We start from the raw sequence: 52360 nt of genomic DNA, 5'->3' as shown, positions 1-52360 counted from the left end.
CCGATAGCTCCGCTATCGAGACGCTCCGGCGCCTTGCGATGCACCGCACCAGACGCCGCGAGCTTCCCGACCCTGACCCATCGGACAGGCCCTAGTACTCAGTACCTCCCTCCATGGCCCCTGCCGTGGCCATGGCTCCGGCCGTGGCGCCGACGCCGGCGCCGACGGCGGTCATGGTCGTGTTCGCTGGCGTCCCTGCGCCGGCCCGTCGTCGAGCGGTCGCGACGGCTGTGGCCCAGCGCGGGAGCCAGGTTCTCCAGGACTCCCATGCTCTTTCCTTCCTTGTGGACCCCTCAGAACCACCATCAACCACGTATACGAAACAAACCGCGAAATGGATTCCACCCGCTGCCGGAGCCCGTGCATGGTCGTCGGCGCCGGCCGCATCGGCGCCGAAGTCGCCGCCCACGGCGGGCTGTTCACCGATGCCCCGGCGCGGCCCCGCCCGGGGCTGCGGGACGTTCCGCGCCTGCGCCCGCCCCCGCCCCCGCTCCTACGGCTCGTATCGGCCGTCAGCGCACCCGCTCCCCGGTCTCCTCCTCCTCTTCGGGGAGTTTCACATCGCTCACCGCGATGTTGACCTCGACGACTTCGAGCCCGGTCATCCGCTCCACCGCGGCTATCACGTCCTCGCGCACCGCTCTGGCCACGTCCGGGATGACCTCGCCGTACTCGGCGACGATGTCCAGGTCGACCGCCGCCTGCCGCTCGCCGACCTCGACCTTGACGCCGTGCGTCGCGGTCGTGCCGCCCCCGGGTACGCGCCTGCGCAGCTCCCCCACGGATCGGGCGAAACCGCTGCCCAGGGCGTGCACTCCCGCCACGTCCCCGGCAGCCAGATATGCGATCTTCGCGACCACGCCGTCGGCGATGGTCGTCCGCCCGAGGCTCCCCGCGTTCCGCTTCCCTTGCTCGGAAGGTCCGGTCATCGCGCATCACCCTCTGCTCCATAACGGGGACAATTCGGCCCTCTCTTCACGCTAGGGCGCGGGGCAGGAAGCCGCCTCTCTTCGTTTGCCGACCCGGCAATCGCCTTTGGGGTGCAGTACGGCGCGCTCCAGCGGTGCCGACGGGTCGATGGACACCTCCAGCGGGGCGGGTTCGGCACCCGCGCGGACCAGCAGATCCCCGACCGCGGCGATCATCGCGCCGTTGTCCGTGCACAGCTTCAGCGACGGCACACGCAGTGCGATCCCGGCCGCCCGGCAGCGCTCCTCGGCCAGGGCCCGCACCCTGGAGTTCGCGGCCACCCCGCCGACCACGACCAGGGTGCCCACCCCGTGCTCGCGGCAGGCCGCGACGGCCTTGCGGGTGAGCGAGTCGGCCACCGCCTCCTGAAGCGAGGCGGCCCCGTCGGCCAGCGGCAGCTCCTCGCCCTGGCTGCGGTGCCGCTCCGCCCAGCGGGCGGCGGCCGACTTCAGCCCCGAGAAGGAGAACGCATAGCGGGCGTCCCGCGGCCCGGTCAGCGGGCGGGGGAACGCGACGGCGCACGGATCGCCGTCCCGTGCCGCCCAGTCGATGGCGGGGCCGCCGGGATAGGGCAGGCCGAAGACCCGCGCGACCTTGTCGAAGCACTCCCCTGCCGCGTCGTCCACGGTGTCGCCCAGGTGCACGATCGGATCGCGTACCAGGTCCCGTACCAGCAGCAGCGAGGTGTGCCCGCCGGAGACGATCAGCACCATGCAGGGGTCGGGCAGCGGTCCGTGCTCCAAGGTGTCGGCGGCGACGTGCCCGGCGAGGTGATGGACGCCGTACAGCGGCACATCCAGCGCATACGCCAGGGACTTCGCCCCGGCCAGGCCCACCTGGAGCGCACCCGACAGACCGGGGCCGGTGGTGACGGCGACCGCACCGATGTCCGCCATGCGCAGCCCCGCCTCGTCGAGCGCCCGGCGGACCACCGGCGTGAGGGAGTGGACATGGGCGCGGGCGGCGATCTCGGGAACCACCCCGCCGAAGCGGGCGTGCTCGTCCATGCTCGACGCCACCGCGTGCCCCAGCAGCCGCCCCGCCCGCACCAGCCCCGCGCCGGTCTCGTCGCACGACGACTCGATGCCGAGCACTACCGGAGAGCCCACACCGCCACCCCTTTCGCCCATTGGATGCAATTGCAAGTGATGTGCAATAAGGATACGGGGCGAGGCAGGGAGGCATATGAGGGGTGCGGCGCCGCCCGCCCAGATGCCGGCTCGACACCTGGAGGTCCCGCACCGTGCCGCGCGCCACGCCTTCTCCGGCTCCCCGCCCACCGCGTCCGGCGCACCGGGGAGTTCGGCGCAAGTGACCGGATCACCACTCCAACGGCCAGGAAATGTACGGGGGTTGGACGGATCGACACGGCGACGGGTGCGCGGGCACCACCAGCAGGCGGGGTCATCCGGGACGGGGCCGTCGTCGACGTGGATGATGCCGTAGGTGCCGCGCCGCAGGTACGTCTCGATCGATCGCCTCGGGCGGGGCACCCGCCCCGGCATCCAGCGCCGCCTCATCCGCCGGAGCCGGCTTCGTACCTGGTCACCTCACAGGCCACGAGACCGACACCGGCCATGCCCGCGCCCGATTCGGACGATCCCGTATCTCTCTACGCCCTGTTCGTCAAGCGTGTCGGCTCCGAGGAACACCCCTCGGTGACCGGCTGAACCAATCAGACGCTCCCCCTATGGTTCTGTCTCAACAGGGCGCCGAGATAGGGGGATCATGCAACACCGTTCCAGCAAGCTGTGTGCCATATGCGGTCAGCCGGTGAGCAACAAGAAGGTCGTCGCCATCCAGGGCGGGCACCCCGCACACCGCAACTGTGCCAATAAGTCACCCGCTGTCCCTCCCCCGCCATACTCCGGGGTAGAGATGAAACTCGTCGGCAACAAGTGGATCCCGATGAACTAGGAGCCCAATCGGCTCCTCTACCGCATGCGGTAGAGGAGCCGCCTTTGGCGTTTTGGGGAGCCGGCAGCATCCCCACGCTGGTGGTCCCCGATCCTTCACGCCGTGCAGGCTCAGTCCTGCACGGTGCGAAGGGGAACGCTACCGGGCGCGGTGATCGACCCACGCCTGAGCGGCGTCGGCCATCGCTTGCAGCCAGGCCGCATCCGGGTTGCGCTCGGCGAAGGCTCGGTTCATCCGCGCGTTGGCTACGGCGAACGCGTCGATTGCCCGCGTGTCCGCACCGGTCCACCCCTTGCAGCTACCCGCCCAGTACTCGGCGGACTCTGGCGTGTGCCCGGCCGCGACGAGCTGGACGACGAGGCACGCCGGGTCGATGAACGCGGCGCCGCGGGTCGGCCATGACCAGTCGACCGCCCACGCGCGTTCTTCGCCGATGATCACGTTGTCCGGGTTGATGTCGGTGAAGAGCAGCGTGTCACCTTCGAACAGGGCCGCTTTCCCGTCCCCGGCGAAGCGGTCCCATCGGCTTTCCCGCCAGTCGCTGGCCTCATCCGGAAGGGACAGTGCCGCAATCCGGTTGAGGACATCGACGACCACAGGGAGGTCCCGCGAGTCCGGCCCGAAGTCGGACGACCGCCCCTGGACAACTTCGAAGCCCAGAGCAATCCAGTCGTCGTTCTTGGCGTGCCACCGGAGCGCCGGCGAAACGTCACGCACCGACGGGTTCACCAGCCGCTCCCGGATGATGGAAGCGCGCCGGCCCCCGGAGCGGTTGGCACAGGCTTTGACGAACACGGGCCCATGCTCGCCTTCAACCAGCGCCGTCACGTCCGAGCCGTTGCCGCGCGAGGTGGGCTCGATCGCGTGCTGTTCCCCGGTGTGTGGACGCACCAGCGCCCACAGTGCCTCGTTGTCGATGGGGCTCAACTCCTCGGGCTACACGAACTGCTGGGGTACCCCGGAGAGCACTCACCGTCGCCCACGGGCCCGCAGCTGCCGCTGCTGTCATCGTCGTCGTCTTCCCCGCCCCGACCGACCGCGCGCCGAATGGACTTCGTGGCTTCGCTCATGGCGGTGCCGCTGAGGATAGAGGCCATGGGGGCGTCCTGGACGTTGCCGACACCCATCTGCGTGGAGAAGACGCACGGCGCCACTTCGCCCGTGGGGGTGATCACGGCTCGGCCGGTGCCGCACCGGCCGCAGAGGCTGGCGGCGTCCGGGACCTTGCCGTCGGCGGCACGCCCGAAGGGGCGGACGTGGTCGACGGAGACCTGGGTTACGCCCATCCCCTCCAGGTGCTCGCGCGCCTCGTCGACCCGCTGCCCGTTGCCGCCGTCGACGATGCCGACCCGCAGCGGAATGCCCAGTCCCACGGCACGCTCGATGTTGTCGCGCGTGCGGGCGTGGGAGGGCCGGCCGGTCACGTCGTTGTGCTGCTCGGCCTGGTCCGAGTAGTACGAGGTGGCCAGGCTCAGCCCGTCGCGTTGGAAGACCTCCCAGCACTCCTTGGAGACGTGAACCAGGTTGCTGTAGACCTCGACGTGGAGACCGACGTTCAACGCGTGGTCCACCAGCTCCGCGAAGTGCGGGTGCATGGTCGGCTCGCCGCCGATGAACTGGATCCTCTCGACCCCGCACGCAGCGGCCTGGTCCAGGGCACTGAGCCAGTCCTCACGGGTCATGGTGCCGTGGGTGCCATCAGGCCCCGACTCGTTGTAGCAGTGGCTGCACGCCAGCTGACACTTCCGCGTCAGGTCCAACCACAGCAGCTTCGTGCCGCCGGTCGGCTTGGCGATCGGTAATGCTGGCTCACTGGAGATCGTTGACACTGTCGTGACTCCTTCTCGTGTGATCGAGCACGTGCTTCCTTACCCGTCTCAGTGATGCGTCACCGCTGAGCGGGAGCCTGTACGGACCGCTGGCTGCCGGTGGTCACCCCCCAGACGTTGAACCACTTCTTCAGCCAGGTGTGGTGGATGTTGTAGGCGTCGGCGATCTGGTGCATGGACTGCTGACGCTCGACGTAAAGCTTGATGATCGCGTCCTTGGCGGCGAGCGCCGCTGCCTTCGCCTGGGCTACCTCTTCGGCTGTGCGTCGATGCACGTCAGCGCCTCAGCTCTCGCCATTGCGCGGCAAACGGTCGGCAAGGGTGTCCGCGAGGCCCTGCGCGAGTTCCCTGTTCTCGGGGGACTGGCTCTCGTCGCGTGCTGCGTTCAGCGCCGAGCCCAACCCGGCAATGTGATCGAACAGTGCGTCATCGTCCCGCGCGGCCATGGTGGCTCCGTTCTCCCAGTTGTCTGTTTGGCTGAAATGCGGGACGCCTGAGCTACGGACAGGTCACTCAGGCGGCCCCTTCCACACGCACCGCGAGCGATGGCCGCCGTGGACGTGGGGGTCCCCGGCCCTAGATCACACTCACGGGGGTCGTCGTGTGACCGAGCCGGGCGTCGTGCGCGGGGCACCCGTGCTGCCCGGGTGCCCCGCTTCGTGCTCCCCACTTCGTCCGCCCTTGAGAAGGGGACTGGGGCCGGAGGAATAGTTGGGCCCTCCGCGAGGAGCACGCCCGGCCGTGATCAGGCCGGGAGCTTCATCACCGCGACCGCTTCCACCAAAGCAACGCGGAGACGGAGGCGTAGTGCATCCCCTTGTGCCGGTATCGCATTTCGCACCGCACCCACTTCGGGTGGGGCTTGGGGACCTCGACCTTGTAGAAGGTGAAGACCTGCATTTCTGCCCGGCTGAGCCTCAGCGATCTCCGTGCCGCGCACTGCCGCTGACGCAGACGAGGGAACAGATATTCAGGCATCGTCATGCGTCGGTTCCTCAAAGGCCGTTAATTGTCGGCTCGCTGGGTCCTGCGCAGGCGTGTGGCGGACGTTGAACTGGGCGTAGGGGCGGACGAGCGGCATGTCAGTGAGCGGCTCCGGGTCGGGGGCTCGCTGCTGCGCCCGGATGGCTCGGCGCAGCCGTGCGGCTGCGATGTTCACGCCGACACCACCAGACCGTGAGCCTCGCGCTCTTCCTTGGTGGCCAGGCGCAGCGTCCCGGGCATGGCCTGCCACTCCTGACCGCCGCGCGGGGGCCGGAGGTAGACCCGGCCGAGCCGCTCTTCCATCACCTCCCCGATCGCCTCCTTCTCCACGTCCCATACGTACACGCCCACTCGGTACGTCACGTCACGTCATCTCCCCTGCCGGGCTTCAACTTCCCTGGTGCACCCCTAGACTTGCCGCGTCACCGGCCGCTCACAAGGAGTGGCAATTTCAATTCGGCACGATTGATAAACCCGGGGGACGCATGGGACGCCCATCCAAGGACCTGGACCCCACAGCAGGTGTCGCAGAGTTGCTGGGATCCAAGGTGCGCGAGCTGCGCAAGGCCAAGGGCTGGTCGCAAGAGACTCTGGGCGGGAAGGTCTTCACCTCGACGACGCGCATCGCCCAGGTGGAGTTGGCCACCGATCCGCCGAACGCCGAGCTGTGCCAGCGTCTGGACGACGCGCTGGGGGCAAACGGCGCTCTGATGGAGCTGTTGCCGCTTCTTGGGCGGTCCACGTTCGCGAGCTGGGCTGAGGTGTTCTTGGCTCGGCAGGCCAAGGCCGCAAAGATCCACGAGTACTCGCAGGTGGTTCCAGGTCTGCTTCAGACGCCGGGATATGCCCGCGCCATGCTGGCTTCCGGCCAGCGCATCTTCCACTCACGCGACTTGGATGAGGTCGTCCAGGAGAGGTTGGATCGGCAGGAGATACTGCGCCGGGAGAAGCCTCCGTGGATGTGGGCGATTCTGGACGAGTCCGCGCTGCACCACGTCATCGGCAGTAGGCAAGTGATGCGGGAGCAGCTTGAGTTCCTGTTGGAGGCTGGCACCCACCCGCACATCCACATCCAGGTGCTCCCGTACGAGGGGACTGTGCCTGCCGCGCTGGGCGGCTCTCTGACCGTCCTAGGGATGCCAAGTGGCGAACAACTCGCTTATCTGGAAGGCATGCGCGGCGGTAGCCTGCACGAGGGAGAGGACGCGATCCCCTATACGGTGCTCTACGATCGCCTGCACGGCAACGCGATCAGCCACGACGCGTCGGCAGACCTGATCCGTAGGGTTCTGAAGGAGAAGTTCCAATGAGCGACCAGCCAAACTGGCACAAGAGCAGCTACAGCTCGGCTAACCCCGACAACTGCATCGAGGTCGCCGACAACGACCCGGCGGCGGTGCTCGTGCGGGACACCAAGCACAACGGTCGCGGCCCGGTTCTCACCGTCAACCCTGCGGCATGGTCGGCCTTCGCGGACTTCGCCAAGGAGTCAGCCGTCTGATAGGCGCGGACGCACGAGAGACGCCCCCTAAGCCAGTCGGCTAGGGGGCGCGCTTGTGTTCCAGGTGTGCGACCGTTACCGGCGCCGGGCGAGCCGTACGACGGCCCAGGTTCCGACCATGATGATGTCGACGGCGACCCAGAAGGCGACGATCAGGCCGACGCCGATGGCGGTTCCTGCGGTGCCGGCGTCGATGCAGGTCTGGAGATCCTGGCCTGTCAGGCCCTGGCAGACACTGTCGTCGCTGCCGCTACTGGCGGCGCCCGTGATAACCCATATGAGGAACAGGGCCTGCACGGCCAGGAACGTCCACATGAAGACGCCGCGGGGCTTCTTGCGTGCCGGCGGCTTGGGCTCCGGCTCGGCGACGCGCAAAGTGGGCCGTGCTGTGTCGTAAAAGGGCGGGTCTGCCGAAGAGGACCGGGATGCACACCTTGCGGCACACCTACGCCAGTGTGCTCATCGCGCACCAAGCCGGCCCCAAGACTGTGGCCGCTCGCCTCGGTGACACCGTCGAGGTGGCCATGGCACGTACACACATCTGTTTCCGGACGAAGATCAGGGCACCCGTGAAGCCGTCGAAGACTTCCTGACGAGTGCCCCGGATGTGCCCTGAGCCTCGGCGGGTGACCTGAAAGCCCAGGTCACCGCACTCCCCGAGCCTGATTCGGACGATCCCCCGTTTCGCCCGAATCAGGCAGTCTGACCGGAATCCGCCCAAGAACGGACATCCGGAGCTGCGCTGAGTATATTGGCTCTCAGCCAGTCAACGCAGGAGTTACAGGATGTCCCCCCGCAGCGCATCGGTCAATGAAGAATTGCGGCGGCGATCCCGCGAGCGGCTGCTGCAGGCGGCGGTCGAGCTGGTCGGGGAGCGCGGGTACGAGGCGACCACGCTCGCGGACATCGCCCAGCGGGCCGGGTCGGCGCGCGGGCTGGCCTCGTACTACTTCCCCGGGAAGCGCCAGCTGCTGCAGTCCGCCGTGCACCGGCTGATGCACCTGACCCTCCAGGCCGCGCTGGAGCGCGAGCCGCGGCCGAGCGGGCCGGACGCGGGGCGGGAGCTGCTGGCGCGGGCCATCGACGCGATCCTGGGGCTGGCGCATGACCGCCCGCTGCTGATGCGTACGCATATGGCGGGGATACTGACGGCCGAGGGGTTCATCCAGTGCCCCGAGCAGCAGCGGCTGGCCCAGTTGCTGCGCGAGACGGTCGTGGCGTACGGATCGCCGGATCCCGACGCCGACTATCCGCTGCTGCGGGCGCTGCTGATGGGTTCGGTGGTCCCCATGCTGCTGCCGGGGGCGCCGATGCCGCGGGCCCGGTTGCGGGCCGAGTTGTTCCAGCGCTACGGGCTGGACTGGGAGTCGGGCTGCCCGCCGGACGACTGAGCCGCCCGGCGGGACGCGGACGCCGTACCCGGGTGCGTCAGCGGTAGTCGGGCTGGGTCTGGACGTTGAGTTCCTTCATGCGGACCGTCTTGGCGCTGTCCGTCAGCCGGTCGTCGATCGCGAGGACGTCGAAGCCCTTGGCGATGTCGTTGGAGTAGATGTGGCCGTTGTAGTAGTACGCCGACCACGCGCCGCCGGAGACGAGCGAGTCGGTGGAGATCGGGCCGCGTTCGAAGTAGCCGATCTCCTTGGGGTGGGCGGAGTCGGTGAAGTCCCAGATGGAGACGCCGCCCTGGTACCACGCCTGGACCATGATGTCGCGGCCCTTCGCGGGGATCAGCGAACCGTTGTGGGCCACGCAGTTCTCGGTGTCGGCCTGGGGGCGCGGGATCTTGTAGTAGCTCCGGAAGACCAGCTTGCGGTGGGTGCCCTTGCCGGTGATGTCGTAGACGCCGTCGGCACCGCGGTCCGGACCGACCCGGTCGTTGCAGGTGGCCGCGCCGCCGCCACCCAGCTCGTCGGTGAACACCACCTTGTTTCCGCGCTCGTTGAAGGTGGCCGAGTGCCAGAAGGCGAAGTTGACGTTGTCCTGGACCCGGTCGATGACCTTGGGCGCGGCCGGGTTCGCGATGTCGATGAGCACCCCGTCGCCCATGCAGGCGCCCGCGGCCAGCTTCAGCTTCGGGAAGGCGGTGATGTCATGGCAGCCGGTGGTCTGCGACACGCCGGGGTTGGTCGGTCCGCCGGGGTTGCCGCCGTCCGGGAAGAGGACCGGGAAGTCGATGACGGCGGCCTTTTCGGGGGCGGAGCGCGGCACCTTGATGACGGAGATCCCGTCGTGCGGCGGCTGGCAGTCGGGGAAGGTCGCGCTGGGCGCGTACGACGAGACGTAGAGGTAGACGTTCCGGCGCTCGGGGACCAGCGTGTGGGTGTGCGAACCGCAGGAGGTCTCGACGGCGGCGACGTACCTGGGGTGCGCCTTGTCGCTGATGTCGAAGATCTTCATGCCCTCCCAGGAGGACTTCTCCGTCGCGGGCTGCGGCGTGCTGCTGCAGGAGTCGTCGGTGCGCGACGAGTCCGTCGACAGGAAGAGCAGGTCCCCGGAGACCGAGACGTCGTTCTGCGAGCCGGGGCAGAGCACCTGGCTCACGGTCCTCGGGGCCTCGGGGCGGGAGATGTCGTAGACGACGAAGCCGTCGTAGTTGCCGGCGAAGGCGTACTTCCCCTGGAAGGCGAGGTCGGAATTGGTGCCCTGGAGCGCCTGCTTGGGGACGTTGGCCAGATGGCGGACGTTGTCGCTGTGCACGACCTCGTCCTTGCCCGGTATCTCGCCGTTCTTGATCGCGGCCCGGGTGTCCGCCGCCTGGTCGGGGCCGACCTCCTTGGCCGCGGCGGGGTGGTCCCCCGGATCGGGGGTCGCGGCCGCGGGTTGGGCCATGAAGAGGGCGGCTACGAGCCCGAGGGCCGCGGCCGCCGCGCCGAGGGATCTGCGCCGCACGCGGGGTCTGTGCAACGACGTCACAAGGTCCTCCCTTGGAGTCCGTTCCGATGTGAACGGTTCTTGGCCCCGGTAGTATCGCGCTGCTCATGTACATATCAATAGAAGGCAATGAACATGTAACGCCTCAGTAGGGCTGGTGGCCCTTCCGGCAAGGGCGGGGCGGCCAAGGCCCTTTGGATGGTCCGACGGACAGGAGTGTGTGCGTTGACACGTCCCAGGAGAGAGCGCCCCAGGAGAGTGCCCGGCCTCGCCGCGGCCGGCGCGGCGCTGGCCGTCTCCCTTGTGCTGAGCGGCTGTTCGTCCGACGGCGGCGGCGCCAAGGCCGGCCGGAGCCACGGCCCGCAGGTGGTGGCGCCGGGCAAACCGGGGGAGCCGGCGAAGCTGCTCACCGCCGACGAGGCCGGAAGGGCGCGCGGCGACGACGCCCCCAACTCCGCCGACTTCGGCTATGTCCAGATGATGATCCCGCACCACGAGCAGGCGATGGTGATGACGGGGCTGGCGAGGCGGTATGCGGCCGATGCGCGGGTGGGGCGGCTGGCGGCGCGGATCGCCGCCGCCCAGGGGCCGGAGATCGGCGCGATGAAGGGCTGGCTGAGCGGCCATGGCGGGCCGCGCGCGGAGGGCCACCACTCTCACGGGGACATGCCCGGAATGGCCGGCGCCGCTCAGCTCGCACGGCTGCGCTCGGCGCGCGGGGCGGAGTTCGACGCGCTCTTCCTGACGTTGATGATCGCCCATCACCGGGGCGCGGTCACCATGGCCACCGAGGCGCTCTCCGCGGGCCGGAACACGCTCGTCGAGGAGATGGCCGACGATGTCATCGCGCAGCAGAGTGCCGAGATCGGGCGCATGGAGCGGATCCGGGCGGCGCTGCGGTAGGCGCGGCGGGGACGGCCGGGCGGGCGGCGCCACGACGGGCGCGGTGCGGGCCGCGCGGCTGTCGGGACGCGGCGCGGCGGGATGGCGGTGCGGGTGGGCGCGAGGGTCAGCGCTTGTTGTGACGCGGTGTCAGCAGGCCCTCGTCGCGGGCTCCGGCGATCAGCCGCAGCGATCTTCGGCGGTTGCGTCCGGTGGCCAGCATGACGGCCAGCACCGGATCGCGCCCCTCCCGTTGCGCCTGACGGTAGGCGTCCGCGGCCAGCCTGCGGCGCTCGGCGGCCCGCGACCGGGCGAGCAGGGCGGAGCGGGCGCGCTCCTCCGGCCCCTCCCCCGGTCCCGGCGCCTCGGCCGCCGGCTGCGCTGGGTCCTCCGCGGCCGCCCCCTGCGCCGCCTCGGCGCCCGCCGGCTCCGGGGCCGGCCCGGGCACCGGCTCCGGCATCGGGTCCGCCGATTCCTCCTGCGGCGCCGTGCCGTTCGGCGGCTCCGGTGCCGGGCCGCCGGGCACCGCCCCGTGTGCCACGCCCGTCACCGTCGCGCGCGCCGGACCGGCCGTCGGCTCGTCCGCGGACCCGGCCATCGTCCCGCCCGCCCGCTCCGGCGAGGTGGCCGCCGGACCGGGCTGCCGGGGCGCGGGCCGGGTCTTGCGCGGCCGCCCGGTGGCCGTGCGGAAGGCGTCGTCCAGGGGGCCCTCGATCCAGCGGGCCAGCTCGGCGAGGCCGTCCGGGGTCAGCGGCGGGTCGGCCCGTACGTCCTCGACGGTGATGTGGTCGTCGGAGACCGTCACAAGGACATCGATCAACGCGCCGTCGGCGAAGGTCAGCCGGGCGCTGCACCAGGGGCCCAGGGGATCGAGCCGGGGCGGCGGACACCCGCGGCCGTCGCTTCCGGTCGCCTCGTCCGGGGCGGCGGGCCCGGAAACGGGCGCGGCGGTGCCGTGCCCCCGCAATTCCCACGTGGGCCACTCCTGTGGCGCGCCCTGGGCTTCATATCGGTGATTAACGGTATAAAAGTCACTTTCCGACACATTTGAAAACCTAGCCTCCAGGCCACCCGGGCCAGTGGCGCGGCACGCTCATCCCAACGGGAGCAACCCCGATAGCGCATCTCCCGCCGCGCGCCCGCCGGTGCGATCCTGGGGGTATCCCGCGGAAGGGGCCACTCGTGCTTCGTGTCGCAGTGATCGGTTCCGGACCCAGCGGTGTCTACACCGCCCAGTCCCTGATCGAGCAGCAGACCGTACCGGACATCGAGGTGTACGTCCTGGACCGGCTGCCCTGCCCGTACGGTCTGGTGCGCTACGGCGTCGCACCGGACCACGAGAAGATCAAATCGCTGCAGAACAATCTGCGTACGGTGCTGGAGCACCCCAAGGTGCGCTTCCTGGGCAATGTGGAGGTCGGGACACCGGGACTGGGCGTCCAGGAGTTGCGGGAGATCTTCGACGCGGTGGTCTTCTGCGTGGGCGCCGCCACCGACCGACACCTGGGCATCCCCGGTGAGGACCTGCCCGGCAGCCATCCGGCCACCGAGTTCGTCGCCTGGTACAGCGCGCATCCGGACGCGGCCGCGACCCGGTTCGCCCTCGCGGCGCGCTCCGCCATCGTGATCGGCGTGGGGAACGTGGCGGTGGACGTGGCGCGGATGCTGGCGCGCCGGGCCCCCGAACTCGCGGCCACCGACATGCCGCAGGAGCCGCTCGGCGCGCTCGCCGACAGCCGCGTCGAGGACGTCTGGATGATCGGCAGACGAGGGCCCTCGCAGGCCAAGTTCACCACCAAGGAACTGCGGGAGCTGGGCGCGCTTCCGGGGACGCAGGTGGTCGTGCGGCCCGACGAACTGGCGCTGGATCCGGCGTACCGGGATCCCGCCGAGCTGCCCGCGGTGGGCCGGCGGAACGTCGAGGTGCTGCGCGGGTGGGCCGAGCACCCGGCGGACGCGGCCGCTGCGGCACCGCACGGGCGGCGGATCCATCTGCGGTTCTTCCTTCGCCCCGTGGAGGTGCTCGGGGACGCCGACGGGGTGCGCGCGGTGCGGTTCGAGCGGACCGCGCCCGACGGGCACGGCGGCGTCACGGGCACCGGTGAATTCGAGGAGATCGAGGGCCAGTTGGTGCTGCGCTCGGTCGGCTATCGGGGAACACCGCAGCCGGGCCTGCCCTTCGACGAGGCGACCGGCACGGTGCCGCACAAGGAGGGGCGGGTGCTGCGCAACGGAACACCGCTGCCGGGCCTCTACGTGGCGGGCTGGATCAAGCGGGGCCCCACGGGGGTGATCGGCACCAACCGGCCGTGTGCGAAGGAGACCGCGCTGTCGCTCCTGGCGGACGCCGCGACGCTGACGGAGCGCGCGACGGCCGAGGATCCGATGGCCGCGCTGACCCGGGCGGGCCAGCGGCCGGTCCCGTGGCCGGGCTGGCTGGCCATCGAGGCCGCCGAGGCGGAGTGGGGACGCGGGCTGGGACGCGGCACCGTCAAACTCCCGGACTGGCAGGGCCTGCTGGCGGCGGCCCACTCGGCGGACGTGACCGGCTGACCTTCCGGCCGCGGCGCGGCGGGGGCCGCTACCGCGCGCAGCGCCCTAAGGCTCGCCGAGGCGGCGCTCCTGCAGTTCCGCCGCCCGCAGGACGTCGTCGAGCAGGCCGGGGAAGAGCGCCTCCAGGTCGGCCTCGCGCAGCCGGTTCATCTTGGCGGTGCCGCGGTAGAGCTGCTGGATGACGCCGTGCTCGCGCAGCACCCGGTAGTGGTGGGTGCAGGTCGACTTGCTCACCGGGAGCTCGATGTCCGCGCAGTTCAGCTCGCCCTCGGCGGCGGCCAGGGTGCACACGATGCGCAGCCGCATCGGGTCGGCGAGGGCGTGCAGGACGTCGGTCAGCCGGATGTCCTCGCGGGCCGGGTGCTCCAGCGAACGGGAGCCCGGCGGGGCGCCCGTTGACGTCGTTTCGGTCGGCATGACGGCTCCTGACTGGTCTGCGGGACTCGGTTCGGCGCGGCGCCCTTCCCGTGCGCACGTCGTCCGCCCGCCCATTGTACGAGAAGCGTCGTAGTTTGACATCCACCGTAGTACGACGCTTATCGTATGAGCGCGGGTCCAACCGGAGCCCGCTCCTCTCCACGCACAGGAGCCTGCCGTGAGCGCACTGTTCGAGCCCCTCACCCTTCGCTCGCTGACCATCCCGAACCGCCTCTGGATGGCGCCCATGTGCCAGTACTCCGCGGCCCCCGAGGGCCCGGCGGAGGGCGTGCCCGGCGACTGGCACTTCCAGCACCTGGCGGCACGGGCCGTGGGCGGAACGGGCCTGATCCTCACGGAGGCGACCGCGGTGAGCCCCGAGGGGCGGATCAGTCCGTACGACCTGGGGCTGTGGAACGACGCCCAGACCGAGGCGTTCCGGCGCATCACCGCCTTCCTCAAGTCACAGGGGACGGTCGCGGGCATCCAGATCGCCCACGCCGGCCGCAAGGCATCCACCGAGCGCACCTGGGTGAACCGCGGCGGCCCGATCCTGCCCGGTCAGCGGCACGGCTGGGAGCCGGTCGGGCCGAGCCCGCTGCCGTTCGACGAGGGGTTCGCCACGCCTTCCGCGCTGTCCGTGGAGCAGATCCGCGAGCTGGTCGCGCGGTTCGGTGCGACGGCCCGGCGGGCGCTGGACGCGGGCTTCGAGGTGGCCGAGATCCACGGCGCCCACGGCTACTTGATCAATGAGTTCCTCTCGCCGTTCAGCAACCGGCGCACCGACCACTACGGCGGCTCCTACGAGAACCGCACGCGGTTCGCGCTGGAGGTCGTGGACGCGGTGCGCGCGGTCTGGCCCGACGAGCTGCCGGTCTTCTTCCGGATCTCGGCGACCGACTGGCTCACCGAGGACGACGGCGACGACCGCGAGGGCTGGACCGCCGACGACACCGTGCGCTTCGCCCGCGACCTCAAGGAGCACGGCGTCGACCTGCTGGACACCTCCACGGGCGGCAACGCCCCGGACGCGAAGATCACCACGGGGCCGGGCTACCAGGTGCCGTTCGCCGAGCGGGTCAAGAAGGAGGCCGGTCTGGCCGTGGGCACCGTCGGGCTGATCACCGAGGCACGGCAGGCCGAGAAGATCATCGCGGACGGTCAGGCCGACGCCGTACTGCTGGGCCGCGAGCTGCTGCGCACCCCCAGCTTCGCGCGGCACGCGGCGCGGGAGCTGGGCGCGGAGATCCACGTTCCCGAGCAGTACCACCGCGCCGTCTGACCCGGTGCGGGGGCGGTGCCCGCGAGTGCCCGCCGCGCCGCGGCCGACACCGCACCGCACCGTGTGACCTGCGCGAACAGCCGCCGGGACGCCATTGTCAGTGGTCGGGTGCAGACTTGCCACTGTCTGAGACAACGGCGTCCCGGAGGTGTTCCGGTAATGACTGACGTACTACTCGCGGTGGGCACCCGCAAAGGTCTCTTCACCGGCCGACGGCGGCACGGCGACTGGGAATTCAGCGGCCCCCATTTCCCCTCGCAGGCGGTGTACTCCCTCGGGATCGACAGCCGCCGTGCGACGCCCCGGCTGCTGGCCGGCGCCGACAGCGCCCATTGGGGCCCGTCGGTCTTCCACTCCGACGACCTGGGCGAGACCTGGCGGGAGCCCGCCCGCGCCGCGATCAAGTACCCCAAACACACCGGCACTTCGCTGGAGCGGGTGTGGCAGCTGCATCCCGCGGGCCCGGCCGCCCCGGACGTGGTGTACGCGGGCACCGAGCCCGGCGGCCTGTTCCGCTCCGAGGACGGCGGCGAGACCTTCGAGCTCGTCCGGGCGCTGTGGGACCACCCCAGCCGCGAGAAGTGGGTGCCCGGCGGCGGTGGCCTGGCGGTCCACACGGTGATCACCGACCCGCGGGACGCCGACGCGGTCACGGTCGCGGTCTCGGCTGCCGGCGTCTTCCGCACCCTCGACGGCGGCGCCAGCTGGGCGCCGTCGAACAAGGGCGTCCAAGCGGTCTTCCTGCCGGACCACCACCCCGAGTTCGGCCAGTGCGTCCACAAGATCGCGCAGGACCCGGTGAACCGCGACCGCCTGTATCTGCAGAACCACTGGGGCGTCTACCGCAGCGACGACGCCGGCGCGCAGTGGACGGACATCGGCGGCGGGCTGCCCTCGGACTTCGGCTTCGCCGTGGCCGCGCATCCGCACAGAGGCGATATCGCCTACCTCTTCCCGATCACCGCGGACATCGACCGGGTGCCCGCCGAGCACCGCTGCCGGGTCTACCGCACGACCGACGCCGGCGGGAGCTGGGAGCCCCTGAGCGAGGGGCTGCCGACGGAGGAGCATTACGGCACGGTGCTCAGGGACGCGCTCTCGGTCGACGACAACGACCCCGCGGGGGTGTATTTCGGCAATCGCAACGGCGAGGTGTACGCCAGCGCGGACGACGGCGACAGCTGGCAGCAGCTCGCCGCCCATCTGCCGGATGTGCTGTGCGTACGCGCGGCAGCCCTGGCATGAGCGGACAACGGGGCCGGGCGGCCGGGGAGTTCCGCGGCCCGCGCGGCGCAAGCACAGGCCATCGATTAAGGCGGAGCGGTCCTCGGCCAGTAGGGTGATCCCGTGGCTGCACGACCTCTCCAAGACATCGTCGAACCAGGCTGGGCCAAGGCACTTGAGCCCGTAGCCGACCGGATCGCCGCGATGGGCGACTTCCTGCGGGCGGAGATCGCCGCGGGACGGACCTATCTGCCGGCCGGCAACAACGTGCTACGCGCCTTCCAACAGCCCTTCGACGAGGTGCGGGTGCTGATCGTCGGACAGGACCCCTACCCCACACCGGGGCATGCGGTCGGGCTCAGTTTCTCGGTGGCGCCCGACGTCCGCCCGCTGCCGGGGAGCCTGGAGAACATCTTCCGCGAGCTGCACTCCGACCTCGGCCTGCCCCGGCCGTCGAACGGCGATCTGACCCCCTGGACGCGCCAGGGCGTACTGCTGCTGAACAGAGCGCTGACCACCGCGCCCCGCAAGCCCGCCGCACACCGCGGCAAGGGCTGGGAGGAGGTCACCGAGCAGGCCATCCGGGCGCTGGTGGCACGCGGCCGTCCGTTGGTGTCGGTGCTGTGGGGGCGCGATGCGCGCAATCTGCGGCCGCTGCTCGGCGATCTGCCGGCCGTCGAGTCCGCACACCCCTCCCCCATGTCGGCCGACCGGGGCTTCTTCGGCTCGCGGCCCTTCAGCCGGGTGAACGACCTGCTGGCCCGACAGGGCGCACAGCCCGTCGACTGGAGGCTGCCCTGACAGCGGGCGACGATAGTGTGCCCCGCATGACGAATGCGAACATCCCTGCGGGTTGGTACGCCGACCCGCAGGGCACCCCCCACCAACTTCGCTGGTGGGACGGGTCCCAATGGACGGAGCACACACACCCGGGGCAGCAGGCCGCCGCCCCGGCCCAGGCCGCTCAGGCCGGCTCCCAGCAGCCCGCGCAACAACAGCCGGCCGGGCAGGCACCGGCGCAGTTCGCACCGCAGCAGCAGCCGGCGGCGCAGGGCCAGGCCGCCGGGTATCCGGGCCAGCCGCAGGGCGGCGCACCGTACGGCCAGCAGGGCCAGGGCTACCCCCAGCAGATGCCGGGCCAGCAGATGCCCGGCCAGCAGGCGCCCGGCGTGCCGGCGCAGCAGCCCTACGGCCAGCAGCCGATGCCGGGGCACCAGGGCGCGCACCCGGGCGCCGTGCAGCAGCAGGTGCAGCAGCAGGCCGGGGTGGCGCCCACCGGTCCGGGCGGCGGCACGCTGTTCACCGAACCGGTGCTGGTGGTCAACCAGAAGGCCAAGCTGATCGAGGTCACCAACGAGTACAGCGTCTTCGACCAGCACGGCAACACCATCGGCTCGGTCGTCCAGGTCGGCCAGAGCACGGCCAAGAAGGTCCTGCGGGTCGTCTCCAGCCTCGATCAGTACATGACCCACAAGCTGGAGATCCGGGACGGCTACGGCCAGCCGCAGATGGTGCTGACCCGGCCCGCGAAGTTCATCAAGTCCAAGGTGATCGTGGAGCGCCCGGACGGCTCGCCGGTGGGCGAGATCGTGCAGCAGAACGCCATCGGGAAGATCAACTTCGCGATGATGGTCAACGGCCAGCAGATCGGCGCCATCAAGGCCGAGAACTGGCGCGCCTGGAACTTCGCGATCGTGGACCACGCCGATACCGAGGTCGCCCGGATCACCAAGACCTGGGAGGGCCTGGCCAAGACGATGTTCACGACCGCGGACAACTACGTCCTGCAGATCCACCATCAGCTGCCCGACCCGCTGCTGAGCCTGGTCGTCGCCACCGCCCTGACCGTCGACACCGCGCTCAAGCAGGACGCCCGCGGCTTTGGCTGAGCCCGCGGGCCGCGGCCCGGACGCGAGCGGGACCGGGCGGAGCCATGTCCTCGGCGTCGACTCGGGCGGCTCCGGGCTGCGGATCGCCGTGGCCCGCGCCGACGACGCCGAGGCCCGACCGCTGGCCTCGTACACCTCGAACGAGCCGGTGCGCACCGGCCCGGCAGGTATCGACGCCGCCCATTTGCTGTCCCAACTCCTGCCCGCCGCCGAGAAGTTGGCGCGCGAGGTGGGTGCGGACGGGTTCGTGACGGCGTGTGTGGGAGCGGCCGGGATGGCGTCGCTGGGCGATGAGCTGCGCGCCCGGCTGCCGGACGCGTTGGCCACCGCCTTCGGGGTGCGCGCTCTCGCGCTCGCGGCGGACGCGGTGACCGCGTACGCGGGGGCGCTGGGGCAGCGGCCGGGCGCCGTGGTCGCCGCGGGGACCGGCGCGATCGCCCTGGGCACCGACCTGACCGCGGCGGGCGGGTGGCGGCGCGCGGACGGCTGGGGCCATCTGCTGGGCGACTGCGGCAGCGGCGCCTGGATCGGCCGGGCCGGTCTGGAGGCCGCACTGCGCGCCCACGACGGGCGGCCGGGCGGTTCGGCGGCCCTGCTGGCGCGCGCCGAAGCGGTGTTCGGGCCGGTCGGCGGGCTGCCCGGTGCGCTCTACCCGCGCGCCGACCGGCCGGCCGTACTTGCCTCGTTCGCCCCCGAGGTCGCCCGCTGCGCCCGGGAGGGCGACGCGGTGGCGCTCGGCATCCTGCGGGCCGCCGCGGGCCATCTCGCCGACGCCGCGGCCGCGGTCTGCCCGCCGGGCGCCGGCCGGGTGGTGGCGTGCACCGGCGGGCTGTTCGGAATCGGCGCGCCGCTGCTGGCCCCGCTGCGCACGGCACTCGCCGAACGGCTCCCGGACGCCCGCCTCGCGGACGCCGCCGGCAGCCCGCTCGACGGGGCGCTGACGGTCGCCGCCGCGCTGGCCGGCGACCGTCTGCGGCTGCCCACGGAGAGGAAGTTGTTGCAGATCACACGGCCTGCGCCGGGGTAGCACCACCAAGACGCGCGGGATAAAACGGGACGGATACCTCGGCACCGAACCCTGCCCCGGCGCGGGGGCGGTCCGAGGCATTAGCATGCGGCGCCATGAGTTCCCCCACTGGGCCCGCACCTGGCTCGCACGATTTTGACGCCGCACCCCCGAGCCCTGGAGCCGCACCCGGCCTGCCTGTACGAATGCCGCGCGCGCGGCAGTCCGGCCGCCACCGCAAGCCGGAGCCGCTCGCCGCGCCCGAGGGCGCACCCGCCCTGGTCCTGGCCGTGCCCGGCACCCCCAGCTCCGCCTCCCGCAGCCTGGCGGAGGAGGTCTCCAGCATCGCCCGCTCCGAACTTCCGGGCCTCGACGCCCGGATCGGCTACGTGGACGGCGGCGATGACGAGTTCCCGTCGCTGGAGGCCGTGCTGGCGCACGCCGCCGCCGAGCAGAAGGCCCGCGCCGACGCCGCCGGTGATCCGGACCCGGGCCCCGCGGCGGTGGTCGTGCCGCTGCTGGCCGGCCCGGACAGCGCTCTGCTGCGCCGGATACGCCAGGCGATGATGAACAGCGGGTCCGGCGCCGAGCTGACCGACGTCCTGGGGCCGCACCCGCTGCTCGCCGAGGCGCTGCACGTCCGGCTCTCCGAGGCCGGTCTGGCGCGCGCCGACCGCGCCCGGCTGTTCACGGTCGCCACGGCCGCTGACGGCATCATCCTCGCCACCGTGGGCGGCGAGGAGGCCGTGCAGGCCGCCGGGATCACCGGCATGCTGCTCTCCGCCCGGCTCGCGGTGCCCGTGCTGGCCGCCGCGCTGGACGAGGAGGGCGCCATCTCCCGTACGGCCGAGCAGCTGCGCGGCTCCGGTTCGCAGCAGCTGGCGCTGGCCCCGTACCTGATCGGCCCGGAGATCGCCGACGGCCTTGTGGGGGCGGCCGCGGCGGAGGCGGGCTGCGCGTCGGCCGAGGCGCTGGGTGCCTACGGCGCGGTGGGCCGGCTGGTGCTGTCGAACTACGCGGCGGCCGTGGGCATCACCCTGCCGACGCAGGCGCAGGGGGCGCCGGTCCGCTAGGGCGGGCATCGCCAGGGGCCACGATCGCCTCGTCAGGGCCGTCTTCGCGCAGTGCGCGGGGCGGCCCTGCGTGTTTCCCGGGCGGCGTGGGCGCCCAGGCTTCCCTCCGAGCGGCACAGGCGGGCGCCAGACGGCCCGCGAGCGCACCGGTCGCGGAATCGGCGGGCGGGCGGCTCTGCGCTCGGCAGAGAGCCCCACAGAGCCTTGGGAGGCACGTCCATGACGCACACCGACATCGTCCGCGCGGGTTTCGCCGCCTACCTCGCCCAGGACCGCGAGGCCATCGACCGGCTGCTCGCCGACGACTTCGTCTTCACCAGCCCCCAGGACGACCACCTCGACAGGGCCGCCTTCCTCCAGTTCTGCTTCCCGACCGCGGACCGGCTGCGCCGGCAGGAGATCCTCGACGCGGTGGCGATCGACGACCACCAGGTCTACGTCCGGTACGCGTACGAGCTGAAGACCGGTGAGCGCCATCGCAACGTGGAGGTGCAGACGGTGCGCGACGGCCGGATCACCGAGGTGCAGGTGTACTTCGGCGGCCGCTTCCCCGAGGGGTGAGCCGCTCCGCGGCCGGTCAGACGAAGACGACGCAGGAGGCGGCCGGTGCCTGGACGGAGCCGCCGCGGACCGGGATCCCGGTCCGCGGGTCGACGGTGAACCAGGTGACGTCGCCGGAGCGCTCGTTGGCCGCGTACAGGTGCCGGCCGTCGGGCGCGAGCGCCAGATCGCGGGGCCAGTGGCCGCCGCAGGCAACGGTGGTGACGAGGGTCGCGGTGTCCCCGGCGGCGTCGAGGGAGAGGACCGAGATGCTGTCGTGGCCCCGGTTGGCGGCCCAGGCGAACCGGCCGTCCGGGGAGAGCACGAGCGCGGAGGGGAAGGTCCCCGCGGCCTCGGCGCCGTCCGGGAGGAGACGGGTCTCCCCCAGGGGCGTCAGCGCGCCCCCGTCGGCGTCCCAGCGGCAGAGCGTCACCGTCGGGTCGAGTTCGTTGATGACGTAGGCGCGGTCGCCGCGCGGGTGGAAGGCGAGGTGGCGCGGGCCGCTGCCGGGCCGCAGCCGTACCTCGTCGTGCAGGGCCAGGGCCCCGTCGGTGCCGAGCGCGCAGATCCGGATCGAGTCGGTGCCCAGGTCGACGCTGAGCAGCCGGCGCGCCCCGGGGGCGGGCTGCACGGCGTGCGCGTGCGGGCCCTCCTGGCGGTCGGTCCGCGGACCGCTGCCCTGGTGGGCGAGCACGGTGGCCGGGCCGCCGAGCGAGCCGTCGGCCCGTACGGGGAGCGTACTGACGCTGCCGGAGCTGTAGTTGGCGGTGACGAGGTGGCCGGCGACCAGGGTGAGATGGGTGGGGTCGGCGCCGTCCACGGGGACGGCGGGCGCGAGCAGCTCGGGCCCCCGGGGTGTGAGGGCGAAGGCCGCCACGGCGCCGTCGGTGGTCTCGCTGACCGCGTAGAGGTGCCGGCCGTCGGGGCTCGGGACCAGGTAGGAGGGGTTGGCGAGGGCGTCGGTGGAGTGCAGCGGGGTGAGTGCGCCGGACTCCGGGTCGACGGCCGCGGTGGTGATGCCGAGGCCGCCGGCGGCGGTGAAGGAGCCGATGTACGCCCGTCGGCCGCTGTCGCTGGTCCCCACTGGTCCGCCCTTCGTCCGCCTGCCCGTTGAGGTGCTCCGGCGACGCTAACAGCCGCGGCCGGGGCGTCCGGGGCGATGGCCGGAATGCGGCGGCCGGGGCCCTCGTCGCGGCCTCAGGACGCCGCGAACGGTGCCCGCGGTGAGCTGCGCACCGGGTGGGCGAGGGCGGTGAGGGCGGACTCCAGGCTGTGCAGATGCGCCAGGGCGCGTTCGGCGCCGGGGTGGTGCGCGGTGGCGGCGGGGGTCTCGGGGGCGGCGGCGGGCTCGGCGCCGGGCGCGAAGAGGGTGCCGACGACGGCCTCGACGCGCTGGCAGGCGGCGGTCAGCCGGGCGTCGTGCGAGGCGGCCGGGTCGGCGGCCACCTCGGCCAGGCCCCGGACCTGCGCGGCGCAGTCGTCCAGGTAGGCCATGACCTGGCGGGCCCGGGCCTTGCGGTGCCGCAGCGGGTTCAGCGGGTGCAGCAGCGGGGCGAGCGAGAGCCGTACCCGCGCCAGCAGCAGTTCCAGCTCGGCGACGTGCGGGGACGGATCGGCGTGCAGATCGCCGGCCAGCCGGCGGGCGGAGGCGGCGGTGCAGTCGCGGACGCAGCGCACGGCGCGCTGGATCCAGGCGTCGGTCGCGGCGTGCGTGGTGACCGGCAGCACCAGCGCGACGGCCAGCGCCGCACCCAGCGCGCCGACGAGGGTCTGCTCGAAGCGCAGCGCGAGGAGCCCGGGGTGCAGCACGCCCAGCAGGCCGTACAGCAGCCCGGCCATGACGGTGACGAAGAACATCATCCAGCTGTACGACGGGCCGGCGGTGTAGAAGATGCCGAACACGCAGACGGCGACCAGGGCGGCGGTGGGGGCGGGGGCGCCGTGCAGCGGGACGGCGACCACCAGGCCGGCCGCGATGCCCACGACGGTGCCCACCACCCGGCGGAAGCCGCGGACCAGCGTCTCCCCGCGGGAGGAGGTGTTGACGAAGATCCACCAAGCGGTGCCCACGGCCCAGTACCAGCGGTCGCTGGAGACCGCCTGGCCGACCGCGAGGGCGAGCGCGCAGGCCAGGGTGTTCTGGACGGCGAGCCGGGTGGTGGGACGGGCGAGGCCCCGGCCCACGAGCGGCGCGGGGGCGGCCGGCGGCGGGGTGCGCCGCTCCAGGCACCAGACGCCGAAGCGGACCGTGCTGCTGGCGACGAGTGCCAGCGCCACCGCCGCGGCGAGCTGCGGAAGCTGCGCGGGAACGGCGTGCAGGAACTGCGCCGCGAAGACCATCATGAACGCGAAGATGCCCAGCGCCTGGCCGCGCGGCCCCCAGCGGCGGGCGTAGACCCCGCAGAAGACCACGAGCAGGAAGACCGCGTCGCGGGCCGTCGGCAGCTCGTGCAGGGCGGTGGCGAGGGCGAGGACGGGCAGCCCGACGGCGGGCAGCAGGGCGGTGGTGCCGGCCTGGCCGCGGACGGTCGGATCGCCGACGGTGAAGAGGGCCAGGAGCGCCGCGAGACCGCCGAGGATCGAGGCCGGCAGCGGGAGCCCGGCCAGTTCGGCGGCGGTGACGGCGAGCGCGATCCCCAGGACGGCCCGCAGGGACGTACGCAGGCGCAGCCGGCCCGGGTCCGGTGCCACAAAGATCCTCTTCACGTGCGGAAACCGCCCCCTTCTGCTCCGGTTCGATCCGGCCCGATGCGACGCGCCGCGGCACACCCCTGCCGACGGGCAAGACAAAGGCGCTGCGGGGGTCCGTACCGGCTCCCTTGCCGGTCGGGCGCAGCCCTGCAACGCCATCTGTGGAAGAGATAAGCACCGACAGGGCAGCTGGCTCAACCGTCGCTGCGTTCACTGGGCCATTGGTACATTCGGCAGGAGATTCCGCCGACCGTGAGGGGGCCGTTGGACCATGCCCGTGGACGCCTTGGATGCCAAGATCCTCCGGCTGCTGCTGGAGCAGCCGCGTACCAGCGTGCGGGAGTACGCCCGGCTGCTCGGGGTCGCCCGGGGCACCGTCCAGGCCCGGCTGGACCGGCTCGAACGGGACGGTGTGATCACCGCGTACGGCCCCCGGCTCTCCCCCGCCGCGCTCGGCCACCCCGTTCTGGCCTTCGTCCACATCGAGGTCACCCAGGGGCATCTGGAGGAGGTCGCCGCCGCGCTGGCCGAGGTGCCGCAGATCATCGAGGCGTTCTCGACGACCGGTGGCGGGGATCTGCTCACCCGGGTGGTGGCCCGGGACGCGGCGCACCTGGAGGACGTGATCCAGCGGCTGATCAGTCTGCCGGGCGTGGTCCGCACCCGTACGGAGATGGCGCTGCGCGAGCGGGTGCCGCATCGGATGCTGCCGCTGGTCGAAGCGGTGGGGGGAGCCGCGAAGCCGCGCTGAGCCGCGGCCGCCCCGGGGGGCCGCGGCGCGTCTTGGCATGCTGGAGGGCATGAGCTCCTCCCCCGCCTCCCGGGTCACCCCCGACACCGCCGCCCGGCGCGCTCCGGTGATCTTCGACCTCGACGGCACGCTGGTGGACAGCGAGCCGAACTACTACGAGGCGGGGCGCCGGCTGCTGGCCGGCTACGGCCTGGCGGACTTCAGCTGGGAGCAGCACACCCGCTTCATCGGCATCGGCACCCGCGAGACGCTGGAGATCCTCAGCCGGGAGTTCGGTATCGACGCGCCGGTCGAGGAGCTGCTGGCCGGTACGAACCGCACGTATCTGGAGCTGGCGCGGGCGCACACCGAGGTGTTCCCGGAGATGCGCGCGTTCGTGGAGCGGCTGGCCGCGGCCGGGCACCCGATGGCGGTGGCGTCCGGTTCGTCGCGGGCCGCGATCGAGGCGGTGCTGGCCGGTACGGGGCTCGATGCGCTGCTGACCACGCTGGTGTCGGCCGAGGAGGTGGCGCACGGCAAGCCCGAACCGGATGTGTTCCTGGAGGCCGCGCGCCGGCTCGGGGTCGATCCGGCGGAGTGCGTGGTGCTGGAGGACGCGGCGCCCGGTGCGCTGGCGGCTCACCGGGCGGGGATGCGGTGCATCGCCGTGCCGTACGTGCCGGCCACCGCCGACGACCCGGCCTTCGCGCGGGCCGGGCTGCTGTTCAGGGGCGGTCAGGGGGAGTTCACGGCGCGGGCCGCGTACGACTGGCTGGAGCAGCCGGTCCGCTCGGCCTGATCGCTCCGGTGGCGGTCACCGGCCCGTGCGCCCCCCAGGGCGGGGACCGAACGCCGGACGGCCACGGGGGCGGGGGCCAGACGCCGGACGGCCACCGGGCGGGGCCGGACGCCGGACGGCCACCTCCGCTGTCCTGTGCGGAGGTGGCCGCCGGGTGTCTGCCGTGCTTCGGCACGGGGTGGAGACCGTGCCGGACCGGAGGGCTCTCTCCGGAGGGCGGGCTAACGGAGTGGTCACTCCATGCCCAGCGACTTGCACGCGTCGGCGAGATCGGCGCAGAGCAGGTCGGTCCGGACGACGCCGTCGCGGACGACGGTGTCCTTGAGGTTCTTCCTGGTGACCACCCGCGCGTCGAACAGCCGGGCCGGGATACCGGACTTGGTGCTGTTTCCGGCGGTGGTGCTCGTCAGGGAGTTGATGCTCTTGCCGCGCAGCAGTCGGAAGGCGATTTCTGCGGCGGTTTCGGCCTCCGGCCGGACATCCTTGTAAATGGTGAAGGACTGGGTGCCGGCGACCAGCCGCTGGAGCGCGGGGAGTTCGGCGTCCTGACCACCGACCGGGACATCCTTGATGCCGGCCGACTTGAGCGCCGCGGCGATACCGCCGGCCATACCGTCATTGGCCGAGTAAACGGCGTCAAAACCCTGTGCGCCATGCGCGCTGATGACATCGGTCATCTTCTGCTTGGCCGTCGCGGCGGACCAGTCGGGGATGTCCTTCTCGAAGACGATCTTGTGGATCTTGCCGTCGAGGACCGAATGGACGCCCTTCTTGTAGGCCGGCGCGTTCGGATCGGTCGGCGAGCCGTTCATCATGACGACATCGGCGGAGGCCGCACCCGAGCCGAGCGCGGTCAGCATCGCCTTGCCCTGGAGCTGGCCGATCTTCTCGTTGTCGTAGGACACATACGCTGCGACATCGCCCTCGGCGAGCCGGTCGTACGCGATGACCTGGACGCCCTTCTTGGCGGCCGAGCTCACCCAGCCCTTGACCGCCTGGGAGTCGACCGGGTCCAGGATGATGACCTTGACGCCCTTCTTCACCAGGGCGTCGAACTGTCTCTTCTGCGTGTCGACCTGCTGCTCGGCATTCCCGTAATCCACCTTGCATTCAAGGCAGAGCGAGGCGATGCGAGACGTAATGATGCGGCGGTCGAACTTCTCGTAGCGGTCTGCTTTGTTCTCCGGGAGGAGCAGACCAATGGCGTCCTTGCCGGCCCCGGCGTCCTGCTGTTCCTTCCCGCAGGCCGCCAACGGTGCTGCCAACGAAAGCGCCACCGCGCCGGTGAGGGCACGCCGCATTATTGCATTCATTTTTCGGTACCTCCCATGGGGCCGCCTGACCCGGCCCAGAACGGCTGAAGTGAACGTCACCCCCCGCCCCATCGTCAAGAATCGAGGCAATAACGATACAAAAGTGAGGCATCAGTTGGATCTCTGAACGATGTTCACTCACGGGGCCCTCCGGAACGTTCCTTTATCCTGTATCGGATGTTCTCGGCGTATCGCACGTTCTCTCCGTATCGCGTGTTCTCACCGTCTTGCCCGCCCTCTCCGCGGATGCACCCTTCGACCGCTCATGGGAAACTTGAGCGAGGCGTGGCGCCGGCCGACCGGGTCCGCGCCGCACGGGCGGTCGGCCGACCGCCGAGCGCTCTCCAGCAGGTCGCCGAAGTGTCATCGTCATGAGTACGGCGCGAAGTCACACCCCCGTTTCCGCCGACGGCCGGCTGGGCGGCCCGTCCCAGCACCCCGGCCGGCGCGACCCGGCTTATCTGCGGCGCCGCGCCGCACTCGCCGCGCCGGCCGACGGGCACCGCGTCGGGGCTCCGTACGCGTCCGTCGAGTACACCGAGGCGGAGCACCGCACCTGGCAGGTCGTGCACGAGGCGCTCGGCCCCGCGCACCGCGCCCATGCGTGCCGCGCGGTGCTCGACGCCGGTGAGGACGCGGCCATCCCCGCCGAGCGGATCCCGCAGCACGCGGAGGTCAGCGCCCGTCTCACGCCCCGCACGGGCTTCGCCTTCACGCTGGCCGGCGGGGTGGTGCCCAACGAGCGGTTCCTGGGAGCGATGGAGCACGGCTACTTCCACGCCGTGCAGTTCGTCCGGCACCCGGCCGTGCCGCTCTACACCCCCGAACCCGACGTGCTGCACGACGTGTTCGGCCACGGCATCCATCTGTCGGACCCACGCGTCGCCCGTCTCTACCGCCTCGTCGGCGAGGCGGCCAACCGCGTCCGCACCGAGGAGGCGCTCGACATCCTCAGCCGGGTCTACTGGTTCACCCTCGAATACGGGCTGATCACGGAATCCGGCACGCCCAAGGCGTTCGGCGCGGCCCTGTTGTCGTCGTACGGCGAGATCGCCGCCCACGACAGCCGGGAGGTCCGCGAGCTGGACATGAGCGCCGCGGCCGGCACCCCGTACCGCATCTCCGGCTACCAGCCCGTCCTGTACGCCGCCCGCTCCCTGGAGCACCTCGAAGACCTCCTCGGCGCGTTCTGCGCGGACTTCGACGACGACATCGCACAGCGCCTGCGGCTCCCGGTCCTCTCCCGCGACCGGGCCTAAGGGCTGTCCCGTAGTCCCTGGTGGGTCAGCGCACGGCGTCAGATGCGGTGCATCGCAAGGCGGAGGGGCGTCCGGATACTGGGCGTATCCGGGCGTTCCGACAACGGTGGGGGTCCCCCCGCGCCGTTCAGGCGTGGGGGAGAGGTGCCGTAGCTGTCGTCGTGCGCCCGCCAGGGATTACGGGACAGCCCTTAAGGGCTGTCCCGCCGCCGGATGGCGGCTCTCCCCGCGCGTCGGCCCTCCGTGCGGTGGACGGATCTCCTCGCCCTCGCCAGGATCTCGGTGGAACACGCGTTCTCGGAGAAGAGAGGCGGAACGTACGGATGGCGAAGCACTGGGCGGACTTCCAGTACGAGATCTATCTCCAGGGCATGACGGGGTCCGTTCCCCGGCTGCCGACGGATCTGACCCGGCTGGAGCAGCTCACCGAACAGCGCCTGGGCCAGGGCCCGGTCGGTTATGTGGCGGGCAGCGCGGGCACCGGCAGCACCGCGGCCGCCAACCGGGCCGCACTGGAGCGCAGGCGGATCGTGCCGCGCATGCTGCGCGATGTGGCGCAACGCGACCTGTCCGTGGAGGTGCTGGGCCGGTCGCTGCCGGCGCCGCTCGCCCTCGCGCCGGTGGGCGTGCTGTCGATCATGCACCCGGAGGCCGAGCCCGCGGCCGCCCGGGCCGCCGCGGCACAGGGCGTGCCCTACATCCTCTCCTCCGCCTCCAGCACCCCCATGGAGGAGGTCGCCGGGGCGATGGGCGACAGCGAGCGGTGGTTCCAGCTGTACTGGGCGAAGGACCGCGAGGTCACCGCGAGCTTCCTGGCCAGGGCCAAGGCGGCCGGCTACAGCGCGCTGTTCGTCACGCTCGACACTCCGCTCCTCGGCTGGCGTCCGCGCGACCTGGACCGGGCGTATCTGCCGTTCCTGCACGGCGTGGGCACCGCCAACTACTTCAGCGACCCCGCGTTCCGGGCGGGCCTGGCCAAGCCGGTGCACGAGGATCCGCAGGCGGCCGTGCGGCACTTCGTGGGGATGTTCGCCGACCCCACCAAGACCTGGCCGGACCTGGCGTTCCTACGGGAGAACTGGGACGGGCCGATCGTCCTCAAGGGCGTACTGCACCCGGACGACGCGCGGCGGGCCGCCGAGGCCGGCGTGGACGGTGTGGTCGTCTCCAACCACGGCGGGCGCCAGGTCGCGGGCTCCGTCGCCGCCGCGGACGCGCTGCCCCGGGTCGTCGAGGCGGCCGGCGACCGGCTCAACGTCCTCTTCGACAGCGGCATCCGCAGCGGCGACGACATCTTCAAGGCGCTCGCGCTCGGCGCGCGTGCGGTGCTGGTGGGACGCCCGTACGCCTACGGACTCGGGCTGGACGGCCAGGCCGGCGTCGAGCACGTCATCCGCTGTCTGCTCGCCGAGTTCGACCTCACCCTGGCCCTGTCCGGCCACTCCCGCCCCACCACACCGTCCGCCGACGACCTGACCGAGGAAGCCCGATGACCGCCGAGCCCGCGCCCACCACCATGAAGAACATCCTCGCCGTCATCTCGCCGCATGTGGGCGGACGCACCGCCGGTGCCGCGCTCGCCGAGGTCTTCCCCGGCCAGGCCCGTGTCACCGTCGTCGAGACGGCGGACGAGGACCCCGCGGCGCTGCGCGCGGCCCACATCATCATCACCGGGCTGGGCCCGGTCACCGCCGAACACCTCGCCGCCGCACCGGACCTGGAGCTCGTCCAGTGCGCCAGCCACGGCTTCGACTACGTCGATCTGGCCGCCGCCCGCGACCGGGGCGTCCCGGTCTGCACCATCGGCTCCAGCGGCGCCGAGAAGCAGAACGTCGCCGAGCAGACCTTCGCCCTGATGCTCGCCCTCGCCAAACAACTCGTACCGGCCCATACGGCCCTGGTCGAGGCCGACTGGGCGCTGCCGCGGCTGCAGCGGTCCCTGACCGAGCTGGCCGGCAAGACCCTGGGCATCGTCGGGCTCGGCCACATCGGAGAGGAAGTGGCGCGCCGGGCCGTCGCGTTCGACATGACCGTCGTCTACACCGGGCCGCGGCCGGCCGCCCCGGAGACCGAGGCCCGGCTCGGCGGCGCCCGCCGCCTGAGCCTGGACGAACTGCTGCGCACCTCGGACTACGTCACGCTGCACGCCCCGCTCACCGAGGCGACCCGCCACCTCCTGGACGCCGAACGCCTCGCCCTGCTCAAGCCCACCGCGTTCGTCGTCAACACCGCGCGCGGCGCCCTGATCGACCAGGACGCCCTCGCCGACGCGCTCGCGGCCGGCACGCTGGCCGGCGCCGGGATCGACGTCTTCGACCCCGAGCCGCCCACGGCTGCGCTGCGCCTGCTCAAGGCCCCGAACGTGGTCCTCTCCCCGCATGTCGCGGGGGTCACCCGCGAGACGCTGGTCCGCATCGCGCTGGCCGCCGTGGAGAACGTGGCGGGCCATCTGGCGGGCAAGCAGCTGCGGGACGTCGTCACGGCCTGAACGGACGTCGGTCGTGGGGCGGGGCGGTATCGGCCCGCAGCGCAGCACCACCGCCCCGCCTCCCCACACCCCCGTGCTCCGTGCCGACCGGCCCGCACGCTGCTCCCGTGCCCCGCCTGCCAGTTGCGCGGGACCGGGCTCCGCCGCGTAAGGAGGGCCGGTCCCGGGGGCGGGATGCTCAGCTGCGGCCCCTGAGGAGGCCGTCGCGCTTGAGAGCGGCTAGGTAGTGGTCCAGCAGCGCGTCGTCCACCGGAGGGCAGGACGCGGTCCACGAGGGCCACACCTCGTCGGTGCGGGTGCGCCGCACTTCGGGGAAGACGGTGTCGAGGTACATCTCCTTGACGCTGAAGCCGGCCTGCTTGGCCCGGGTGAGGAAGAGCGGGGTGAACGGGGCCACGGGCGAGGTGGGACGGGCCTGTACGTGGGCGACGAGCGCGTCGGTCCACTCCTTGTAGCTCACGTCGTCGATGCGGTGCCCGGCGGAGCGCATCCGGTCGACCATATCGCTGAGGAACGCCGGTCGCGGGTTGGTCAGATGGACGACGCCGCCGAGGTGCGGGAGCCGGGTGGCGATGCCGACGACGGCGTCGGTGACCGCGTCCACCGGCACCAGGTCGAGCGGGAGCGGCACCGCGGGCGCCAGCCCCATCTCCACGATGGCGTCGAAGACGGCGCAGATGGCGCTGGTGGTGTTCCAGGCGCCGGTGCGGCTGTGACCGGTGATCTCGTAGGGGCGGTGGATGGTGACCGGCAGCCCGGCGCCGGCGGCGTGGCCGAGCATGCGCTCGGCGACCCACTTGGTCTCGGGGTAGCCCATGCTGAGCAGTTCGGGGTGGCTGAGCGGGGTGGCCTCGTCGACGTGCCGTACGCCGCCGACGCCGCTTCCGGCGAGCACGGCCGTGGTGGAGACGTAGTGGAGGGGGACGCGTCGCGGAGCGGCCAGTTCGACGAGGGTGCGGACGGCTTCGACGTTGGCCCCGCGCAACCGGCGGTAGGGGTAGAGGAAGTTGACGTGCGCCGCGTTGTGCACCACCAGGTCGACGGTGTCCGCGAGCCGGTCGAAGGCGGGGGCGGCCATACCCAGTGCGGGGCGGGCCAGGTCGGCGGGTATCGGGCGGATGCGTCCGGGGTCGGTGAGCCGGACGCCGTAGCGCGCCATCGCCTCGTGTATGCGGCGCATCGCCTGCGGTGCGTCCGCCGCGCGCACCGGGCAGTGGACGGTGGCGTCGGTGTCCCTCAGCAGCCGTTCGAGCAGGAACGCGCCGACGAAGCCGGTGGCCCCGGTGAGCAGGATGTGCCGGGCCCGGGTCGGCCTGGGCGCGGGGCCGGCGGTGGCGGGCGGAAGGGGCGCCAGGAGGGCTTCGGCCTCGTAGTCCGGCTCCGCGCAGTCGCCTTGGGCGGCGAACGAGCCGCAGGTCGCCGAGCGGAACGCGGCGAGCGCGGGGGCGGCGAGCAGGCCCTGCAGCAGCGGCGTGAAGCGCTCCGCGGGGAGGCCGAGCCGGGCGAGGGTGCGGGTGACCGTGTGGGCGGCCAGCAGCGAGTTGCCGCCGGCGGCGAAGAAGTTGGTGGTGTCGGTCACCGGTGTGCCGAGCACCTCGGCCCAGATCTCCGCGACGGCGTCGCCGCTGTGGTGGGCGGCGCCCTTCCCGGCTCCGCCCGGGGTGGCGCACGACGCCGCCACGGTGCGCAGGGCGGTGTAGTCGATCTTCCCGTTGGCCGTGAGGGGGAGGCGTTCCAGCGGGGTGATGGGGGTGGGGAGCGCATGCGCGGGCAGCTGGGCCGACAGGTGGGTGCGCAGGGCCGCCGGGTCCGGGGGGCAGTCAGGGCGCGCCGGGGTGACGAAGGCGGTGATGCCCTTGCCTATCCCGTCGTGGTCGCTGACCAGCACCGCGGCCTCGGCCACGTCGGGGTGCCCGCACAGCAGGGCCTCCACCGGCTCCAGTTCGACGCGGAAGCCGCGGATCTTGACCTGCCGGTCGGCCCGGCCCAGGAATTCGAGTGTGCCGTCCGGGCGCCGGCGTCCCAGATCGCCGCTGCGGTAGAGCCGGAGGGTCTCGCCCGAGGGGGTTTCCCGGGTGAGGAAGGCGCGGGCGGTCTCGTCCGGCCGGTCGAGGTACTCCAGGGCCAGGCCCTGGCCGCCAATGCAGATCTCGCCCTGCTCGTCGGGGCCGGCCCACGTTCCGTCGGCGCGCAGCAGATGGCAGCTGCTGCCGGCCACCGGGCGCCCTATCGGGATGGCGGACGTACCGGGCGCGACGTGGTCGACGTCGTACGCCGTGGCCATGATGCCGCCCTCGGTGGGCCCGTAGCCGTTGATGAGGTGGCGGGGGCGCCCGGCCGCGCAGACCGCCGCCGTCAGATCGGGGTTCATCGCCTCGCCGCCGATCAGCACCATGTCCAGGGAGCCGAAGATCCCGGGGCGGTTGCGCACCGTGTGGTGGAACAGGCTGGTGGTCAGGAAGGCGTGGGTGATGCCTTCGGTACGGATCAGCGAATCCAGCCGGTCCGTGTCGAGCAGTACGTCCCTTTCGGCCACGACGAGGGAGCCCCCGTTGACCAGGGTGGCCCAGGTCTCGAAGAGGGCGCCGTCGAAGGAGAGACCGAAGGTCTGCAGCACGCGCTTGCCCGGGCCGGCGCACCAGGGGTTCGCCCCGGTGGCGAGCCGGGCCACGGCGCGGTGCGGGAAGACCACCGGCTTGGGGCGTCCGGTGGTGCCGGAGGTGAACAGGATGTACGCGCTGTCGTCGGGGACGCGCTCGACGGCGGCCGGGTTGTCGCCCACCGGGCCGGGGCGGGTCTCCATCAGGGTGTCGAAGTCGACCCACGCGACCGGGCCGCCGTCCGCCGGCACCGCGGAGGCGTGCCCGGGGAGCGCGACAGCCAGCCGTGCGCGGGCGTCCGTGAGCATCTGCGCCGAGCGGGCCGAGGGGTACTGGGCGTCCACGGGGACGCATACCGCGCCCGCCTTCAGGATGCCGGCCATGGTGACCGTCGCCTCCCATGAGCGGACGCCCAGGACAGCGACGGCGTCGCCTCTGCGTATGCCGAGGTCGTACAGCGCCCTCGATATGGACTGCGACCAGTCGTCCAATTCCCGGTACGCATAGGTCCGGTCACCGTCCCGTACGGCGGGGTTCTCGGGGGTCAGGGCCGTCCGGCGGGCCAGGAGGACGGGCAGGGAGGCGCCCTGGGCGGGGGCCTGGGCGCGTTGCCAGGTGGTGGCGAAGGGCGTGCTGGTGTTCATCAAAGCTCCACACGGGGGAATGGGGGTGATGCGGGCGGCAGCGGAGCACCGGGGGCGGGGGTGTGCGGTGCGCCGGAGGCTGCGCGGGCGGACGGATTCCGTCGGCCGTGCGGCGGTGTCCCGCCCGGGGACGAACGGCGCGGCTGTGGTTGCCGGGCCGTGGGCGGGAGTCAGCTCGCTCTCGCGCGACACCTTGGGGACCGGCGCACAGGGCCGGCGGCGCGCAGCTCCGCATCCGCCGCCCGTAACGCGTGAAACGAGGTCAGGGGCAGCACCGGGGGGTGCCCGCAGACGTGGTCCAGGTGCTCTTCGTCCTGCCAGGGCACGTGACGCCTTCCTCTACGGGAGCCTCGGCGAGCCGTCTTGCTCTTATGCCCCATCTGTGCTCTGCGGCATCACTTCCCACATCGGCATCACTTTAAGACAAGATTGCCGTCAAGCCATGGCGTAACAAAGCTCACTCTTGACCAGGCGTCCTCTGGCCAGGACACGCCAAATGCCCCGGGGGCGGGCCTCGTTCGCCATCCGGGGTGCATGGCTGACGAGGTCCCGCTCACGGGGCTCGGGAAGGGCGACCGGTCGCGCCAGGGCCTGTCCGATGGGTCGGGGTCGGAAAGGCCGCGGCGTCTGGTGCGGTGCATCGCAAGGCGCCGGAGCGTCTCGATAGCGGAGCTATCGGGATGTTTCGGCAACGCCGCGAGGTGCCGTGCCAGGCGTCGCGGGCCCGGCCAGGACCCATCGGACAGGCCCTAAGGGCGGCTCGGCGTGAACTGCACCGGCAGCGCGACGAGGTGGCGGTACATCAGCGAGGTCGACCACTCCAGTTCGGTCTCGGGAACGGCCAGCCGGATGTCGGGCAGGCGGGTGAGCAGCGTGTCGACGGCCGTGTCGGCGATCGCCCGGCCGATGTGCTGGCCCGGGCATTCGTGCGGTCCGCTGCTGAAGGCGAGATGGGACCGGTTGCCGTGCACGGGTGCCGTCAGGTCGGGGCGGATCGCGGGGTCCGCGTTCGCCGCCCGCAGGCCGAGCAGCAGCATGTCGCCCGCCTTGATGGCCTGTTCGCCCAGCCGGGTGTCGCTGGTCGCCCAGCGTCCCAGCAGCGTCATCATCGGCGGCTCGTCCCACATGACCTGCTCCAGCGCATCGGGCAGCGTCATATGTCCGCCGGTGAGATGCGCGCGGAAGCGCGGGTCGGTGAGCACCATGCGCAGCGCGTTCGCGATGAGGTTGACGGTGGTCTCGTTCGCCGCGGTGAGGATGAGGCGCAGATGTTCGCGGATCTCGTCGTCGCCGAGGCCGGCGGAGTGCTCGATCAGCTTGGACGGGAAGTCGTGCCCGGGGTCGGCGCGCTTGCGCTCGACCAGCTGCTGCAGAGTCCGGGTGATGAAGTCGTTGCTGGCCACGGCGGTCTGCGTACCGTTGAGCACGTCCTGGACGGCGGCCGCCAGACTCGGTCCGTGCTCGTCCGGCATGCCGAACAGCTGCGTCATGACGAGCAGCGGGAGTTCGGCGGCGAACTGGCCCACCAGGTCGGCCTGTCCCGTCGCGGCGAACCGGTCGACCAGTTGGTCGGTGAAGCGGGTGACATGGCGCCGGATGCCGCGGGACTCGAAGCGCCCGAGGCTGTCGGTGACGGCGCCGCGCAGCCGCTTGTGCTCCTCACCGTCGACGAAGACGCACAGCGGCTGCCAGGTCGTGATCGGTGCCAGCGGGTGGTGCGGCGGCACCCTGCCCTCGGCCATGTCCCGCCAGTGGCGGGAGTCGCGGGAGAAGACGCTCGGGGTGCGCAGGATCTCCAGGTTCTCGCGGTGCCCGAGGACCAGCCAGGCCGGCAGGTCGCCGTGGACGAGTACCGGTGCGACCGGGCCGTACTCGGCGCGCAGGGCCTCCTGCACACCCACGAGGTCGGCCTGGACGTCGGCGTCGTGCAGCCGATACAGGGTCTCGGGGGCACGGCCGTGCGCCGGGCAGCCCGGCGGCGGCGCGAGGTGCGCGGCGGCGGCGTGCTCGGGGAAGTTGGCGGTCAATTGGGCTCCGAAGTCTGGGCGGAGGAGCGCAGGTAGCGCATCAGTGTGATCAGGACGTCCCGGCTCGACGACCGCTGGCGGGCGTCACACACCACGATCGGCACCTGCTCGGGCAGGTCCAGCGCACCGCGCAGCTCCTCGGTGTCGTAGGAGTTCGCGTCGGGGAAGGCGTTGACGGCGATGACGAAGGGCACTTCGGCCTCTTCCAGGCGGCCGATCACATCGAAGCTGACTTCGAGACGCCGGGTGTCGACCAGGACGACGGCGCCGAGCGCGCCTTCGAACAGGCCGTTCCACAGGAACCAGAACCGCTGCTGGCCGGGCGTGCCGAACAGATAGAGCACCAGCTCCTCGTTGAGGCTGATCCGGCCGAAGTCCATGGCCACGGTGGTCGCGGTCTTGCGCTCCACACCCGAGACGTCGTCGACGTCGGTGCTGGCCTCCGTCATCGTCTCTTCGGTCGTCAGCGGCCTGATCTCACTCACCGAACGGACGAGCGTGGTCTTGCCGACGCCGAAGCCGCCCACGACCACGATCTTGACCGCCGCGGAGGCCGATGACGGCAGCTGGTCCTCGCGCCGAGGCTCCGTGACGAGGTCAGAGCTTCTGGAGACCATCGATAACCGCCTCAATCAGTGCTATGTCGGGAAGTTTGGAGACCGGCGCACGGGCCTCCACCCGCCCGTCGGTCAGGAGGTCGGCGAGGAGCACGCCGACCACGCTGGCGGGTAGCGCTAAATGCGCGGAGATCTCGGCCACGGAAAGCGGCGACCGGCAGACCCGGAGGATCGCGACGTGCTCGGGCTGCATACCCGGCTGCGACTCCTCCAGGGCGACGATCAGCGTGACGAGGTCGAGCTCGGCCTGCTCCTCACTTCCGGTCCGGCCCCCCGTGATCACGTACAACCGCTCAGGACCGCTGTGGTCCCAGTCCTGATCGGATTCGCTCACGCCGTCCGCCCGTCGGTGCGCGGCGGGCTGGTGAGGTGGGCGCCTATCCGGGCCACCAGGTCGCGCATGCACTGTCCGACGAGCCCGGCGTCCACGCCCTCGTCGGCGAGCACCGCCAGATGCGCACCGGCACCGGCGGCCATCAGGTACATGAAGCCGCCGCTGACCTCGATGACGACCATTCTCATCCGGCCGTCGCTGTGCGGGAATTCGGAGGCCACCGCCACCGAGAGGCTCTGCAGTCCGGAACCGATGGCGGCGAGGCGGTCGGCGGTGTCCGGGGAGGTGTCGTACCGGGCCATGCACAGGCCGTCCGACGACAGCACCACGATATGGCGGGTCTGGGGGACGCTCTCCGCGAGGTCCTTGAGCATCCAGTCCATGTCCGCGCGCTGATACATCGGTTACTCACCCTTGTCTGACGTGTCGTTGCTGGTCCGGGCGGGCGCCGACGTCGACCGTTCGCCGGCGAGGCCACTGCGCAGCTCGGCCATCCAGACGCCGGGCGCCGGCTCCTCGTGCGCCGTCGCCGCCGGGCCCGGCCGGGCGGCGGCCGCCTTGCGGGCGGCGGAGTTCGCAGAGCGCCGACGCCGCTGCGGCAGGCCGCTGGCCGTCACCTCGGTCCCGGTGTGTTGCTCCTCGGCACGGTCCAGGGGGGCGGACGCAGCGACTGCGCCGGGGACCTCCGTGATGGACCGGGGCGCGGGAAGTGTGCTCGGTGTCCGCTCGGGCGCCGGCGCGGCGGGCTGGGTGGCGCTGGGGGACGGTGCCGTCCGCGGACCGGAGGAGGCGCCGATGCCGTGCGCCCTGCCCGGTGCGGGCGCGGTGGTGATGGACGCCTTCGGGACGGTCAGTACGGCGCGCACCCCGCCGTAGGCCGACGGCGGCAGCGACACCTGGAAGTCGTAGGCCCGCGCCAGGCGGCCGACGACCGCGAGGCCCAGTCGCGGCGATTCGCCGAGGTCCTTGAGGTCGATCCCGGCCCGGGCCTCGTTCAGCATCCGCTCGGCCCGGGCGCGGGCCTCCTCGCTGAGGCCGATGCCGCCGTCCTCGATCTCGATGGCGATGCCCATGTGCACCTCCACCGCCGTGAGATGGACGCGGGTCTTGGGCGGCGAGTACCGGGTGGCGTTGTCCAGCAGCTCGGCCAGTGCGTGGATGAGCGGCTCGACGGCCGGGCCGACGACGGCGACTTCGGCGACGGAGTGCAGTTCGACGCGCTGGTAGTCCAGGATCCGGGACATCGCACCGCGCAGCACGCTGTAGAGCGGTACCGGCTTGCTCCACTGGCGTCCTGGGCGGGCGCCACTGAGGACGGCGATGCTGTCGGCCAGGCGGCCGATCAGGGCCGTGCCGTGGTCGAGCCGGAGCAGGTCGGCGAAGAACGCCGGCTCCTGGCCGTGCCGGTCCTCCATCGCGCGCAGGTCCGTCGCCTGCTGGTGGACGATGGCCTGGACGCGTCGGGCGACGTTCACCACACCGCGCTGCGCGGAGTCGCGCATGGACTCCTCGGCCTGCACCGCCTCGACGACCGAGCGCAGCAGCGCCTCGTGCGCCGCCCGGAACTGCGGGCTGAGGCCGTTGTCCTCGACGGTGAGGGAGAGCAGCACGTCCTCGGCGAACTCGCCTTCCTGGAGCCTGCTGACGGCCACCGGGAGCTGCTGCTCGGCCAGCCGGATCGTCGCCGCCTCCTGCTGCCGCAGATGCTGGGCGAGCAGCGACTCGCGCTCAAGTGCCGTGGCGCGCAGCTCGGACAGGGCCCGGCCGCGGCGTGCCACCGCCGCCGAGAGGACCGCGATGACGGCCGTGGCGACCACGCCGCACCAGATCACCGCCCAGGTGGCCGCGGGCGGCACCAGCACCGCGGCGACCACCGTCGCCACGGCCGCCACGACAGCGGGTGCCGACCACGCCGCAACGGAGCCGGAACGAGAGCCTCCGGGTGACGACGCAGTGCGAACCATCAACATCCTTAATCGCGGTGAACTGCAAGGCGTGTGGGTGACGGCGCAGCGGTGACGACGGTGTCGGCCCTACCTGACCCACTCAAGGCGTTAACAAAACCATTAGTTGAATGCAAGGAGAATCGCCGCTCTCCTCTGTGCTCAACTGGTAACAGTGTAACCAGAATTGATCACCAGTCACGGTCGCACCACTACCCGCGGTACGGGCTGAGACGGTTATCACACGCCCCGTGCCCGAACGGCGGCTCTGCGGCAGTGGTGTTGGCCACTTCCGCAAGAGCTAGGACGTGGCCTTACGGCGCAGACCGTAGGCGAGCGCGCCGACGGCCAGGACCGCGGCACCGGACAGCACCGAGGACGGCGGCAGGGCGAAGGCCAGCAGCAGGCAGCCCGCGAGGCCGAGTACCGGCACCGCGCGCCGGCGGCGTCCTCCGTCCGGGGCGAGGGTCCAGGCACTGGCGTTGGCGAGGGCGTAGTAGACCAGCACCCCGAAGGAGGAGAACCCGATCGCCCCGCGCACGTCCACCGTCGCCGCGAGGGCCACCACGACCAGGCCGACGGCGAGTTCGGCGCGGTGCGGCACCTTGTACCGCGGGTGGACGGCGGCCAGGGCTGCGGGCAGGTGGTGGTCCCGGGCCATCGCCAGCGTGGTGCGCGAGACGCCCAGGATCAGTGCCAGCAGCGAGCCGAGCGCGGCGACCGCGGCACCGGCGCGGACCACCGGCGCCAGGCCGGGCAGGCCCGCCACGCGGACCGTGTCGACGAGCGGGGCGGTGGACGCCGCCAGCCCCCGGCTCCCCAATACGGTCAGCGCCGCCACCGCGACAGCGGCGTAGACGAGCAGGGTGATGCCCAGGGCGAGGGGCACGGCGCGGGGAATGGTGCGGGCCGGGTCGCGCACCTCCTCGCCGAGGGTGGCGATTCGGGCGTACCCGGCGAACGCGAAGAACAGCAGCCCCGCCGCCTGCAGCAGCCCGCCGAACGTGGCGTCGCCGCCGATGTCCAGCCGGCCGGCGTCCGCCGCGCCGGAGGTGAGGGCGGCGCACACCACCGCGGCGAGCACGGCCAGCACGACGGCCACGATCGCGCGGGTGAGCCAGGCGGACTTCTGCACCCCGGCGTAGTTGACGGCGGTCAGCGCCACCACGGCGGCCACCGCCGCCGCGTGTGCCTGGGACGGCCATACGTAGGAGCCGACGGTCAGTGCCATCGCCGCGCAGGAGGCGGTCTTGCCGACCACGAACGCCCACCCGGCCAGGTATCCCCAGAAGTCCCCGAGCCGTTCGCGGCCGTAGACATAGGTGCCGCCGGACGCCGGGTATCGCGCCGCCAGCCGCGCCGAGGAGGTGGCGTTGCAGTACGCGACCACCGCCGCCACGGCGAGGGCGAGCGGCAGCCCCGACCCGGCCGCGTGCGCCGCCGGTGCCAGGGCGGCGAAGATCCCGGCGCCGATCATCGCCCCCAGGCCGATCACCACCGCGTCGAAGAGGCCCAGCCGCCGCTGCAGCTCCTCCGGGCTACCGGAGCCGATCGATGGCGTGTTCATGGCGCGCTCCTCGGAGACGTCGGCGGGCATCCGGCGTGGACGGAAACTGGCGTCGGGAGACGATATGTGCCCGGGGCCGCCGCCCGGCACCCCTGTCCGGGACCCGGTCGTGCGGGACCCGGTCTGCGGGGGCCGCCGTCGAAGGCCGCCGGGCCGGTGCGCGGCGGGCGACGGAAACGGCACCGCCCGGACCCGGTGGCGGGTCCGGGCGGCGGCGTCGCTCGGTGCGGTCCGGTCGGCTAGACGCCGGGGAAGGTCATGGCCTCCTCGTTCCGGCGGAGGAGTTCCTCCCGGGGGGCCTGCCGGAAGTAGTCGTCACGGGCCTGCCGTTCGGCGGGGGTGACCGCCTGTTCCATGTCGCTCAGCGAGCGGGAGGCGCCGACCATCATCCGGGTGCGCTCGCGCCGCCGGTCCTCGTACCTGCGCAGGGCGCCCGGCAGGTCCGCGGCGGCGGCCGGCTCGGCGAGGGTGTGCGCCAGGACGACGGCGTCCTCGATGGCCATGCACGAGCCCTGCCCCAGCGTGGTGAGCATGGGGTGGGCCGCGTCGCCGAGCAGGGTGACCCGGCCCGCTCCCCACCGCTCCAGGAAGACGCGGTCGCGGGAGGGCACGGCGAGGATGTCCTGGCTCGGGGTGGCCTCGATCACCGCCCGGACCTCTTCGGCCCAGTCCGCGTAGGCCAGGGTGATGTCGTCCTTGGTGCCCTGCCAGTCGTGCGACTCGGAGGCGGGCATCTCCTTCGTGCCCCACCAGTAGTAGCGGCCGTGGCCGATGTCGATGAGGCCGAAGCGCTGTCCGCTGCCCCAGTAGTGGTGCACGGCGCCCGGGGCCATGACGGGGTGCTGGAAGGGGACGATGCCCAGCCAGCAGACGTAGCCGCTGTCCTGGGAGTCCTCCCCCGGCCCCACGAGTTGCCGGCGGACGGCCGAGTGGAAGCCGTCGGCGCCGATGAGGATGTCGCCGCGCACCTCGCGCCCGTCCTCCAGCCGGACCGTGACGCCGGTGTCGTCGGAGTCGAAGCCGGTGACGGCGGCGCCGAGGTGGATCGGGTCGCCCATCTGGTCGAGCAGGGCTTCCTGGAGGTCCGAGCGGCTCAGGCAGACGCTGGGCGCGCCCACGTTGTCGCATGCCTCCTTGAACGGCAGATCCCTGATGAGCTCGCCGCGGTGGTCCAGGATGGTGAACGACTCGGCGATCCGGCCGCGCTTGTCGAGTCCGAGATCGATGTCGAGGGTGGCGAGCGCGGCGATGGCGTTGCTCATCACCGACAGTCCGGATCCGGCGGCGCGCAGCTCGCCGGCCCGTTCGAACACCTCGACGTCGAGGCCGGCTCGCCGCAGCGCGAGGGCGCAGGTGAGTCCGCCTATGCCGGCTCCGGCCACGAGGGCCTTCACACGCTTCTGGGACATCTCGTCAGCTCTCCTCACGCGCTGCGGACCGGTCGGTCCGGATCAGTTCGGCGACGGTCTTCGCCACGTGTTCCACGTACGGTTCCTCCATGATCGTCAAGTGGTCGCCGGGGACGCTGACGACGTTGATCGGGCCGTCGGTCATCGTGCTCCAGCCGTTCTGGGCGTCCTGATGGCGGGTGCGGGCGGCGCCGTGCATCTCGGCGAGGACGTCCGGCAGCGGCTGCATGGCGCGGATCAGGGTGGGCTCCAGGTGCTCGTCCTGGGGCCGGTAGTCCAGTGCCGCCTGCCAGTTCGCCTGGTAGACGTGGAAGAGGCGGCGGATGACGGCCCCCGAGCTGCCGGCCGGCAGCACACCGGCCTCGCCGGCGAGCCGGGCGATGAAGTCGAACTTCTCCTCGACGGTGGTCAGTTCCGCCGGGATGTCCTCCACCGGGGAGCCGCCGCCGCGCTCCAGCCACAGCAGTTCCCAGAAGAACCAGCCCAGCAGCGCGTCGTCGTCGTGCCGGGTGCGCGGCCCCGGGCTCAGCGCGGTGGTGTCCAGCAGAACGAGTCGGTTGATCTCCTCCCCCGCCGCGCGCAGCTGGCGGGCGATCTCGAAGGCCACGAAGCCGCCGAAGGACCAGCCGCCGATGGTGTACGGGCCGTGCGGCTGCACCGTGCGCAGTGCGGTCACATAGCTGGCGGCGATCTCCTCGACGCTGCCCAGTGGCGTGGTGCCCGGGTCCGCGCCCGCCGCCTGGAGTGCGTACAGCGGCTGGTCGGCCGGGAGATGGCGGGCGAAGCGGACGTAGCACAGCACGTTGCCGCCCATGGGATGGACCATGAACAGCGGCGGGCGGCTGCCGTTCGGGCGGATCGGCACCAGGGGCTCGAAGGCGGCGACCGCGTCACCGTTGCGGAGCCGGGCCGCGAGTCCGGCCACGGTCGGCGCCGCGATGAACTCGGACAGCGCGATGGTCACCCCGTAGCGCTGCTCGATCTGCACCACCAGCCGCATCGCGGTCAGCGAGGTGCCGCCCAGGTCGAACAGGCCGGTGTGGATGCCGACCGACGGCAGGTGCAGCAGGTCCGCCATCATCTCGGCGAGCGCGCGTTCGTAGTCGTCGCGGGGCGCGGTGTCGTCGGGGCCGGCGGCGGTGGTCAGCGGTGCCTTGCGCAGTGCGGCGTCGTCCCGCTTGCCGCTGGGCGTCAGCGGCAGCCGCGGGGTCCACTGCAGATGCGAGGGCACCATGTGCTCGGGCAGTGTGGACTGCAGCCGTTCGCGGATGCCGGGCAGGTCGTCCTCGGCGCCGTCGCCGACGAGGAACGCCGCGAGGAAGGTGTCGCCGTTCTCGCGCTGCCGTGCCACGACCGCGGCGTCGCGCAGCGGCGGGTAGTGCTCGGCGAGGGCGGTGAGGGCCAGTTCCACCTCGGCGGGCTCGACGCGGAAGCCGCGGACCTTGACCTGCGCGTCGGCGCGTCCCGCGTAGACGACGGCGCCGTCGGACAGCACCAGGCCGAGGTCGCCGGTGTGGTAGAGCACCTGCCCCTCGCCGCCGAACGGGTGCGGGACGAAGCGCTCCTTGGTCAGGTCGGGGCGGCCTTCGTAGCCGTGGGCCAGGCAGGCGCCGCCGAGGTAGACCTCACCGCGTGCGCCGGCGGGAACCGGGCGCAGGCGGTCGTCCAGGACGTGCACCTCGGCGCCGTCGATGGCGTACCCGATCGGCGGCAGCGCGGGGAACGCGGCCGGGTCCCCGGCCATGGTGAAGGCGGTGGCGACATGCGTCTCGGTCGGCCCGTACTGGTTCTCCAATACGGCGCCGGGGAGCGCGGCGCACAGCCGGCGGATCTCCCCGGTCACCCGCAGCTGCTCGCCGGACGAGATCAGCACCCGCAGGGCACGCGGGGTGATGCCCAACGCGTCCGCGGTCTCGGCGAGTTGCTGGAGCGCCACGTAGGGCAGGAAGACCCGCTCGACGCCCTCCTTGTCGATCCGGCGCAGCAGTGCGGGCATATCGCGCCGCTCGCCGTCGCTGACCAGGTGCAGCGCACCGCCCGAGCACAGGGTGGAGAAGATCTCCTGGAAGGAGACGTCGAAGCTCAGCGGGGCGTACTGCAGCGTCGCGCCGCCGGCGGCCGAACTGGGCGCCTGTATCTGCCAGTCCACCAGGGCGCCCAGCGAACGGTGCGGCATCGCGACGCCCTTGGGCCGGCCCGTGGAGCCGGAGGTGAACAGCACATACGCGGTGGCGTCCGGCGTGAGGTCCGGGCCCGGGACGTCCGCCGACTCTCCCTCGGACGCCGGGGACGGCACGGTCACCGATTCGGCGGGCAGCACCAGCGCGGGGTCGCCCGCTAGGTGGGCGTAGGGCGCGTGGGCGATCACGCGGAACGGCCTGGCCTGCTCCAGCATCGCGGCCAGTCGCTGAGCGGGGTAGCCGACGTCGAGCGGCAGCACCGCGCAGCCGGCCCGCATGACGCCCAGGATCACGGCGATGGTCTGCGGCGACCGGTCCATGGCGATGCCGATCCGGGCCTCCAGCGGGGCGCCCAGTGCCCGCAGCCGGCCGGCCACGTGCCCGGCGGCCTCGTCGAGCCGCTGGTAGCTCCACCGCTCCTCGCCTGCGGCCAGGGCGGTCGCCTGCGGGGTGCGCGCCGCCTGGTCGGCGAAGCGGGTGACGACGGTGGGCGCGGCGGTGGCCTGTGCGAGGGCCGCGGGCCGGGCGAGGAAGGCGAAGTCGGGCTCGGTGTGCGGCTCCTCCACCATCCGCCGGAGGATCTTCAGATACCCGTCCGCGAAGAGCTCGGCCTGGTCGGCGGAGAAGGTGGCGCCGTCGCAGTCGATGCGCAGCCACACCCGCCCGCCGTCCGGTTCGGTGACCGCGTTGACCAGGAGGCGGAAGTTGGTCTCCTCCCAGGTGCGAAAGTCCCGCAGCCGCAGGCCCGGCAGGTGCAGGATCTCGGCGAGCTGGTGGAAGTGGACGTAGTTGAAGGCGGTGTCCAGGACCGGGCCGCCGTGGTCCTCCTGGATGGCGCTGAGCGGGTAGCGGCGGTGGTCGTGGCCGTCCTGCTCCTGCCGGAATGCCTCGCGCACCACGTCGAGCCAGCTGTCGTGGGCGGCGTCGAGGCGCAGCGGCACGGTGTTGAGGAAGAGGCCGGCGATCCGCTCCGCGTGTGCCAGCTCGGGCCGCCCGTGGGTGACCAGTCCGGTCGTGAGGTCGCGGGTGCCGGCGAGCATCGCCAGCGTCAGGCAGTGCGCGGCGAAGAGCACGGACTTGACCGGCACGGTGTGCTCGGCCGCGAACCGCCGCACCCCCGCCGTGAGCGCGTCGGGCAGCTCGACCCGGCGCGCGGAGGGCTCGGTGCCCTCGCCGCCCGGCAGGTGCGGGCCGAACGCCTCGATCTGCAGGGGCTCGCTGCCGGCCAGCTTCTGCTGCCAGTAGCGCCGGGTCTCCTCCGAGCGCAGGGCCTGCTGCTCGTCGCGTACGTGGGCGGCGGGTGAGGGCAGCCGGGGGGTGTCGACGGGGCCGGTGTCCAGGCCGAGGCCGTGCGCGTAGTCCTGGAGGAGTTCGCCGACGAGGGTGGCCACGCTGCCGCCGTCGAGCAGCGCGTGGTGGAAGCTGAGGACCAGGTCGACGGATGCGGGCCGGACATGGGCCCGGAAGAGGTACAGCGGCGCCCGGTCGAGGACATAGGGGTGCCGGCGGCGTTCCTCGATGTGCCGGTGTATCTCGGCGTCGGCGGCACCGGGTTCGAGGGAGCGCAGGTCCGCGACGTCCAGGCCGCCGTCCGCCTCGGGGTGGACGACCTGGAGCGGCTCGGAGAAGCCCGCCAGGGCGAAGGCGGAGCGCAGCGCCGGGTGCCGTGCCACCAGCCGCTGGAACGCCGCGCGGAACGCGCCCTCGTCCCAGGGCAGTTCGAGGGTGTACTGGAAGACGTCCTTGTAGGTGGCGGAGGTCTCGTGGCGGCGGCTGTGGTAGAGCAGGCCGAGCTGGAGCCGGGTCAGCGGGAAGGCGTCCTCGGCGCCCTGGAGGCCCGCCCGGTCCACGTGCGAGACGAGGGCGAAGGGTGCGGGGGCGGCGTCGCCCGCGTGCCCAGTGGCGTCGCCCGTCTTGGCGGCCAGTTGCGCCACCGTCGGGTTGCGGACGAGGTCGGTGAGCGAGAAGCGCAGCCCCTCGGCCTCGGCCGCGGCGCGCACCTTCAGCATCAGGATCGAGTCGCCGCCGAGCGCGAAGTAGTCGTCGTGCACCCCGACGGTCTCCCGCCCCAGCACGGCGGCCCAGATTCGGGCCAGCGCGGCCTCGACGGGGGTGCGGGCCGTCTCGCGCGCCGCGGTGTCCTCGGTGTGCGGGCCGTCCTGAGGTGCGGGCAGCGCCCGGCGGTCGGCCTTGCCGTTGGGCGTGAGCGGAATGGCGTCGATCGGCAGGAAGTACGCCGGGACCATGAAGCCGGGCAGGGTCCGGGCGAGACGCTCGCGCAGCCGGACCGGGTCGTGCGCGGTGTCGGCGACGTAGTAGCCGACCAGGTGGGTGCCGCGGTCGGCGGTGGTGCGGTCCACGACGAGGGCGTCGCGGATGCCGGGGACCGAGCCGAGGGCGGCCGCCACCTCGCCCAGCTCCACGCGGTTGCCGCGGATCTTGACCTGGCCGTCCATCCGGCCGAGGTACTCCAGGGTGCCGTCCGCCAGCCACCGAGCGAGGTCGCCGGTGCGGTACATGCGGCCCTCGGGCACGAAGGGGTCGCGCAGGAACTTCTCGGCGGTCAGTTCGGGGCGGTCCAGATAGCCCCGGGCCACGCCGACGCCGCCGATGCACAGTTCGCCGGCGACGCCCACCGGCTGCGGCCGGCCGTCGGCGTCCAGCACGTACAGCTGGGTGTTGTCGATCGGCCGGCCGATGGGCACCCGCGTGACGGGCCGGGCGGGATCGGCCGGGCAGTCGTAGTACGAGACGTCCACGGTCGCCTCGGTCGGGCCGTAGAGGTTCGCCAGCCGCGCCGGGTGATCGGTGCCGAAGACGCGCTGGAACTGCTCGACGCGGGCGGCCGGCAGGGCCTCGCCGCTGCAGAAGACCTGGCGCAGCGAGCGGGCGCCCTCGCGGGCCTCGGGCGACTCCTCCAGCAGGTCGAGGAAGGGGCCGAGCATCGAGGGGACGAAGTGCGCGACGCTGACCCGCTGTTCGCGGACGGTGCGCAGGATCTCGCGCGGGTCCTGCTGGCCGCCGGGCGGCAGCAGCGCCACGCTCGCGCCCTCGACGGCCCACCAGAACAGCTCCCACACGGAGACGTCGAAGGAGACCGGCGTCTTCTGCAGCAGGACGTCGTGCTCGCCCAGCGGGTAGCGGCGCTGCATCCACGCGAGCCGGTTGACGACGCTGTGGTGCTCCACCATCACGCCCTTGGGGCGGCCGGTCGAACCGGAGGTGTAGATGACGTAGGCCAGGTCGCGGGAGGTGGCGACCGGTTCCAGCGGGGCGCCGCTGCCCTGGAGCAGGTCGTCGATGCGCCGTACGGTCATCCCCTCGGCGGCCTCGGTGACGGGGGAGCCGCCGTCGACGATCACGACCTTGGCGCGGCTGTCCGCCAGCAGGAACGCCACCCGTTCGGCGGGGTAGCCGGGGTCCACGGGCACATAGGCGCCACCGGACTTCAGGACGCCGAGGAGGGCGGCCAGGAGCTGCGGCCCCCGCTCCATCATGAGGGCGACCCGGTCGTCCGGGCCGACGCCCTCGGCCCGCAGGGCCCGGGCGATCCGGTTGGCCCGCTCGTCGAGTTCGGCGTAGGTCAGCCTCTCCCCCGCCGCCCCGATGACGGCGGTCTGCCGGGGGCGGCGGACGGCCTGCGCCTCGAACAGCGCGTGGAGGGTGGCGTGGTGGGCGTAGGGCACCCGCGGGCCGTGGCTGCGTACGGCGGTGAGGTCGTCGTACTCGGCGGGCTCCAGCATCCCGACCTCGGAGAGCGGGCGGTCAAGGTCGGTCAGGCCCTGTGCGACGAGCGTCTTGAGGTGGCCGGCGACCGAGGTGATCGGGAGGTCCTCGTCGAAGACGTCGCAGGCGTACTCCAGGTCGATGTGGAGATCGGCGGTGTCGTCGAAGGCGGAGACGATGACGCTGAGCGCGTCCTGCTCGTGCGAGGGGGCCATCATGGACGTCTCGCGGGCGACGCCGGGTATCTGGTCCGGGCGGGGCCAGCGCATATAGGAGATCTGCACGTCGAAGAGCCGGCGCGGGCCCTCGGCCGACGCGGGCAGCTGGCGCAGTACGTCGCCGAGCGAGAGCCGTTCGTGGCGCTGGAGGTCGCGGGTCGCGCGCTGGGTGGCGGCGACCGCTTCCCGCACGGTGCGGCCGCCGGGTGCGGCGACCCGCAGCGGCAGGGTGTTGGCGAAGTGGCCGGGCACCGCCCGGTGCCGCTCGTCGGGCCGGTTGAGGAAGGGGATGCCGAGGACGGCCTCCCCGCTGCGGTGCACCCGCGTCAGATACGTGCCGAACATGGCGGCCAGGTACGTGAACGGTGAGAAACCGGCGGCGCGGATCCCGTCGACGAGCGCGCCCTCGATCACGAACGAGTGCCGGGAGCGCTCGCCGGTGCGTCCGGAACGGGCGAACAGCGCGGGCTCCACGCCGGCCAGGGCTTCGCGGTGGAAGGCCCGGTCGCGGTCGGCTTCGGCGCCGGCCCGGTAGGCGGCTTCCTCCTCGACGAAGGCGAGGTAGGAGGACGGGGCGAGCCCGGCGTCCGCGCGGCCGCCGGTCACCCGGGCGTAGTCCTCCAGGATCTCCCGGCTCAGCTGGTTGACCGCCCAGCCGTCGGCGACGATGTGGTGCGCCTTGATGTGCAGATGAGTGACGGTCGGGCTCTCCAGGAGCAGGGTCGCCTCGACCATCGGCCGGTCGATGAGCGGCAGGGCGCGGGACAGCGATCGCCGTATCCACCCCTCACACGCCGCGGCCGGTTCGCGCTCTTGCGTCAGATCGAGCCGCTCGACCCGGACGCCTTCGGGCGCGGCCCACTGATGGGGCGTGCCGGCGCTTTCGCCGAAGCGCAGCCGCAAACTCTCGTGACGGAATAATGCGCGCTCAACACAGTCGACAAGAACTTCGTGGTCCACGTCACCTTGTAGTCGCTCATGGAGTACACAATTGAACTGGGGTGATTCCGGTTCCTGGCGGCCAGCGACCCAGATGTCCCGCTGATAAGCCGTCAGTGATATCGGTGATTGCTCTTTCACGCGTCCTTGCCCTCTCCCACGGGCCGCACCGGCAGCCGAGTACCCAACATGATCGACATCATGCATCCCCGCATGTCCGGTCACGTCGGACGCATCGAGGGGAGGGGAAAAGGAAAGACACAAACCCGCCAATCAGAGCGGACACCACCAGCCGCACTTACCAGATCCGGAATTACGTCGATCCACTCGTCGACCGAGCCCTGGAAACGCTTCCGCACACCGCGATCGCACCGTGCGCAAAGTTGTCCGAAAACAGCACTGGCCAAGAACTCGCAGACCTGCAGGTCGCTTGCGGCCCGCCTGTGATGTGCCTGCGAGTCGCTGCGGCCGCGCTTTATCGATATTCAGTGCGGCCCATCAATATTCGGCACCACCCCTGCACGTCGGCACGGAAAGTGACATCATGATTACGGAGTGGGGTCGAATCGGCGAGATCCGGAAAGGCGGCTGGATGCGGCAGGCGGGTGTGCTGGACGTCGGGTGCCACAGTGCGCTGCTCACCGTGGTGCGGTGGCAGGGGGCGGTACTGGAACCGGTCTTCTCCCACAAGGTGCGGCTCAGACTCCACAAGACCCTCGACCGGAAGGGGCGGCTGGGCAAGGCCGGGGTCAGGAGCGTGCAGCGCGCGGTGGCCGAGGCGACCGCCGCGGACCCGCATCTGCGCCTGCCGGAGGTGTTCGCGTTCGCCACCTCCGTCATCCGGGACGCCCCGAACCGCGAGGAGGTCATCGCGCGGGTGGCCCGCGCCACCGGCACCTTGCTGCGGGTGCTGCCCGGCGAGGAGGAGGCCCGGCTCGCCTATGTGGCGGCCCGCCAGTGGACGGGCTGCGCGGTGGGCCCCCTGCTGGTCCTGGACATCGGCGGCGGCACGGTGGAGATCGCCTCGGGAACGGGCGGCCAGCCCCGTGTCGTCCGCTCGCTGCCGCTGGGCGCCCGCCGGATCACCCGGGACTTGCTGCCCGGCGGCATCGCCTCCTCCGGGCGGCGGCTGGCCGAGGTCCGCCGTCACCTGCGGCACTGTCTGAGCCTGGAGCCGGGGGTGCCGCGGGCGGCGCCGGGAGACCGCGTCCTCGCCTGCTCGAAGACCTTCGAGCAGCTCGCCCGGTTCGCCGGCGCCGCCTGCGACGAACCGCAGCGAACGGGGCGGCAGCTGACCCTGCACCAGCTGCGCGCGGCGACCCGCCTGCTGGCCGATGTCGCCCCGGACCGACGGGGCGCCCTGCCGGGCATCTCCCGGCACCGAGCCGAGCAGTCCCTGGCGGGCGCGCTGATCGCCGAGGGCCTCATGGAGGCGTGCGGGGTGGCGAGCGTCGAGATCTGCCCCTGGTCCACGCGCGAGGGGCTGCTGCTCGAACGCCTCGGCGTGCTCGACGACGCGTCCCGGCACGATGGGCCCGCCGGGTGATCCACCGGTCGGCGGCCGGTGGCGCGGGACGGGGCCGGATGCGGGTCAGGGCCGGGGCAGGGCGCGGGCGATGAGGACCGCGACGTCGTCGTGGTCCTCCGGGTCGCGCAGGGTCTCCAGGAGTCGGTCGCAGGTGTCCTCCAGGGTGGGGTCGGGGTCGGCGAGCAGGCGGCACAGCAGGTCCAGGCGCGCGTCGATGGCGTGTCGGCGGCTCTCGACCAACCCGTCGGTGTAGAGCACCAGTTGGTCGCCGGGGTGCAGGTCGAAGGTGGTGGACTCGAAGGGGACGCCGCCGACCCCGAGGGGGACACCGGTGGGCAGGTCGAGCAGTTCGGGCGGCCGCCGGGCCCGCATCAGGACGGGGGGCAGATGTCCGGCGACGGCGATGCGGCAGGCCGCGCGGTGCGGATCGTAGACGGCGTAGACGCAGGTGGCGTACTGGTCCAGGTCGGCGGTGATCTTGTCGATGTGCCGCAGTACCTCGGTCGGCGGGATGTCGAGGTCGGCCAGGGTGGAGGAGGCGGTGCGCAGCCGGCCCATCGTGGTGGCGGCGTCGATGCCGCTGCCCATCACATCGCCCACGACGAGCGCGGTCTTGTCCGCGACGAGCGGGATGACGTCGAACCAGTCGCCGCCGACTTCGCTGGTGGTGCCGGCGGGCTGGTAGCGGGTGGCGATCTCCAGGCCCGACGGCTGCGGCGGACGGGCCGGGAGCAGGCTGCGCTGGAGGGTGAGGGCGGCGTTGCGCTGGCCTTGGTACAGGCGGGCGTTGTCGATGCACACCGCGGCCCGGTCGGCCAGTTCACCGGCCAGCGTGAGGTCGTCCTCGTCGAAGGGCAGCGGGTTGCGGGCACGGGTGAGGCCCAGCGCGCCCAGCACCTCGCCGCGGGCGATCAGCGGCGTCGTGAGGTAGGTGTGGATACCGGCCCGGGAAAGGAGGGCGGCCGCCTCGGGGTCCCGGGCGATATGCGCCAGGTCGTCCTCGTCGACGTGCGGGATCAGGATGGGGCGGCCGGTCCGTACGCACCGGGTGGCCAGCCGTTCGGGCCCGTAGCTGGCGAAGTGGCCCGGAGGGTCGGCGGCGCGGACCGCCTCGGTGGGGTAGGCGGCCTTGACCGCGAGGGCCCGGAAACGTGCCTGGCGGGTGCCGGGGGCCGGGGGCGGGCGGTCTTCCAGCACGGAGTCCAGGATGTCCACGGCCGCCACGTCGGCCAGCTCGGGCACGGCGACCTCGGCCAGCTCGCGGGCGGTGCGCTCCACCTCCAGCGTGGTGCCGATACGGGCGGAGCCGTCGGCGAGCAGCGCGAGGCGGCGCCGGGCGCGGGCCACCTCGGTGGTCGCGCGGTGGCGATCGGTCACGTCCACCACCAGGCCGGCCACCCCCAGCACCCGCCCGCCGGGGTCCTCCAGCCGGTAGTAGGACACCGACCAGGCGTGATCGTGGTCGGGGTCGGCGGCGGTACGCCCCAGGGTGTACTGGTCGACCAGGGGGTCGCCGGTCTCCAGGACCTGCCGCAGCGCGCCCTCGATCTCGTCGGCGTCCAGGAACGGCAGCACCTCGGGGACCGTCCGGCCGAGGTGGTCCCCGGCGGACAGACCGTTGATCCGCTCCAGCGCCGGGTTGACGGCCAGATACCGCAGGTCGGTGTCCAGGACGGCCAGCCCGATCGGGGACTGTGCGACCAGCCTCGTGGACAGGGCCACATCCCGCTCCACCTGGCGCAGGACCGCCTCGTCGGTGGCGATGCCCAGGGCGTAGAAGTCCCCCCGGTCGTCCAGCAGCCGCATGTTGCGGAACTCCACCAGGCGGGTGCTGCCGTCCTTGTGCCGTACGGGGAAGGCCCCGGCCCAGCTCTGGCCGGTCCCCATCACCTCGGTGAACAGTGTGATCACCAGGTCCAGATGCCGCTCGTGGACCAGCAGCCGGCCCGCGAAGCGGCCCAGGGCCTCATCGGCGGTGTAGCCGAACAGCTCCTCGGCCTGCGGGCTCCACAGCACGATCCGCCCCTCGGCGTCCAGCAGCACCGCCGCGACACCGAGCAGATCCAGCAGCCCGCTCGGCTGTGTCGCCACAGGGGTCGGCTGGTGGTCGCCCATGGGGCCGAACGGGTCGGCGGTGGTCATCCCCGGTCCTCCCTCCGGCGAGCGAGGTCCGGGTGGGGGTGACGGCTTGCGGGCATGGTGGGTCGCTTCCCGGCTCGGACCGGGCGCGGGCCGGACACTCGCGGCTGCCCTTGCTTCGATTCTGCCTCTCCCCCACTGCGGCGGCCCGAGGGCGGACGGCCCGCGGCGGCGACCGTCAATACACCTAGGGCCTGTCCGATGGGTCGGGGTCGGAAAGGCCGCGGCGTCTGGTGCGGTGCATCGCAAGGCGCCGGAGCGTCTCGATAGCG

Annotated in this window: 42 protein-coding genes and 1 pseudogene; 18 read left to right on the top strand and 25 right to left on the bottom strand. The window is 72.2% G+C overall.

All coding sequences use genetic code 11. The features are described 5' to 3' along the window. Positions 1-512: 512 nt before the first annotated feature. The 8 genes from ACZ4NB_RS36100 to ACZ4NB_RS36065 all read right to left on the bottom strand — a co-directional run bounded on the left by ACZ4NB_RS36100 (position 513) and on the right by ACZ4NB_RS36065 (position 6062). Entirely contained in the window at positions 513-929 is a 417-nt protein-coding gene (locus tag ACZ4NB_RS36100) for an Asp23/Gls24 family envelope stress response protein (protein WP_467667274.1), read from the bottom strand. A 51-nt stretch (positions 930-980) separates the two neighbouring features. After that, positions 981-2078 carry a tRNA (adenosine(37)-N6)-threonylcarbamoyltransferase complex transferase subunit TsaD gene (tsaD, locus tag ACZ4NB_RS36095; protein ID WP_467667273.1) on the bottom strand — a complete coding sequence of 366 codons (1098 nt, stop codon included), beginning with the start codon at positions 2076-2078 and terminating at the stop codon, positions 981-983. Between the two features lie 946 nt (positions 2079-3024). Continuing rightward, positions 3025-3813, bottom strand: a complete 789-nt coding sequence (locus tag ACZ4NB_RS36090; RefSeq protein ID WP_467667272.1) for a hypothetical protein — start codon at positions 3811-3813, stop codon at positions 3025-3027. Next, positions 3810-4715, bottom strand: a complete 906-nt coding sequence (locus ACZ4NB_RS36085) for a radical SAM/SPASM domain-containing protein (protein WP_467667271.1) — start codon at positions 4713-4715, stop codon at positions 3810-3812. Before ACZ4NB_RS36085 ends, ACZ4NB_RS36090 begins: the two co-directional genes overlap by 4 nt. A 59-nt stretch (positions 4716-4774) precedes the next feature. Continuing rightward, positions 4775-4990 carry a hypothetical protein gene (locus ACZ4NB_RS36080; RefSeq protein ID WP_467667270.1) on the bottom strand — a complete coding sequence of 72 codons (216 nt, stop codon included), beginning with the start codon at positions 4988-4990 and terminating at the stop codon, positions 4775-4777. 9 nt (positions 4991-4999) lie between these two features. After that, positions 5000-5161, bottom strand: a complete 162-nt coding sequence (locus tag ACZ4NB_RS36075; RefSeq protein WP_467667269.1) for a hypothetical protein — start codon at positions 5159-5161, stop codon at positions 5000-5002. Positions 5162-5477: 316 nt separating this feature from the next. Then, positions 5478-5699 (bottom strand): hypothetical protein, encoded by a 222-nt coding sequence (locus ACZ4NB_RS36070; RefSeq protein ID WP_467667268.1) that lies wholly within the window; start codon positions 5697-5699, stop codon positions 5478-5480. 171 nt (positions 5700-5870) lie between these two features. Continuing rightward, on the bottom strand, positions 5871-6062 hold the full coding sequence (locus tag ACZ4NB_RS36065; RefSeq protein WP_467667267.1) for a hypothetical protein: 192 nt from the start codon (positions 6060-6062) through the stop codon (positions 5871-5873). Positions 6063-6232: 170 nt separating this feature from the next. On the opposite strand from ACZ4NB_RS36065, the gene ACZ4NB_RS36060 reads away from it, so the two are divergent. Both ACZ4NB_RS36060 and ACZ4NB_RS36055 read left to right on the top strand, forming a co-directional pair. Further along, positions 6233-7009, top strand: coding sequence for a helix-turn-helix domain-containing protein (locus tag ACZ4NB_RS36060; protein WP_467667266.1), 777 nt, complete (start codon positions 6233-6235; stop codon positions 7007-7009). Next, the gene (locus ACZ4NB_RS36055) at positions 7006-7200 is read left to right on the top strand and encodes a DUF397 domain-containing protein (RefSeq protein ID WP_467667265.1); all 195 of its coding nucleotides are present in this window, start codon (positions 7006-7008) and stop codon (positions 7198-7200) included. Before ACZ4NB_RS36060 ends, ACZ4NB_RS36055 begins: the two co-directional genes overlap by 4 nt. Before the next feature lie 75 nt (positions 7201-7275). On the opposite strand, the gene ACZ4NB_RS36050 is transcribed toward ACZ4NB_RS36055, so the two are convergent. After that, positions 7276-7575, bottom strand: a complete 300-nt coding sequence (locus ACZ4NB_RS36050) for a hypothetical protein (protein ID WP_467667264.1) — start codon at positions 7573-7575, stop codon at positions 7276-7278. A gap of 410 nt (positions 7576-7985) precedes the next feature. Here ACZ4NB_RS36050 and ACZ4NB_RS36045 point away from each other — a divergent pair. Beyond that, positions 7986-8607 (top strand): annotated as a pseudogene (locus tag ACZ4NB_RS36045) (TetR/AcrR family transcriptional regulator); the annotation flags it as partial. A 21-nt stretch (positions 8608-8628) separates the two neighbouring features. Here ACZ4NB_RS36045 and ACZ4NB_RS36040 read toward each other — a convergent pair. Then, entirely contained in the window at positions 8629-10113 is a 1485-nt protein-coding gene (locus ACZ4NB_RS36040; protein ID WP_467667263.1) for an LVIVD repeat-containing protein, read from the bottom strand. Between the two features lie 156 nt (positions 10114-10269). Here ACZ4NB_RS36040 and ACZ4NB_RS36035 point away from each other — a divergent pair, with 156 nt between their 5' ends. Then, a complete protein-coding gene (locus ACZ4NB_RS36035; RefSeq protein ID WP_467667262.1) occupies positions 10270-10974 on the top strand; it encodes a DUF305 domain-containing protein in 705 nt (234 codons plus the stop codon). 106 nt (positions 10975-11080) lie between these two features. Here the strand turns inward: ACZ4NB_RS36035 and ACZ4NB_RS36030 are convergent, their stop codons facing one another. Then, on the bottom strand, positions 11081-11998 hold the full coding sequence (locus ACZ4NB_RS36030; protein ID WP_467667261.1) for a DUF6214 family protein: 918 nt from the start codon (positions 11996-11998) through the stop codon (positions 11081-11083). A gap of 137 nt (positions 11999-12135) precedes the next feature. Here ACZ4NB_RS36030 and ACZ4NB_RS36025 point away from each other — a divergent pair, with 137 nt between their 5' ends. Further along, complete coding sequence (locus ACZ4NB_RS36025; protein ID WP_467667260.1) at positions 12136-13506, top strand: FAD-dependent oxidoreductase; 1371 nt, start codon at positions 12136-12138, stop codon at positions 13504-13506. A 45-nt stretch (positions 13507-13551) separates the two neighbouring features. On the opposite strand, the gene ACZ4NB_RS36020 is transcribed toward ACZ4NB_RS36025, so the two are convergent. Next, positions 13552-13923 carry an ArsR/SmtB family transcription factor gene (locus tag ACZ4NB_RS36020; protein ID WP_467667259.1) on the bottom strand — a complete coding sequence of 124 codons (372 nt, stop codon included), beginning with the start codon at positions 13921-13923 and terminating at the stop codon, positions 13552-13554. A 178-nt stretch (positions 13924-14101) separates the two neighbouring features. Here ACZ4NB_RS36020 and ACZ4NB_RS36015 point away from each other — a divergent pair, with 178 nt between their 5' ends. From ACZ4NB_RS36015 to ACZ4NB_RS35985, 7 genes are all read left to right on the top strand, one after another. Beyond that, positions 14102-15205 carry an NADH:flavin oxidoreductase/NADH oxidase gene (locus ACZ4NB_RS36015; RefSeq protein ID WP_467667258.1) on the top strand — a complete coding sequence of 368 codons (1104 nt, stop codon included), beginning with the start codon at positions 14102-14104 and terminating at the stop codon, positions 15203-15205. Positions 15206-15364: 159 nt separating this feature from the next. Beyond that, positions 15365-16450, top strand: a complete 1086-nt coding sequence (locus tag ACZ4NB_RS36010) for a WD40/YVTN/BNR-like repeat-containing protein (RefSeq protein WP_467667257.1) — start codon at positions 15365-15367, stop codon at positions 16448-16450. Positions 16451-16552: 102 nt separating this feature from the next. Continuing rightward, positions 16553-17230: a uracil-DNA glycosylase gene (locus ACZ4NB_RS36005; protein WP_393496501.1), complete on the top strand. Its 678-nt coding sequence runs from the start codon at positions 16553-16555 to the stop codon at positions 17228-17230. A 26-nt stretch (positions 17231-17256) separates the two neighbouring features. Then, positions 17257-18318, top strand: a complete 1062-nt coding sequence (locus ACZ4NB_RS36000; RefSeq protein WP_467667256.1) for an LURP-one-related family protein — start codon at positions 17257-17259, stop codon at positions 18316-18318. Next, positions 18311-19345, top strand: a complete 1035-nt coding sequence (locus tag ACZ4NB_RS35995) for an N-acetylglucosamine kinase (RefSeq protein ID WP_467667255.1) — start codon at positions 18311-18313, stop codon at positions 19343-19345. The genes ACZ4NB_RS36000 and ACZ4NB_RS35995 overlap by 8 nt, the downstream gene beginning before the upstream one ends. Before the next feature lie 95 nt (positions 19346-19440). After that, positions 19441-20397 carry a sirohydrochlorin chelatase gene (locus ACZ4NB_RS35990; RefSeq protein WP_467667254.1) on the top strand — a complete coding sequence of 319 codons (957 nt, stop codon included), beginning with the start codon at positions 19441-19443 and terminating at the stop codon, positions 20395-20397. Between the two features lie 219 nt (positions 20398-20616). Beyond that, positions 20617-20958, top strand: coding sequence for a nuclear transport factor 2 family protein (locus tag ACZ4NB_RS35985; RefSeq protein WP_467667253.1), 342 nt, complete (start codon positions 20617-20619; stop codon positions 20956-20958). A gap of 16 nt (positions 20959-20974) precedes the next feature. Here the strand turns inward: ACZ4NB_RS35985 and ACZ4NB_RS35980 are convergent, their stop codons facing one another. Together ACZ4NB_RS35980 and ACZ4NB_RS35975 are read right to left on the bottom strand one after the other, a co-directional pair. Beyond that, on the bottom strand, positions 20975-22021 hold the full coding sequence (locus tag ACZ4NB_RS35980) for a lactonase family protein (protein WP_467667252.1): 1047 nt from the start codon (positions 22019-22021) through the stop codon (positions 20975-20977). A 113-nt stretch (positions 22022-22134) separates the two neighbouring features. Continuing rightward, a complete protein-coding gene (locus ACZ4NB_RS35975; protein ID WP_467667275.1) occupies positions 22135-23634 on the bottom strand; it encodes an FUSC family protein in 1500 nt (499 codons plus the stop codon). Positions 23635-23899: 265 nt separating this feature from the next. Between ACZ4NB_RS35975 and ACZ4NB_RS35970 the strand changes: the two genes are divergently transcribed. Then, positions 23900-24379 (top strand): Lrp/AsnC family transcriptional regulator, encoded by a 480-nt coding sequence (locus ACZ4NB_RS35970; RefSeq protein WP_407288763.1) that lies wholly within the window; start codon positions 23900-23902, stop codon positions 24377-24379. A 49-nt stretch (positions 24380-24428) separates the two neighbouring features. After that, complete coding sequence (locus ACZ4NB_RS35965; protein ID WP_467667251.1) at positions 24429-25157, top strand: HAD family hydrolase; 729 nt, start codon at positions 24429-24431, stop codon at positions 25155-25157. A 233-nt stretch (positions 25158-25390) separates the two neighbouring features. Here the strand turns inward: ACZ4NB_RS35965 and ACZ4NB_RS35960 are convergent, their stop codons facing one another. Beyond that, complete coding sequence (locus ACZ4NB_RS35960) at positions 25391-26470, bottom strand: sugar ABC transporter substrate-binding protein (RefSeq protein WP_467667250.1); 1080 nt, start codon at positions 26468-26470, stop codon at positions 25391-25393. A 371-nt stretch (positions 26471-26841) separates the two neighbouring features. On the opposite strand from ACZ4NB_RS35960, the gene ACZ4NB_RS35955 reads away from it, so the two are divergent. The 3 genes from ACZ4NB_RS35955 (at position 26842) to ACZ4NB_RS35945 (ending at position 30217) form a co-directional block, all read left to right on the top strand. After that, positions 26842-27729: a phenylalanine 4-monooxygenase gene (locus ACZ4NB_RS35955; RefSeq protein WP_467667249.1), complete on the top strand. Its 888-nt coding sequence runs from the start codon at positions 26842-26844 to the stop codon at positions 27727-27729. Between the two features lie 323 nt (positions 27730-28052). Then, on the top strand, positions 28053-29222 hold the full coding sequence (locus tag ACZ4NB_RS35950; RefSeq protein WP_467667248.1) for a lactate 2-monooxygenase: 1170 nt from the start codon (positions 28053-28055) through the stop codon (positions 29220-29222). Beyond that, the gene (locus tag ACZ4NB_RS35945) at positions 29219-30217 is read left to right on the top strand and encodes a 2-hydroxyacid dehydrogenase (protein ID WP_467667247.1); all 999 of its coding nucleotides are present in this window, start codon (positions 29219-29221) and stop codon (positions 30215-30217) included. Before ACZ4NB_RS35950 ends, ACZ4NB_RS35945 begins: the two co-directional genes overlap by 4 nt. Positions 30218-30395: 178 nt before the next feature. Here ACZ4NB_RS35945 and ACZ4NB_RS35940 read toward each other — a convergent pair whose 3' ends face one another. From ACZ4NB_RS35940 to ACZ4NB_RS35900, 9 genes are all read right to left on the bottom strand, one after another. Further along, positions 30396-33461, bottom strand: a complete 3066-nt coding sequence (locus ACZ4NB_RS35940) for a non-ribosomal peptide synthetase (RefSeq protein WP_467667246.1) — start codon at positions 33459-33461, stop codon at positions 30396-30398. A gap of 749 nt (positions 33462-34210) precedes the next feature. After that, on the bottom strand, positions 34211-35488 hold the full coding sequence (locus ACZ4NB_RS35935) for a cytochrome P450 (protein ID WP_467667245.1): 1278 nt from the start codon (positions 35486-35488) through the stop codon (positions 34211-34213). Next, entirely contained in the window at positions 35485-36105 is a 621-nt protein-coding gene (locus tag ACZ4NB_RS35930; protein WP_467667244.1) for a GTP-binding protein, read from the bottom strand. The genes ACZ4NB_RS35935 and ACZ4NB_RS35930 overlap by 4 nt, the downstream gene beginning before the upstream one ends. Further along, positions 36086-36439, bottom strand: coding sequence for a DUF742 domain-containing protein (locus ACZ4NB_RS35925; RefSeq protein WP_467667243.1), 354 nt, complete (start codon positions 36437-36439; stop codon positions 36086-36088). The genes ACZ4NB_RS35930 and ACZ4NB_RS35925 overlap by 20 nt, the downstream gene beginning before the upstream one ends. After that, positions 36436-36840 (bottom strand): roadblock/LC7 domain-containing protein, encoded by a 405-nt coding sequence (locus ACZ4NB_RS35920; RefSeq protein WP_384427578.1) that lies wholly within the window; start codon positions 36838-36840, stop codon positions 36436-36438. Before ACZ4NB_RS35920 ends, ACZ4NB_RS35925 begins: the two co-directional genes overlap by 4 nt. A gap of 3 nt (positions 36841-36843) precedes the next feature. Next, positions 36844-38403, bottom strand: coding sequence for a sensor histidine kinase (locus ACZ4NB_RS35915; RefSeq protein WP_467667242.1), 1560 nt, complete (start codon positions 38401-38403; stop codon positions 36844-36846). A 280-nt stretch (positions 38404-38683) separates the two neighbouring features. Further along, positions 38684-39949 (bottom strand): APC family permease, encoded by a 1266-nt coding sequence (locus ACZ4NB_RS35910; RefSeq protein WP_467667241.1) that lies wholly within the window; start codon positions 39947-39949, stop codon positions 38684-38686. Positions 39950-40188: 239 nt separating this feature from the next. Beyond that, positions 40189-41358, bottom strand: coding sequence for an FAD-dependent monooxygenase (locus ACZ4NB_RS35905; protein WP_467667240.1), 1170 nt, complete (start codon positions 41356-41358; stop codon positions 40189-40191). 4 nt (positions 41359-41362) lie between these two features. Continuing rightward, complete coding sequence (locus tag ACZ4NB_RS35900; RefSeq protein ID WP_467667239.1) at positions 41363-48562, bottom strand: amino acid adenylation domain-containing protein; 7200 nt, start codon at positions 48560-48562, stop codon at positions 41363-41365. A 403-nt stretch (positions 48563-48965) separates the two neighbouring features. On the opposite strand from ACZ4NB_RS35900, the gene ACZ4NB_RS35895 reads away from it, so the two are divergent. Beyond that, positions 48966-49967: a Ppx/GppA phosphatase family protein gene (locus ACZ4NB_RS35895; RefSeq protein ID WP_467667238.1), complete on the top strand. Its 1002-nt coding sequence runs from the start codon at positions 48966-48968 to the stop codon at positions 49965-49967. A 45-nt stretch (positions 49968-50012) separates the two neighbouring features. On the opposite strand, the gene ACZ4NB_RS35890 is transcribed toward ACZ4NB_RS35895, so the two are convergent. After that, positions 50013-52091, bottom strand: a complete 2079-nt coding sequence (locus tag ACZ4NB_RS35890; protein WP_467667237.1) for a SpoIIE family protein phosphatase — start codon at positions 52089-52091, stop codon at positions 50013-50015. Positions 52092-52360 lie beyond the last annotated feature (269 nt).

This window comes from Streptomyces sp. NPDC026575, assembly GCF_055567415.1.
The sequence above is the reverse complement of the archived record's forward strand: the minus strand, read 5'-3'. Positions and strand labels throughout refer to the sequence as shown.

Excerpts from the sequence above, each read along its gene's own strand:
- ACZ4NB_RS36100 (WP_467667274.1), bottom strand. The coding sequence starts at position 929 with ATGACCGGACCTTCCGAGCAAGGGAAGCGGAACGCGGGGAGCCTCGGG.
- ACZ4NB_RS36075 (WP_467667269.1), bottom strand. The coding sequence starts at position 5,161 with ATGGCCGCGCGGGACGATGACGCACTGTTCGATCACATTGCCGGGTTG.
- ACZ4NB_RS36070 (WP_467667268.1), bottom strand. The coding sequence starts at position 5,699 with ATGACGATGCCTGAATATCTGTTCCCTCGTCTGCGTCAGCGGCAGTGC.
- ACZ4NB_RS36055 (WP_467667265.1), top strand. The coding sequence starts at position 7,006 with ATGAGCGACCAGCCAAACTGGCACAAGAGCAGCTACAGCTCGGCTAAC.
- ACZ4NB_RS36035 (WP_467667262.1), top strand. The coding sequence starts at position 10,270 with ATGGTCCGACGGACAGGAGTGTGTGCGTTGACACGTCCCAGGAGAGAG.
- ACZ4NB_RS36020 (WP_467667259.1), bottom strand. The coding sequence starts at position 13,923 with ATGCCGACCGAAACGACGTCAACGGGCGCCCCGCCGGGCTCCCGTTCG.
- ACZ4NB_RS36010 (WP_467667257.1), top strand. The coding sequence starts at position 15,365 with ATGACTGACGTACTACTCGCGGTGGGCACCCGCAAAGGTCTCTTCACC.
- ACZ4NB_RS36000 (WP_467667256.1), top strand. The coding sequence starts at position 17,257 with ATGACGAATGCGAACATCCCTGCGGGTTGGTACGCCGACCCGCAGGGC.
- ACZ4NB_RS35990 (WP_467667254.1), top strand. The coding sequence starts at position 19,441 with ATGAGTTCCCCCACTGGGCCCGCACCTGGCTCGCACGATTTTGACGCC.
- ACZ4NB_RS35985 (WP_467667253.1), top strand. The coding sequence starts at position 20,617 with ATGACGCACACCGACATCGTCCGCGCGGGTTTCGCCGCCTACCTCGCC.
- ACZ4NB_RS35970 (WP_407288763.1), top strand. The coding sequence starts at position 23,900 with ATGCCCGTGGACGCCTTGGATGCCAAGATCCTCCGGCTGCTGCTGGAG.
- ACZ4NB_RS35965 (WP_467667251.1), top strand. The coding sequence starts at position 24,429 with ATGAGCTCCTCCCCCGCCTCCCGGGTCACCCCCGACACCGCCGCCCGG.
- ACZ4NB_RS35960 (WP_467667250.1), bottom strand. The coding sequence starts at position 26,470 with ATGAATGCAATAATGCGGCGTGCCCTCACCGGCGCGGTGGCGCTTTCG.
- ACZ4NB_RS35955 (WP_467667249.1), top strand. The coding sequence starts at position 26,842 with ATGAGTACGGCGCGAAGTCACACCCCCGTTTCCGCCGACGGCCGGCTG.
- ACZ4NB_RS35950 (WP_467667248.1), top strand. The coding sequence starts at position 28,053 with ATGGCGAAGCACTGGGCGGACTTCCAGTACGAGATCTATCTCCAGGGC.
- ACZ4NB_RS35945 (WP_467667247.1), top strand. The coding sequence starts at position 29,219 with ATGACCGCCGAGCCCGCGCCCACCACCATGAAGAACATCCTCGCCGTC.
- ACZ4NB_RS35940 (WP_467667246.1), bottom strand. The coding sequence starts at position 33,461 with ATGAACACCAGCACGCCCTTCGCCACCACCTGGCAACGCGCCCAGGCC.
- ACZ4NB_RS35930 (WP_467667244.1), bottom strand. The coding sequence starts at position 36,105 with ATGGTCTCCAGAAGCTCTGACCTCGTCACGGAGCCTCGGCGCGAGGAC.
- ACZ4NB_RS35920 (WP_384427578.1), bottom strand. The coding sequence starts at position 36,840 with ATGTATCAGCGCGCGGACATGGACTGGATGCTCAAGGACCTCGCGGAG.
- ACZ4NB_RS35915 (WP_467667242.1), bottom strand. The coding sequence starts at position 38,403 with ATGGTTCGCACTGCGTCGTCACCCGGAGGCTCTCGTTCCGGCTCCGTT.
- ACZ4NB_RS35910 (WP_467667241.1), bottom strand. The coding sequence starts at position 39,949 with ATGAACACGCCATCGATCGGCTCCGGTAGCCCGGAGGAGCTGCAGCGG.
- ACZ4NB_RS35905 (WP_467667240.1), bottom strand. The coding sequence starts at position 41,358 with ATGTCCCAGAAGCGTGTGAAGGCCCTCGTGGCCGGAGCCGGCATAGGC.
- ACZ4NB_RS35895 (WP_467667238.1), top strand. The coding sequence starts at position 48,966 with ATGATTACGGAGTGGGGTCGAATCGGCGAGATCCGGAAAGGCGGCTGG.
- ACZ4NB_RS35890 (WP_467667237.1), bottom strand. The coding sequence starts at position 52,091 with ATGACCACCGCCGACCCGTTCGGCCCCATGGGCGACCACCAGCCGACC.